68 protein-coding genes, 1 other RNA gene and 4 pseudogenes (2 of these 73 running past the window's edge) are annotated in these 55,764 nt (G+C 39.1%); 50 read left to right on the top strand and 23 right to left on the bottom strand.

Translation table 11 applies throughout. From position 1 onward, the window contains the following. The 10 genes and pseudogenes from MKP09_RS01940 to MKP09_RS01885 form a co-directional block, all read left to right on the top strand. A protein-coding gene (locus tag MKP09_RS01940) for an ATP-dependent helicase (RefSeq protein WP_240829084.1) crosses the window boundary here: on the top strand, window positions 1–1,037 show its 3' portion. Its footprint begins 214 nt before the window's first position; only the last 1,037 of its 1,251 coding nucleotides appear in the window; its start codon lies beyond the left edge, outside the window; its stop codon occupies window positions 1,035–1,037. Continuing rightward, window positions 1,015–1,218: a hypothetical protein gene (locus MKP09_RS01935; protein WP_240826186.1), complete on the top strand. Its 204-nt coding sequence runs from the start codon at window positions 1,015–1,017 to the stop codon at window positions 1,216–1,218. The genes MKP09_RS01940 and MKP09_RS01935 overlap by 23 nt, the downstream gene beginning before the upstream one ends. 496 nt (window positions 1,219–1,714) lie before the next feature. Further along, window positions 1,715–2,841: pseudogene (locus MKP09_RS27775) on the top strand (chloride channel protein). A gap of 214 nt (window positions 2,842–3,055) precedes the next feature. After that, a complete protein-coding gene (gene tsaE / locus MKP09_RS01920; RefSeq protein ID WP_240826184.1) occupies window positions 3,056–3,487 on the top strand; it encodes a tRNA (adenosine(37)-N6)-threonylcarbamoyltransferase complex ATPase subunit type 1 TsaE in 432 nt (143 codons plus the stop codon). Window positions 3,488–3,677: 190 nt separating this feature from the next. Next, window positions 3,678–4,894: pseudogene (locus MKP09_RS01915) on the top strand (alanine dehydrogenase). A gap of 178 nt (window positions 4,895–5,072) precedes the next feature. After that, window positions 5,073–5,870, top strand: coding sequence for a hypothetical protein (locus MKP09_RS01905; RefSeq protein WP_240826181.1), 798 nt, complete (start codon window positions 5,073–5,075; stop codon window positions 5,868–5,870). A gap of 331 nt (window positions 5,871–6,201) precedes the next feature. Continuing rightward, window positions 6,202–7,221 (top strand): hypothetical protein, encoded by a 1,020-nt coding sequence (locus MKP09_RS01900; protein WP_240826180.1) that lies wholly within the window; start codon window positions 6,202–6,204, stop codon window positions 7,219–7,221. Window positions 7,222–7,345: 124 nt separating this feature from the next. Then, on the top strand, window positions 7,346–8,083 hold the full coding sequence (locus MKP09_RS01895) for a helix-turn-helix transcriptional regulator (protein WP_240826179.1): 738 nt from the start codon (window positions 7,346–7,348) through the stop codon (window positions 8,081–8,083). Between the two features lie 72 nt (window positions 8,084–8,155). Beyond that, entirely contained in the window at window positions 8,156–8,689 is a 534-nt protein-coding gene (locus tag MKP09_RS01890) for a dihydrofolate reductase family protein (protein WP_240826178.1), read from the top strand. A gap of 163 nt (window positions 8,690–8,852) precedes the next feature. Then, window positions 8,853–9,215, top strand: coding sequence for a DUF4180 domain-containing protein (locus MKP09_RS01885; RefSeq protein WP_240826177.1), 363 nt, complete (start codon window positions 8,853–8,855; stop codon window positions 9,213–9,215). 169 nt (window positions 9,216–9,384) lie between these two features. Here MKP09_RS01885 and MKP09_RS01880 read toward each other — a convergent pair whose 3' ends face one another. Then, the gene (locus MKP09_RS01880; RefSeq protein WP_240826176.1) at window positions 9,385–10,164 is read right to left on the bottom strand and encodes a phytanoyl-CoA dioxygenase family protein; all 780 of its coding nucleotides are present in this window, start codon (window positions 10,162–10,164) and stop codon (window positions 9,385–9,387) included. Between the two features lie 304 nt (window positions 10,165–10,468). On the opposite strand from MKP09_RS01880, the gene MKP09_RS01875 reads away from it, so the two are divergent. From MKP09_RS01875 to MKP09_RS01850, 5 genes and pseudogenes are all read left to right on the top strand, one after another. After that, a complete protein-coding gene (locus MKP09_RS01875; RefSeq protein WP_240826175.1) occupies window positions 10,469–10,927 on the top strand; it encodes a GNAT family N-acetyltransferase in 459 nt (152 codons plus the stop codon). Window positions 10,928–11,121: 194 nt separating this feature from the next. Then, on the top strand, window positions 11,122–11,826 hold the full coding sequence (locus tag MKP09_RS01870) for an excinuclease ABC subunit UvrA (RefSeq protein ID WP_240826174.1): 705 nt from the start codon (window positions 11,122–11,124) through the stop codon (window positions 11,824–11,826). Window positions 11,827–11,915: 89 nt separating this feature from the next. Next, complete coding sequence (locus MKP09_RS01865) at window positions 11,916–12,974, top strand: excinuclease ABC subunit UvrA (RefSeq protein WP_240826173.1); 1,059 nt, start codon at window positions 11,916–11,918, stop codon at window positions 12,972–12,974. A gap of 70 nt (window positions 12,975–13,044) precedes the next feature. Further along, window positions 13,045–13,371: pseudogene (locus tag MKP09_RS01855) on the top strand (excinuclease ABC subunit UvrA); the annotation flags it as partial. A 51-nt stretch (window positions 13,372–13,422) separates the two neighbouring features. Beyond that, window positions 13,423–13,962 carry a dihydrofolate reductase family protein gene (locus MKP09_RS01850; RefSeq protein WP_240826171.1) on the top strand — a complete coding sequence of 180 codons (540 nt, stop codon included), beginning with the start codon at window positions 13,423–13,425 and terminating at the stop codon, window positions 13,960–13,962. Window positions 13,963–14,034: 72 nt separating this feature from the next. Here the strand turns inward: MKP09_RS01850 and MKP09_RS01845 are convergent, their stop codons facing one another. Together MKP09_RS01845 and gltX are read right to left on the bottom strand one after the other, a co-directional pair. After that, window positions 14,035–14,310 (bottom strand): hypothetical protein, encoded by a 276-nt coding sequence (locus tag MKP09_RS01845; RefSeq protein ID WP_240829075.1) that lies wholly within the window; start codon window positions 14,308–14,310, stop codon window positions 14,035–14,037. Further along, window positions 14,262–15,566, bottom strand: a complete 1,305-nt coding sequence (gene gltX, locus MKP09_RS01840) for a glutamate--tRNA ligase (RefSeq protein WP_240826170.1) — start codon at window positions 15,564–15,566, stop codon at window positions 14,262–14,264. Before gltX ends, MKP09_RS01845 begins: the two co-directional genes overlap by 49 nt. A 183-nt stretch (window positions 15,567–15,749) precedes the next feature. On the opposite strand from gltX, the gene MKP09_RS25195 reads away from it, so the two are divergent. Both MKP09_RS25195 and MKP09_RS01835 read left to right on the top strand, forming a co-directional pair. Continuing rightward, window positions 15,750–16,127, top strand: a complete 378-nt coding sequence (locus MKP09_RS25195) for an aminotransferase class V-fold PLP-dependent enzyme (RefSeq protein ID WP_262915070.1) — start codon at window positions 15,750–15,752, stop codon at window positions 16,125–16,127. Between the two features lie 70 nt (window positions 16,128–16,197). Beyond that, window positions 16,198–16,914 carry a cysteine desulfurase family protein gene (locus tag MKP09_RS01835; RefSeq protein WP_262915069.1) on the top strand — a complete coding sequence of 239 codons (717 nt, stop codon included), beginning with the start codon at window positions 16,198–16,200 and terminating at the stop codon, window positions 16,912–16,914. Window positions 16,915–16,942: 28 nt separating this feature from the next. Here the strand turns inward: MKP09_RS01835 and MKP09_RS01830 are convergent, their stop codons facing one another. Beyond that, window positions 16,943–17,371: a DUF7151 family protein gene (locus MKP09_RS01830; RefSeq protein WP_240826169.1), complete on the bottom strand. Its 429-nt coding sequence runs from the start codon at window positions 17,369–17,371 to the stop codon at window positions 16,943–16,945. A gap of 101 nt (window positions 17,372–17,472) precedes the next feature. Then, complete coding sequence (locus MKP09_RS01825; protein ID WP_240826168.1) at window positions 17,473–17,970, bottom strand: DUF7151 family protein; 498 nt, start codon at window positions 17,968–17,970, stop codon at window positions 17,473–17,475. A gap of 224 nt (window positions 17,971–18,194) precedes the next feature. Here MKP09_RS01825 and MKP09_RS01820 point away from each other — a divergent pair, with 224 nt between their 5' ends. The 4 genes from MKP09_RS01820 to trmD all read left to right on the top strand — a co-directional run bounded on the left by MKP09_RS01820 (window position 18,195) and on the right by trmD (window position 21,029). Further along, window positions 18,195–19,583 carry a dipeptidase gene (locus MKP09_RS01820; RefSeq protein ID WP_240826167.1) on the top strand — a complete coding sequence of 463 codons (1,389 nt, stop codon included), beginning with the start codon at window positions 18,195–18,197 and terminating at the stop codon, window positions 19,581–19,583. Between the two features lie 61 nt (window positions 19,584–19,644). Then, window positions 19,645–20,034: an RNA-binding S4 domain-containing protein gene (locus tag MKP09_RS01815; RefSeq protein ID WP_240826166.1), complete on the top strand. Its 390-nt coding sequence runs from the start codon at window positions 19,645–19,647 to the stop codon at window positions 20,032–20,034. A 16-nt stretch (window positions 20,035–20,050) separates the two neighbouring features. Next, on the top strand, window positions 20,051–20,242 hold the full coding sequence (locus MKP09_RS01810) for a hypothetical protein (protein WP_240826165.1): 192 nt from the start codon (window positions 20,051–20,053) through the stop codon (window positions 20,240–20,242). Between the two features lie 178 nt (window positions 20,243–20,420). Then, a complete protein-coding gene (gene trmD / locus MKP09_RS01805) occupies window positions 20,421–21,029 on the top strand; it encodes a tRNA (guanosine(37)-N1)-methyltransferase TrmD (protein ID WP_240826164.1) in 609 nt (202 codons plus the stop codon). A 351-nt stretch (window positions 21,030–21,380) separates the two neighbouring features. Here trmD and MKP09_RS01800 read toward each other — a convergent pair whose 3' ends face one another. Together MKP09_RS01800 and fumC are read right to left on the bottom strand one after the other, a co-directional pair. Then, window positions 21,381–21,758: a GxxExxY protein gene (locus tag MKP09_RS01800; RefSeq protein ID WP_240826163.1), complete on the bottom strand. Its 378-nt coding sequence runs from the start codon at window positions 21,756–21,758 to the stop codon at window positions 21,381–21,383. Between the two features lie 150 nt (window positions 21,759–21,908). Beyond that, on the bottom strand, window positions 21,909–23,306 hold the full coding sequence (gene fumC / locus MKP09_RS01795) for a class II fumarate hydratase (RefSeq protein ID WP_240826162.1): 1,398 nt from the start codon (window positions 23,304–23,306) through the stop codon (window positions 21,909–21,911). Between the two features lie 371 nt (window positions 23,307–23,677). On the opposite strand from fumC, the gene MKP09_RS01790 reads away from it, so the two are divergent. The 3 genes from MKP09_RS01790 (at window position 23,678) to MKP09_RS01780 (ending at window position 26,354) form a co-directional block, all read left to right on the top strand. After that, window positions 23,678–24,070, top strand: a complete 393-nt coding sequence (locus tag MKP09_RS01790) for a C40 family peptidase (protein ID WP_240826161.1) — start codon at window positions 23,678–23,680, stop codon at window positions 24,068–24,070. Between the two features lie 137 nt (window positions 24,071–24,207). Beyond that, window positions 24,208–24,636 carry a cation transporter gene (locus MKP09_RS01785; RefSeq protein WP_240826160.1) on the top strand — a complete coding sequence of 143 codons (429 nt, stop codon included), beginning with the start codon at window positions 24,208–24,210 and terminating at the stop codon, window positions 24,634–24,636. Continuing rightward, window positions 24,594–26,354 carry a heavy metal translocating P-type ATPase gene (locus MKP09_RS01780; RefSeq protein WP_240826159.1) on the top strand — a complete coding sequence of 587 codons (1,761 nt, stop codon included), beginning with the start codon at window positions 24,594–24,596 and terminating at the stop codon, window positions 26,352–26,354. Before MKP09_RS01785 ends, MKP09_RS01780 begins: the two co-directional genes overlap by 43 nt. 246 nt (window positions 26,355–26,600) lie before the next feature. Here the strand turns inward: MKP09_RS01780 and MKP09_RS01775 are convergent, their stop codons facing one another. From MKP09_RS01775 to treF, 8 genes are all read right to left on the bottom strand, one after another. Further along, window positions 26,601–26,975, bottom strand: a complete 375-nt coding sequence (locus tag MKP09_RS01775) for a hypothetical protein (protein ID WP_240826158.1) — start codon at window positions 26,973–26,975, stop codon at window positions 26,601–26,603. Between the two features lie 23 nt (window positions 26,976–26,998). Beyond that, a complete protein-coding gene (locus MKP09_RS01770) occupies window positions 26,999–27,619 on the bottom strand; it encodes an MFS transporter (protein ID WP_240826157.1) in 621 nt (206 codons plus the stop codon). Window positions 27,620–27,654: 35 nt separating this feature from the next. Then, a complete protein-coding gene (locus MKP09_RS01765) occupies window positions 27,655–27,837 on the bottom strand; it encodes a hypothetical protein (RefSeq protein ID WP_240826156.1) in 183 nt (60 codons plus the stop codon). 63 nt (window positions 27,838–27,900) lie between these two features. After that, window positions 27,901–29,481, bottom strand: a complete 1,581-nt coding sequence (locus tag MKP09_RS01760) for a RagB/SusD family nutrient uptake outer membrane protein (protein WP_240826155.1) — start codon at window positions 29,479–29,481, stop codon at window positions 27,901–27,903. Window positions 29,482–29,521: 40 nt separating this feature from the next. Beyond that, window positions 29,522–31,990 (bottom strand): SusC/RagA family TonB-linked outer membrane protein, encoded by a 2,469-nt coding sequence (locus tag MKP09_RS01755; protein WP_240829071.1) that lies wholly within the window; start codon window positions 31,988–31,990, stop codon window positions 29,522–29,524. Window positions 31,991–31,997: 7 nt separating this feature from the next. Further along, window positions 31,998–32,327, bottom strand: a complete 330-nt coding sequence (locus MKP09_RS01750) for a carboxypeptidase-like regulatory domain-containing protein (RefSeq protein WP_240826154.1) — start codon at window positions 32,325–32,327, stop codon at window positions 31,998–32,000. After that, complete coding sequence (locus tag MKP09_RS01745; RefSeq protein WP_240826153.1) at window positions 32,297–32,551, bottom strand: hypothetical protein; 255 nt, start codon at window positions 32,549–32,551, stop codon at window positions 32,297–32,299. Before MKP09_RS01745 ends, MKP09_RS01750 begins: the two co-directional genes overlap by 31 nt. A gap of 97 nt (window positions 32,552–32,648) precedes the next feature. Then, entirely contained in the window at window positions 32,649–34,139 is a 1,491-nt protein-coding gene (gene treF, locus MKP09_RS01740; RefSeq protein ID WP_240826152.1) for an alpha,alpha-trehalase TreF, read from the bottom strand. A 248-nt stretch (window positions 34,140–34,387) separates the two neighbouring features. Between treF and MKP09_RS01735 the strand changes: the two genes are divergently transcribed. The 13 genes and pseudogenes from MKP09_RS01735 (at window position 34,388) to mnhG (ending at window position 43,107) form a co-directional block, all read left to right on the top strand. Next, the gene (locus MKP09_RS01735; protein WP_240826151.1) at window positions 34,388–34,786 is read left to right on the top strand and encodes a cupin domain-containing protein; all 399 of its coding nucleotides are present in this window, start codon (window positions 34,388–34,390) and stop codon (window positions 34,784–34,786) included. A 2-nt stretch (window positions 34,787–34,788) separates the two neighbouring features. Next, on the top strand, window positions 34,789–34,947 hold the full coding sequence (locus tag MKP09_RS01730) for a hypothetical protein (RefSeq protein ID WP_240826150.1): 159 nt from the start codon (window positions 34,789–34,791) through the stop codon (window positions 34,945–34,947). A 55-nt stretch (window positions 34,948–35,002) separates the two neighbouring features. Next, window positions 35,003–35,245, top strand: a complete 243-nt coding sequence (locus tag MKP09_RS27770; protein WP_394801022.1) for a helix-turn-helix transcriptional regulator — start codon at window positions 35,003–35,005, stop codon at window positions 35,243–35,245. A gap of 83 nt (window positions 35,246–35,328) precedes the next feature. After that, window positions 35,329–37,248 (top strand): RecQ family ATP-dependent DNA helicase, encoded by a 1,920-nt coding sequence (locus tag MKP09_RS01725; protein WP_240826149.1) that lies wholly within the window; start codon window positions 35,329–35,331, stop codon window positions 37,246–37,248. A 298-nt stretch (window positions 37,249–37,546) separates the two neighbouring features. Next, window positions 37,547–38,529 (top strand): annotated as a pseudogene (locus MKP09_RS27765) (proton-conducting transporter transmembrane domain-containing protein); the annotation flags it as partial. A gap of 90 nt (window positions 38,530–38,619) precedes the next feature. Beyond that, window positions 38,620–39,429 (top strand): hydrogenase subunit MbhD domain-containing protein, encoded by an 810-nt coding sequence (locus tag MKP09_RS27760; protein ID WP_394801021.1) that lies wholly within the window; start codon window positions 38,620–38,622, stop codon window positions 39,427–39,429. A gap of 8 nt (window positions 39,430–39,437) precedes the next feature. After that, entirely contained in the window at window positions 39,438–39,659 is a 222-nt protein-coding gene (mbhE, locus tag MKP09_RS01710) for a hydrogen gas-evolving membrane-bound hydrogenase subunit E (RefSeq protein WP_240826147.1), read from the top strand. Window position 39,660: 1 nt separating this feature from the next. Next, the gene (locus MKP09_RS01705) at window positions 39,661–40,074 is read left to right on the top strand and encodes a Na+/H+ antiporter subunit B (protein WP_240826146.1); all 414 of its coding nucleotides are present in this window, start codon (window positions 39,661–39,663) and stop codon (window positions 40,072–40,074) included. Beyond that, complete coding sequence (locus MKP09_RS01700) at window positions 40,074–40,430, top strand: Na+/H+ antiporter subunit C (RefSeq protein WP_240826145.1); 357 nt, start codon at window positions 40,074–40,076, stop codon at window positions 40,428–40,430. Before MKP09_RS01705 ends, MKP09_RS01700 begins: the two co-directional genes overlap by 1 nt. Next, on the top strand, window positions 40,427–41,929 hold the full coding sequence (locus tag MKP09_RS01695) for a proton-conducting transporter transmembrane domain-containing protein (protein ID WP_240826144.1): 1,503 nt from the start codon (window positions 40,427–40,429) through the stop codon (window positions 41,927–41,929). The genes MKP09_RS01700 and MKP09_RS01695 overlap by 4 nt, the downstream gene beginning before the upstream one ends. Before the next feature lie 11 nt (window positions 41,930–41,940). After that, window positions 41,941–42,417: a Na+/H+ antiporter subunit E gene (locus MKP09_RS01690; RefSeq protein WP_240826143.1), complete on the top strand. Its 477-nt coding sequence runs from the start codon at window positions 41,941–41,943 to the stop codon at window positions 42,415–42,417. Next, window positions 42,414–42,686: a monovalent cation/H+ antiporter complex subunit F gene (locus MKP09_RS01685; protein ID WP_240826142.1), complete on the top strand. Its 273-nt coding sequence runs from the start codon at window positions 42,414–42,416 to the stop codon at window positions 42,684–42,686. The genes MKP09_RS01690 and MKP09_RS01685 overlap by 4 nt, the downstream gene beginning before the upstream one ends. Then, entirely contained in the window at window positions 42,679–43,107 is a 429-nt protein-coding gene (gene mnhG, locus MKP09_RS01680; RefSeq protein WP_240826141.1) for a monovalent cation/H(+) antiporter subunit G, read from the top strand. The genes MKP09_RS01685 and mnhG overlap by 8 nt, the downstream gene beginning before the upstream one ends. 1 nt (window position 43,108) lies before the next feature. Here mnhG and MKP09_RS01675 read toward each other — a convergent pair whose 3' ends face one another. The 8 genes from MKP09_RS01675 to MKP09_RS01640 all read right to left on the bottom strand — a co-directional run bounded on the left by MKP09_RS01675 (window position 43,109) and on the right by MKP09_RS01640 (window position 46,847). Continuing rightward, window positions 43,109–43,534, bottom strand: coding sequence for an SAM-dependent methyltransferase (locus MKP09_RS01675; RefSeq protein WP_240826140.1), 426 nt, complete (start codon window positions 43,532–43,534; stop codon window positions 43,109–43,111). A 6-nt stretch (window positions 43,535–43,540) separates the two neighbouring features. Next, a complete protein-coding gene (locus tag MKP09_RS01670; RefSeq protein WP_240826139.1) occupies window positions 43,541–43,990 on the bottom strand; it encodes an SRPBCC domain-containing protein in 450 nt (149 codons plus the stop codon). Window positions 43,991–44,000: 10 nt separating this feature from the next. Beyond that, the gene (locus tag MKP09_RS01665; protein WP_240826138.1) at window positions 44,001–44,783 is read right to left on the bottom strand and encodes an alpha/beta fold hydrolase; all 783 of its coding nucleotides are present in this window, start codon (window positions 44,781–44,783) and stop codon (window positions 44,001–44,003) included. A gap of 8 nt (window positions 44,784–44,791) precedes the next feature. Then, window positions 44,792–45,352 (bottom strand): dihydrofolate reductase family protein, encoded by a 561-nt coding sequence (locus MKP09_RS01660; protein WP_240826137.1) that lies wholly within the window; start codon window positions 45,350–45,352, stop codon window positions 44,792–44,794. Beyond that, complete coding sequence (locus tag MKP09_RS01655; protein ID WP_240826136.1) at window positions 45,349–45,765, bottom strand: SRPBCC domain-containing protein; 417 nt, start codon at window positions 45,763–45,765, stop codon at window positions 45,349–45,351. Before MKP09_RS01655 ends, MKP09_RS01660 begins: the two co-directional genes overlap by 4 nt. 6 nt (window positions 45,766–45,771) lie before the next feature. After that, window positions 45,772–46,161 carry a VOC family protein gene (locus tag MKP09_RS01650; protein WP_240826135.1) on the bottom strand — a complete coding sequence of 130 codons (390 nt, stop codon included), beginning with the start codon at window positions 46,159–46,161 and terminating at the stop codon, window positions 45,772–45,774. Window positions 46,162–46,257: 96 nt separating this feature from the next. After that, window positions 46,258–46,425 (bottom strand): cyclic nucleotide-binding domain-containing protein, encoded by a 168-nt coding sequence (locus tag MKP09_RS01645; protein ID WP_240826134.1) that lies wholly within the window; start codon window positions 46,423–46,425, stop codon window positions 46,258–46,260. A 17-nt stretch (window positions 46,426–46,442) separates the two neighbouring features. Further along, complete coding sequence (locus tag MKP09_RS01640) at window positions 46,443–46,847, bottom strand: Crp/Fnr family transcriptional regulator (protein ID WP_240826133.1); 405 nt, start codon at window positions 46,845–46,847, stop codon at window positions 46,443–46,445. A 319-nt stretch (window positions 46,848–47,166) separates the two neighbouring features. Here MKP09_RS01640 and MKP09_RS01635 point away from each other — a divergent pair, with 319 nt between their 5' ends. The 13 genes from MKP09_RS01635 to MKP09_RS01585 all read left to right on the top strand — a co-directional run. Further along, a complete protein-coding gene (locus MKP09_RS01635) occupies window positions 47,167–47,880 on the top strand; it encodes a Fic family protein (RefSeq protein ID WP_240826132.1) in 714 nt (237 codons plus the stop codon). Between the two features lie 407 nt (window positions 47,881–48,287). Beyond that, the gene (gene ispG / locus MKP09_RS01630) at window positions 48,288–49,274 is read left to right on the top strand and encodes a (E)-4-hydroxy-3-methylbut-2-enyl-diphosphate synthase (protein WP_240826131.1); all 987 of its coding nucleotides are present in this window, start codon (window positions 48,288–48,290) and stop codon (window positions 49,272–49,274) included. Continuing rightward, entirely contained in the window at window positions 49,190–49,543 is a 354-nt protein-coding gene (locus tag MKP09_RS01625; protein WP_240829466.1) for a hypothetical protein, read from the top strand. Before ispG ends, MKP09_RS01625 begins: the two co-directional genes overlap by 85 nt. Window positions 49,544–49,705: 162 nt before the next feature. Further along, window positions 49,706–49,975, top strand: a complete 270-nt coding sequence (locus MKP09_RS01620) for a hypothetical protein (RefSeq protein WP_240826130.1) — start codon at window positions 49,706–49,708, stop codon at window positions 49,973–49,975. Next, on the top strand, window positions 49,887–50,237 hold the full coding sequence (locus MKP09_RS27755; protein ID WP_394800997.1) for a flavodoxin-dependent (E)-4-hydroxy-3-methylbut-2-enyl-diphosphate synthase: 351 nt from the start codon (window positions 49,887–49,889) through the stop codon (window positions 50,235–50,237). The genes MKP09_RS01620 and MKP09_RS27755 overlap by 89 nt, the downstream gene beginning before the upstream one ends. Beyond that, complete coding sequence (locus MKP09_RS01615; protein ID WP_240826129.1) at window positions 50,165–50,320, top strand: hypothetical protein; 156 nt, start codon at window positions 50,165–50,167, stop codon at window positions 50,318–50,320. Before MKP09_RS27755 ends, MKP09_RS01615 begins: the two co-directional genes overlap by 73 nt. Before the next feature lie 466 nt (window positions 50,321–50,786). Then, entirely contained in the window at window positions 50,787–51,407 is a 621-nt protein-coding gene (locus MKP09_RS01610; RefSeq protein ID WP_240826128.1) for a class I SAM-dependent methyltransferase, read from the top strand. A gap of 255 nt (window positions 51,408–51,662) precedes the next feature. After that, entirely contained in the window at window positions 51,663–53,282 is a 1,620-nt protein-coding gene (gene nadB, locus MKP09_RS01605) for an L-aspartate oxidase (protein ID WP_240826127.1), read from the top strand. A gap of 96 nt (window positions 53,283–53,378) precedes the next feature. Next, window positions 53,379–53,834 (top strand): lysophospholipid acyltransferase family protein, encoded by a 456-nt coding sequence (locus MKP09_RS25180; RefSeq protein WP_262915068.1) that lies wholly within the window; start codon window positions 53,379–53,381, stop codon window positions 53,832–53,834. Between the two features lie 38 nt (window positions 53,835–53,872). Then, window positions 53,873–54,256 (top strand): lysophospholipid acyltransferase family protein, encoded by a 384-nt coding sequence (locus MKP09_RS25175; protein ID WP_262915067.1) that lies wholly within the window; start codon window positions 53,873–53,875, stop codon window positions 54,254–54,256. An 18-nt stretch (window positions 54,257–54,274) separates the two neighbouring features. Next, window positions 54,275–54,374: signal recognition particle sRNA small type (ffs, locus tag MKP09_RS01595), an RNA gene on the top strand. A 164-nt stretch (window positions 54,375–54,538) separates the two neighbouring features. Beyond that, window positions 54,539–55,192, top strand: a complete 654-nt coding sequence (gene fsa / locus MKP09_RS01590) for a fructose-6-phosphate aldolase (protein ID WP_240826126.1) — start codon at window positions 54,539–54,541, stop codon at window positions 55,190–55,192. Between the two features lie 101 nt (window positions 55,193–55,293). Then, window positions 55,294–55,764: the start of an ABC transporter permease gene (locus tag MKP09_RS01585; RefSeq protein WP_240826125.1), read on the top strand. 516 nt of this gene lie beyond the right edge of the window; the window shows 471 of its 987 coding nt (coding positions 1–471); the start codon lies at window positions 55,294–55,296; the stop codon falls past the right edge of the window.

Raw genomic sequence — 55,764 nt, 5'->3', positions numbered from 1 at the left:
CTTTTGAAGAATCTCTCAGGCGCAGGGAGATTGCATACACTATTTATGGCGGCATCAGTTTCTACCAACGTAAGGAAATTAAAGACCTGGTAGCTTATCTGCGTATCATCATCAATACAAGAGATGAGGAAGCGCTGAAAAGGATTATCAATTATCCGGGTCGCGGCATTGGTAAAACAACAATAGATAAGATCATCCTGTTGGCCAATACCCATGACAAAACCATGTGGGAAATATTGGTTGAAGCCAATCAACACGGTTTTCGTGCTGGAACACTTGAAGCGATCAACCAGTTTGTTACGATGATCAAAAGCTTTTCGAGCATGCTGGAAAAACACAATGCTTACGAAGTAGCTTTTCATGTAGGCAAACAAACCAATCTGGTAAAAGAATTATTTAACGATAAAAGTACCGAAGGGTTACAGAAATTTGAAAACATCCAGGAGTTATTAAACTCCATTAAAGAATGGGTTGAAAGCCCGGATAACGAAGAAGGCGAAGTAGTAGATAAAACCCTGGGCGCTTACCTGCAACAAATCACCTTGCTTACCGATGCTGATGATAAAGATCCGCATGCTGATACAGTAAAACTCATGACCATACATGCCGCCAAAGGCTTGGAATTTCAATGCGTATTTGCAGCCGGGCTAGAGGAAATGCTATTCCCAAACGCCATGAGCATTAACACACGTGAAGAATTGGAAGAAGAACGCCGCTTGTTTTATGTAGTGGTTACCCGCGCGAAAAAGAAACTTTGGATCACTTATGCCAACACACGCTATAAATTTGGACAGTTGGTGCAAAACGAACCCAGTCGATTTATTGAAGAATTGCCGGAAGAATTTCTTGACAGAAGTTATGCAGGCGGTGGCACTAAAATGTCGGGCAGCTTTGGATTTGGCGGCAGCGCCTTTGACAGGATGAATGGCGGCTGGAGCAACAGTAAAAAAACAGCAGCCGATGCCGAAAAAGATACGGCCCGCCACCTGAGAAAAAACAACTACTCCCGCCTATTTGCCTCCGAAAGCAGAAAATAAAGTAGCCGAACATACGCCAACAGAAGGCTTTACTCCAAGTGATGTAAAAGAACTTGCTGTGGGTAATAAAGTAGAACATCAAAAATTTGGTTTTGGCGAGATCGTTAAAATGGAAGGTGCCAGTCATAACCCGATGGCAGTGATAAAGTTTGACGCTAACGGCGAAAAAAGATATTGCTGAATTATGCAAAATTGAGGATTGTGGAATAAGCTATTTGATGACACGAATACACGAATATTAGTTTTGATATATACTACTCAAGGCATAAAAAGTGTATTTGAAACTCTCGGGTCTAACTCCCTCTCCACTTGGAGAGGGGCTGGGGGTGAGGTTTGGCGAAGATGCGTAACTCACTAATTTATCCCTTGCGAAGTACAGCGTGTATTATCTATTCGTGCATTCGTGGCCAAAATTTCATGCATTCGTTTAAGCTTTGTTGTCCTCATTTAAACCATTAATTTCACATTTCTTACCTTCGCAGCTCTTAAACAGAGCATGTTTTCATGCTCCGAACCTCAAAAGTGATCAAGTGGAAAGGAAAAGAATCATCACCCATAACTATTTTAAATTAGTACTTATATCTGTTTTAATTAGTGTAATAAGCTGTTTGTTAGCATTTTCATTAAAACATCTTACCGAATTTTTTGAGCATAAAATATTCACAGCGGCCGGAAGTATGAATAAGGCCATATTCATTTTGCTGCCCACTATTGGCATCACTTCTATTTACTTTCTTCGTAAATACATTTTCCAAAACAGGAAGAATAAAGGGATTACCGAAATTTACAAAACCCTTGATCAACGCAAGGAACACCTTCCGTTTTTCAAAATACCTTCCCATTATTTAAATGGTTTTCTTACCGTTATTTTCGGCGGCTCAACAGGTGTGGAAGTATCTACCGTTGTGGCCACAGCTACGGTAGGTAACATGGGCTACAAAAGAGAGTTCTCCGCAAAAATGTACAAACGGGAACTGGTTTGTGCTGGTGTTACCGCAGGTGTAGCCGTTCTTTTTGCCAGTCCTTTGGCCGGTTGGCTTTTTGCAATGGAAGTAATTGCAAGAAAAATTGATAAATCATTAATCATCAGTTGTACCGCTTCTGCTATAATTGCTGCAGCCTTTGTTTTCTTCTTCGATAGTACGCCACTACTACATTTTAGAATTGGCGAATGGCATTTAATTGCCATACCTTTTTTATTTTACTAGGTTTACTTAGCGGCACGCTTTCTATGTACTTCACCATTTTAGTAACACGCATGAAAAGCCTGTTTGCCAAAATCCAAAATAACTTTTTACGTGTAAATCTTGGAGCGCTTGTTGTTGGTACGATGATCTTATTTTTCCCGGCATTGTATGGTGATAGTTATCACGGCCTGCACGAAACCTTGGAAACAGTAACCAGCAAAGAAAGCATCTCATTGATGGTGCTTGCTGCATTAATTATATTAAAGCCTTTAGCCGCTTCGCTTACACTTGGCGCGGGTGGCGATGGCGGAGTGTTTGCGCCGAGCATTGTTGCCGGGGCTTTTCTCGGTTTATTATTTGCCTTGTTTTGCAACAGTTATTTAGGTACCGAATTAATACCATTAAACTTCGCGCTGGTCGGTGCCGCCGCCACTTTATCATCAGCAATATTTGCGCCTTTTACCGCGTTAATATTGGTTTGTAACCTGGTACCAAACGGATACGATCTGTTCATCCCCATCCTGATCGGCTGCTTTACATCCAAATTGTTCTCCCAAAAAGTCCTTCCTTACAATGCTTACACTTACGATTTTTATAAATTATCAAAAGCAGGTTAAGAATTTTTTGGGTCAGCAATAAACAGATGGCATCGGTATTGTGTCACTCCCTTTTTTGTGGTGCATTGCTCGTCCTACATAAACGATGATATTAAAGACTTCCGAGGTTTTGAAAACCTCGGAAGTCTTAGATGAAACATCCGGTCTGACCAGCAAAATGATTTTCCTCTTATTTTTTAGCAAAAACAAAGATATTTGCAGCTATTTTGAAAGTATGCATGCTACAAAAAAATATGCCCTGAATGATATTAAACGAGCCGCCGAATGGTTACTGGAGCAGATAAACGACCACAAAGTGATTGCGCTTCATGGAAATATGGGCGCCGGTAAAACCACTTTAGTAAGCGCTGTTTGCAGATTGCTGAAGGTAACTGATGCCGTTAGCAGTCCTACCTTTTCGATCATTAATGAATATAACTATGATGATAATGGTGCGGATGGCAGCGTATATCATATCGATCTGTACCGGTTGAAGGATGAGGAAGAAGCAATAAGAGCGGGTGTTGAAGATTGCCTGTATAGCGGCGGTTATTGCTTTGTGGAATGGCCCGAGCGAGCCGACGGCCTATTACCACCAAAGACACTTCATGTGCACATACGCCTGGAAGATGATACACATCGAAGCCTTGAAATAGCAAAGAATTAGCTAAATTTGAAAATCGGACGATAGTCTATCGCCATTGGCTACAGATTATTGTCTCACGGGTGATGATTCATGTACTGCTGTACAAGAGTGCGACGCAAGATCGATGATAGCAGTACTGTCGATGACACAATAAAAGATATTTTTTAGTCGTATTAAATATTATAAACCAAGATAGTTTAGTCCACTCTGTATGAGCAAGAAGCAGCCTGTAATTAGTACATCGTTCAGCTACGAAACGCTGGAAGAAACCCTGGATATAAAAGTGAAGGGCGAAGGCATGATGATCGGGATACCGAAAGAAATTGCCTTTCAGGAAAATCGCGTTGCACTAACGCCAGATGCCGTGAGTGTGTTAGTAAACAACGGTCATAGCGTAATGCTGGAGCATAATGCCGGCGATGCCTCGCATTTTAGAGATAAGGATTATAGCGATGCGGGCGCTAAAATTGTGTACAGTCGCAAAGAGGTTTTTAAAGCGCCGATTATGGTAAAGAGCGCTCCTGTTATTGAAGAAGACCTGCCGCTGCTGCAGATGAACCAGGCCATTATTTCACCGCTACATTTATCGGTGTTAAGATCGGAAGTGTTGGGTACAATGATGAAGAAAAAGATCACAGCGCTTTCTTTTGAGAACCTTAAAGACGACAGCAACTCCTACCCCATCGTTCGCAGCATGAGTGAGATTGCAGGAAGCGCGGTAATGCTGATAGCAGCACAATACCTGGGCTCGGCTAATCATGGTAAGGGCGTGTTGCTGGGTGGTATTTCGGGTATTGCACCTACCAAAGTTATTATTATTGGCGCTGGCATTGTGGGCGAATATGCGGCGCGTGCAGCGCTGGCGCTGGGCGCATCTGTAAAAGTGTTTGATAATAATGTAAGCCGTTTGAAACGCCTGCAAAATACAATAGGACAACGATTGTGGACCTCGGTAATTGAACCCAAACTATTAGCCAAGCAACTGCGCACCTGCGAAGTGGCGGTCGGCGCACTGGCCAACCAAAACGGGCGTACACCTATGGTGGCCACCAAGAAATGGTAAGCGGTATGAGGCCAGGATCGGTAATTATTGATGCCAGCATTGACCGTGGCGGCTGCTTTGAAACCTCGGAAGTAACTTCGCACGAATCGCCGATATTCATAAAATACGGCGTGATACATTATTGTGTACCTAATATTCCATCAGGTTTTGCGCGCACCGCTTCACAGGCAATCAGTAATGTGCTGATGCCTTTGCTGATTGACGCCGGCGACGAAGGCGGGCTTGAAGATCTTGCCTGGCACCGCATTCATTTACGCAACGGCATTTACCTGTTTAAAGGCCACCTGACTAACTTTTACCTGAGCCAGCGTTTTGACTTAAAATACACCGATCTGAATTTACTGATTGCGAGCCAGAGGTGGTAGTTGTGAGTTTCGCATTTTGGATATTTAGCATATACGCATTTTGTATTTTTTAGGGCTTAATGCAAAATTATCTAGTTGATTAATAGCCAGTTATATTGTTTTTCAAAAAAGAACATTTCGTATATTTTTCGTTAGCAGCCAAATTAAGAACCCTAATACCAAAAACTACTCAAGACAAATGAACAATAAATCGATAATACGACTCAGCAATATAATCGGAATAATTTCAATAATACTTTTGGTTTATTGGGTTTTTGTTTTCGTTTCCATTACTGTTTTTGGTCTGAAAGTATTTAGAGAAAACCTAACCGAAACATTTTACTTAAGTGTTGTTGGAATCTTGGCATTAATGTTTGGTTCATTAATCATTAATGTAATGTTCAATCTGACAAGAATTGCAGAAAAGCATAATCAGGATGAACTGAATGAATCAAAACGGACAACTAAAAAATTAGGGATTATTTTCGGATTGAGCTTTCCAATAGTTTTTGCACTTTTATTTGGTGGCGACTATTTAACTTCTAAAAAGAAAGAAAGTATGCTAATTGCTTCTGCTAAATCAATTGTTGAAAACAATGAAGATAAATCAAACAAACTACTCAACTATTCATTTAATGAAAATTGGATTGCTGAGACGGACGATATTCTTGACCTATATTCAAAGACAGACAAACACTTTCCATATGTTTCTGTAATTGTTGCTGACAGCATTGATAAATCAAAAGTAATTTTAGGTTTCAGAGATTATTATGGAAAAGTAAATGACACAATTCAACCAATCAAAAAGGACTTCATTCAAGAGACAACAAAAGAAGAACGAGATTACTTAGACAATGTTTTTTATAAAAATCTTGACAAAGTGAGATTTAGTGCGAGTGACGGAAAATATGAACTTTTCTACCCCTACATAAAAAACGGGAAGAAAATTGTTCTGTATTTTTCAGACTATCAACGATATGGGAAAATTGGTAGTTGACAAACACTGTAATACGGCTGCTAACATGGTTGGCTGTTGCGCAACTGGGAAGCAAAAAAGGAAGATGAATAAAAACAGGATTATAACGCTTCAGAGTTGAATAAATGAATTTTATTTTATTTTTAAACCCAAATATTTAATTGAAAAGGCGTTTGTTTTGACATATTCATTCTGGGTTAAGTTGTGCAACAAGCACATGGTATTTGCAATAAGGCGGCTGACGAACAAGTGCTCAACTTCGGAACTTCTATTTAACTTTGGTACAAAACTCAACGGAAGAACATAGATTTCCGCCTCATCGCAAATACCTGTTCGTTAGCCACAATTTAAAATGAAAGCTCTCACATATTTCAACACTCTGACAAAACTTCCTAATTGGAACCCCAATAGTCACGTTCATATTAGACAAAAACTTGGCTTTGCTTACGAAGACACAGAACATTACATTCACTTGTATGGTTGGGACGGTGGCTTCAAAGGAATTTCGATAGGGTTGACAGTAGTTGAAGCCAAGAACAATGATAGAACAACAGGAAAATCACTTGAGGATTGGGTAATTGAGAATTTTGGAGCCACAAATATTACAAATTCCACAATAGAAATTGGGCATTCTGTAAAAGGCATTTGGAGACCTGGTCTTTACTATAATTCAGATGTAATTCAAGCAATTGGTACAACAGAGCACGAACGGTATTTATCTGAACAAGGAATAAGAGTTCTTATACAAAAATTAGATGAAATTTTTTTATTTGTTGAGCCAAATAATATAACCAAAGAGACATATAGCCATAAAATAAGAGAGCTACTTATACTGTCTTGCACAGAAGTTGAAAATTTTTGGAATTACTACCTGAAACTATGCGGAGTGCCTGAACGGAGAAATGGCTATTCTACTAACGATTATGTTCGACTTAAAGAAAAATTGTACTTAAGTGATTTTGAATTCAGTCTTATCTCTTGTCCTGACTTAGGCGTAATACGTCCTTTTGAAAACTGGGACAGCTCAAGTCCGACCCAATCTCTCTTTTGGTATAATTCGTACAATAAAACTAAACACGATAGAACAGCGAATTTTAATCAGGCAACCTTGTGGAATTCAATAAATGCCGTTGTCGCTTGTCTAATTTTACATTGCGTAAAGTTCGGACCCTACACTATGTTTGAAAGTGACAACCATTTTTCATCTGTTATTAAACAACTGTTTTCAGGTAAGCTTTACACAGATTGTAAAGAAAGCTTTTATATACCAAAAATAGAATTGACACCAGGTTCAAGAACAGATATGTTCGTTTTTGACCCAAGAGAAAATGGATTAACAAAAGACTACATTATTAACGAATTGACAATATAAACTGTGGCTAACAAGGTATTGCCAAAAGCGGGGCGAAAGTGAAAAACTCAACGGGCAGGAATTCTATCATCGCCAATACGGAGGACGTTGGTGATCATTGTAACGAACGACATCTCAGAAACCAATGAACTACAAAAAAATTAAACCTTACAAAGAATTAGAGCCCTATATTCATTTTTATTGGGAACTGATAGGAAATGAAGTTGAAAGACAATGGGAACGTGTTTTTCCAGATGGCTGTGCTGGTGTAGTAATTAATTTAGGAGACACTTGCTTGACCGACAACGGATCGGCTATAATGGAATTTGGGAAAACTTACATAGTTGGCGCAATGACTTCATTTAAAGACAGCTTTATTGATACCCATACGCATTTAATAGGTGCGTGCCTGAAACCTGCAACTTTTGCAAATTTTTATAGCTATACGTCACAAAATGTGTTGATTAACGACACCGTTGAATTTGAAAAATCCAATTCATTTAATGTCGATAAAACATTTGTCAATCCATTCAATTATTTTGACCATTACTTTTCAGAAAGAATAAAAAGTAAAATCAATCCGTTACAATCAGTTATCAACGACATACACTCAACAAACGGACAAATCAGCATTTCCGATCTAGCAAAACGAAATTTTATTACGGTAAGACAATTAGAGCGAAATTTTAAAAAGCTCATTGGCTTATCCCCAAAAGAATATTTAAACATTATTCGTTTTCAGAATGCTTTGAGTTTAATCAAACAATCAAATCAAAACCGTAGCTTATTAGATATTGCATTTGAGTGTGGCTATTACGATCATTCACATCTTAGCAATGAAATCAAGCAAAAGACAGGGCTTCCACCATCACTACTTTTTTAATTTGTCGCATTTTTACAAAGTACGAATGGTTGCCGAAAAGTAATTTTGTGGAAACATTAAAATTTAAAACAGATGCGAAAAATGTCACTTTTCATTGCAACAAGTTTGGACGGTTACATTGCAAAACCAAATGACGACCTTAGTTTCTTAAAACTCGTTGAAAAGGAAGGCGAAGACTATGGTTATACAAAATTTACAAACACAATTGACTCTGTAATTATTGGCAGAAGAACCTATGACTATGTACTTAAAGAAATCGGACCATCTCACTACGACAACGGACAACGGGATGTTTATGTCATAACAAGAACTGAAAGGCCTCAAGTCGGTAGAACAATCTTCTATACAGGAAACATAACCGAGTTAGTGAAACGACTAAAGTCTGAAAAAGGAAAAAATATTTATTGTGACGGTGGTGCAGAAGTAATAAATGAACTATTGAAACACGATTTAATAGACGAGCTTATAATTTCGGTTATCCCTGTTTTATTAGGTAATGGAACAAGACTTTTTAAAGACGGAAGGCCGGAACAAGTACTTGAACTTATCCAAGTCAAAACATTTGATACGGGATTGACACAACTGCATTACAAGCGGAAAAAATAAACAACAAACCGCTAACATCGGTGCTTGTTACATAACTGAACGGAAGTTTCATTGAACTTTAATAATAAAACCGGGTTTTGCGCTTCGATTATCTGCCACATCACCAAGCTGAAAAACATTAACGGTCATTGTAACGACTGTGCTAAAATAAAGAACAGACAAAATGAAAATTGAAACCCATAGTATAAACTACATAAAAATAGCCGAAATTATCACGGATAAAATAATTTTAAGAACTATCGAAGACGGGTTAGATTTATTGGGGAATCTATATTATCAAGGATTTAATGAAATCATTATACACGAAAAGAACATCACTCCAGACTTTTTTGATTTAAAAACCAAAATCGCTGGAGATATACTTCAAAAATTTGCACAATATCAGATGCCGTTGATAATTGTTGGAGATTTTTCTAAATTTAAAAGCAAGAGCTTAAATGACTTTATTTATGAAAGTAATAAGGGCAGACAAATCAACTTTGTAGCCTCTCAATCGGAAGCAATAAAAGTATTGTCAGATAAATGAACACAGGTTGGAATTTTGAAATTGCAAGAGAAGGTCCAGCACAATCAAAGGCGAATGATGGCGAGTTAAAACAGTTGATTGGATAGAAGCCCAAAAATGTGAAATCTTTGCTTCACACAAAAAAGAGGCTGCTCAATGAACAACCTCTTTCTTAAAACAAAAGTTTAATTTATCCCAACGCTGATCGAATCGCTTGTTCAATTGGCGTGAGCTTATTATTAATCCCATTAATTGTTAATTCATTCTTCAATAACAAAGGTGGCTGGGCCATAAACTTGGGTGTACTTCCTGTATGTGCCTGTGCGGCATGCACCAGAAAGGGATGACATAAATACACAGTACCGGCTTTGCCGGTTGCAAATGCTTCTTCACGATCTGGAAGATCATTTGCCCTTGCTGCAAGCTCCATAAATGAAAGCCCGGAACTACCTTCCTTGCTTAATATCCTGGCGATATCTGTGTGCGATTTTTTGTAAATAATTGTTGGAGCATCATTGTCACTTACATCCGAATACAGAACCAACATCAACAAAGCCCTGCCTTTAGACCGTACATTAACACGCCATTCAAAATAGTTGCCTGGGTCTTCGCCCGGAAAACCAGCATCCACATGTTTACCGGTGTCGTTCGGCAATTTATCTGAAGGAAACCTGACAGGAAAAGCGCCTACGCTTTGGCAAGGCAACCACTTATCAGCGCCGACCAATTGATCGAATGCAGTATGCAACCGAGGCGTATTTATAGAATCTAAAAATGCCTTTTCTGAGTACATCCCTAAGCGAACAACCGGTTCAGTCCAGCTTTCGGGATCATAGCGGTCAAACGGAATATCCTTCCATAACCTGCTCACAACTTCATTTGCTGTTTGTGTAGTAAATGCATTATCAATACTAACAAACCCTTCTGTAATAAAATGCTCTACCTGTGTTTTACTTAAAATATCTGACATAACGTTAAATATTAAACCGCAGTGCAGTAGCTATTGCACTGTGAATGATACATAAAATAATATTGTGTAATAGTAATTGGCACCGTAATAAATAGGTGCATTGCTTTAGAAAGCGGGAAGGATATTATAACATCACTGTCATTCTCATAACAGCAAATTTAAACCTTCTCTGCCAAAAGAAAAACTAAAACTGTGTAACGATTGATTGACATCAATGTCAAACAGCGGTGGCGTATTCATCTTTTGTATTAAATTCGGTAACGTGTTTTTATTAGATTTTTAAAGTAGGAATTAAATATTCAACATGAATAGAACAGAAATCAATATAATAATAGGTCTTAAAGATCTGGAAGAATTAATTTCAGTTTTTGCAATTGTTTTTGACATGCCTGGTTTTATCAGTCCATCGAAAATGCATTTACAAAAATTGCTAGGCAGCGATACCTTTTTTGCAATAGTAGCAAAGCGTGAAGATAAAATTATCGGCGGCTTAACGGTTTATACTCTTGATCAATATTATTTGGAAAAACCACTGGCTTATATTTACGATCTGGCTGTATTAACGAAATACCAGCGTCAAGGAATAGGTAAAGCACTTATTACTTTCACCAATGAATACTGCAAGGAAAAAGGATATGCAGAAGTTTTTGTGCAGGCAGATAAGGCTGATGATTATGCTATAGAATTTTACCGCTCAACACAACCCTCGGCTGAAGAATCAGTAGTGCATTTTGCATACAATCTTGATAAGAAAAAAATTTGATCGCTCTTATATAAAGATGCGGCAATGCTTATCTAAGTCACCTCTTTTTGAATACACTTGCTGGTTTTAAGATTCCGGCACAGACTTAGCTGTTTCATTCCTGTTTTTAATTAATAAATTTCCCGATCTCATACAGCCCATGTTCCTGTATACTGTAAAAAAAATAATGGCAGGTAATGCTCTAAAATCTGAATATGAAAGCGATAAAAATAACAGGCGCCCGGCAAAATAATCTTAAAAACATATCCCTGGAAATTCCTAAAAACAACATTACTGTTTTTACCGGTGTTTCCGGTTCCGGAAAATCGTCCCTGGTTTTTGAAACAATTGGCGCCGAAGCGCAACGTCAGATAAACGAAACGCAAAACAGTTTTGTTAGAAATCGTCTTATGCACTTGGGAGTTGCCGATGTCGACAAAATTGAACACCTCAATGTTCCGGTTATCATCAATCAAAAAAGACTTGGCGGCAATGTGCGGTCTACGGTAGGTACCGCTACAGATGTATATGCATCGCTGCGCCTGTTATTCTCGCGCATGGGAGCGCCTTTCGTAGGTTATTCCAATGTATTTTCTTTTAATAATCCGCAGGGCATGTGCCCCAACTGCGAAGGTTTGGGTTATGTACAAAAAATAAATGTGGATGCACTGATCAATAAAGAAAAGTCTTTAAACGAAGGGGCCATACGGTTTCCAACTTTTCAACCCGGCGGCTGGCGTTGGACACGCTATGTTTATTCAGGCTATTTCGACAACGATAAAAAATTAAAGAACTACACAAAGCAGGAATGGGAGCTGCTCTTATATTCGGAAGAACATAAACCCAAACACACTGGAAGAGAATGGGGAAAAACAGTTAAGTATGAAGGTGTCATCCCCGGATCGAAAAAGGATTTTTAAAGAAGGAATCAAAAGAAAGTAACACACATAAAGAATCGAGGAAAAAAGTTGTTGTCAGCGTAACCTGTCCAATATGCAATGGAAAAAGGTTGAATGAGAAAATTCTTTCCTGCAAAATTAAAAACAAAAATATCGCCGACTGTTCTGCATTACCTATTGATGAATTACTTGCTTTTATACAATCCTTATCTTCAAAATCACTGGAGACAATCCTTCAAGAGTTAATAAAAAAATTAACCAATATTGTCAACATCGGGCTTCAATACCTAACGCTAGATCGAACTACAAACACACTTTCTGGCGGCGAATCGCAACGTATCAAGATGGTACGCCATCTCGGCAACAGCCTTGAAGATCTTTTATACATTTTTGATGAACCCAGCATTGGCCTGCATCCCAAAGACCTGGACAATATTTCTCATATCATCAGGCAAATCAAGGGTAAAGGAAATACTGTACTGATTGTAGAGCATGACCCGGACCTGATCAAACTAGCCGATCATATTGTTGACATGGGTCCTTTATCGGGAGTTAACGGTGGTGAAATTATTTACGAAGGATCCTTTGCCGGTTTAAAAAAATCTGATAGCAAAACAGGTAATTACTTTTCAGGAAAGAGATCATACAATCGTCAGCCTCGCAACAGAGAGACATTTATCACCATCAAAAATGCAACCATTTTCAACTTAAAAAATATAACGGTAGGCATCCCAAAACAAAACCTGACAGTAGTTACCGGTGTTGCCGGTTCAGGAAAAAGTACGCTAATCACTAAAGTACTTCCAGCACAATTTCCCGAAGTGAACCTTATAGATCAGTCGGCGATTGCAGGCAGTGCACGCGCCAACCTGCTTACTTACTTTTCAATTTCAGATACCATAAGGCGGCTCTTTGCACATGCAAATAATGTAAGTGATAAATTTTTTAGTCGTAATAGTGAAGGCGCTTGCCCCAATTGCAAAGGACTGGGAATTGATAAGATTGATCTTGCCTTTATGGAAGATGTGGAAGAACCCTGTGAAGTATGCAACGGAAGCGGGTTTGATCCCAATGTATTAAAATATCGCTACAAGAGAAAAAACATTGCCGAAGTGATGCGGCTAACCGTAGAAGAAGCACAATCTTTTTTGAAGAACAAGAATTTGTAAAGCAACTTCAGCTGCTTACTGACCTGGGCCTTGGCTATTTAACACTTGACAACGGCTTAACAGTTTTTCAGGCGGCGAAAGACAACGACTGAAGCTAGCGAAGGAATTGAAAAAGGAAAACCATATTTTAGTGCTCGACGAACCAAGCACTGGCTTGCACCCATCTGATACGGAAAGACTAATGAAAATACTTAACAGGCTTGTTGACAAAGGCAATACATTAATTGTGATAGAACACAACCTTGACATCATATCGCAAGCCGACTGGATTATCGATATTGGCCCTGGAGCAGGGAAATATGGAGGCACATTAATATTTGAAGGTACTGTTACAGAACTGCTGCAAAACACGTCTTCTGTAACAGGTGAATATTTAAAGAAACATCTTACTAAATGATCGCCGTATTTTATTTTGAAAAGAAAACAATACACATTACAAAAAGTAAAAATGAAAAAAATTATTCTAGACCTCGCTACAACACTTGATGGATTTATAGAAGGACCAAACGGAGAAATTGACTGGTGTATTATGGATGACGATATGGACTTTGAAGGTTTTCTTTCGGGCATTGATACGATTTTTTACGGCAGCGTAAGCTATGATATGTGGGGAAATTTTCAACCGGAAGCAGATGCGGCAATGGGAGAAAAATCTTTCTGGTCAGCTATCCATTCCAAAAAGAAATATGTTTTCTCCAGTAAAACTAAGCAGGATAATAACGCTACATATATCGATTCGGGCATTGCAGAAAAAGTGAATGAGATCAGGCAGCAACCCGGCAAAGACATCTGGCTCTATGGTGGTGCAAGATTGATCAAAACATTTATAGATCTTGATCTGATAGATGTGTACAGAATTTCTGTTCACCCAACGGCATTAGGCGCTGGCAAACCGTTGTTTGAAAACCTGAAAGAAAGGATCAATTTTAAGTTGTCGAAGGTTAACCCTTTCAAGTCCGGTGTCGTGCAGATAATCTATGAAAAGTAATTTATAAAAAAGCCCGGACAACGCCTTGTTTGTCCAGGCTTTCCCAATCGCTACTCGCTTCTTTCCTACTCCCTACGAGTTAAGCAATCCCACAGTATGCTGAATCCGTTTGATCGTTTCTTCTTTACCAATGATCTGTGCAATATCAAAAACGCCCGGGCCAAATTTCCCTCCCACTAACATGATCCGAAGCGGCAGCATTACTTCTCCTGGTTTTAGCTGATTAGCGGCGGCTATTTCTTTAAAATTATTTTCCAGATCCTGCGCTTCCCAAAGGGTTGACAATTGATAGTTGCGAATCAGCTCCTGGAAGAACATGGCTTTAGCATCATTCCATTTCGGCTGAATAGCAGATAAATCAATGCTTTCAGGCGTTTTGAAAAAATATATCCGGCCTGCTCATAAAAATCAGTCAATAGTGTGCAACGATCTTTTACTAAATCAATTACTTTGTTAAGCAACTCGTCATCTGCCACTTCGATGCCTTTGCTTTTTAGCACTTCTTTTACCAACAATTGTAACCTGTCAACTGTCAACTTCTTTATCCATTCGTGGTTAAACCACTTAGCCTTTTCATAATCAAATTTAGCGCCCGCACTATGTATGCGATCCATCGAGAATTTCTCAATCATCTCATCCAGTGAAAAAATTTCCTGCTCCGTGCCATCGTTCCAACCAAGCACAGCGAGCAAATTCATGAATGCTTCAGGCAGAAAACCCATCTCCTTAAACCCTTCCGTAAGATCGCCGGTTTTAGGATCAGTCCAGTTCATTGCAAATACCGGGAATCCGTATGTAGCGCCATCACGTTTACTAAGCTTTCCGCTGGGACCCAGTATCAACGGGAAGTGCGCCCATTGCGGCATCTTATCTTCACCAAACAAATACTTCCAAAGCAGCACATGCACCGGCGCACTTGGCAACCATTCTTCACCCCGAAAAGCATGAGAAATTTCCATCAAATGATCGTCAACAACTACCGCCAGATGATAAGTAGGCATACCGTCAGCTTTAAGCAATACCTTATCATCAACCAGCGATGTATTAAAGCTCACTTCGCCGCGAATCATATCGTTAAAACTCACCGTTTCCTCATCCGGCATTTTGATGCGCACCACATAAGGCGTGTCACTATGCATCAGCTCATGCACTGTATCGCCATCAAGCGTAAGCGAATTGCGCATTTGCATTCTAACTTTGTTATCATATTGTGGAGCCGGATTTTCATCCGTTCTATATTGCTGGCGCATTTGTTCCAACTCCCCGGGCGTATCAAAAGCATAATACGCATGGCCTTCAGCAACCAATTGCTCCGCATAGTTTTTATACAATTCTTTGCGCTCACTTTGTCGGTAGGGTCCAAAATCACCTCCATGTTGCACGCTTTCATCAGGCTCTAATCCCGCCCATTTCAAACAATCAAAAATATATTCCTCTGCTCCGGGTACAAACCTTGTCTGATCCGTATCCTCTATCCTTAAAATAAAATCTCCGCCATGTTTTTTAGCAAACAAATAATTATATAACACGGTTCTCACACCGCCCAAATGCAACCCTCCTGTAGGAGAAGGCGCAAAACGTACTCTTACTTTCTTATCGCTCATGGCGCAAATGTACATTGGTATCGCCACGAATGCACGAATAGAGACCAAATTTATTGTCCAGGCAGATGAATATTACTCATCGGTATTGCCACGCTCGCTTGTACAGCAGAACATATATCATCCCACATAAACGCTACAAACCTGAAACTTGCAACCTTTCAACTTATCAGTTAACTTTATCGCATGGCTTCAAACTCTCCAATTTTCATGGACTATAGCGCCACCACGCCATGCGACGAGCGGGTAGTAAACGAAATGCTACCTTATTTTACAAGATACTTTGGTAATACGGCAAGTCGTACACACAGTTTCGGCTGGCAGGCTGAAGCAGCAGTAGAACAGGCCCGTGAGCGTGTCGCCAAGCTTATCAATGCACAACCCCGCGAGATCATTTTTACTTCGGGAGCAACCGAAGCCTGTAACCTGGCGTTGCGTGGCGTTTTTGAAATGTATGCTATAAAAGGCAATCATATTATCACAGTAAAAACCGAACACAAAGCCGTTTTAGACACTTGCAAAGCATTAGAAAAAAAGGAGCTTCGGTTAGTTATTTGGATGTAAACAAAGACGGACTTATAAATATTGAATCTCTTAAAAAGAAATAACACCTTCAACGGTTTTGGTATCGGTAATGTTTGCCAATAACGAAACAGGCGTTGTTCAGCCTATTAAAGAAATAGGAACGATTTGTAAGGAACATAAAGTGCTATTTTTTTGCGATGCTACGCAGGCCGTTGGTAAAATACCGGCTGATGTAAATGAATTACAAATCGATTTACTTGCTTTCAGTTCACACAAAATATACGGGCCAAAAGGTGTTGGCGCGTTGTATATCAGAAGCCGAAACCCACGCGTAAAAATAACGCCTCAAATTACAGGCGGCGGTCACGAACAAAATATACGAAGCGGTACGCTCAACGTTCCGGGAATTGTTGGGCTAGGCAAAGCCTGTGAATTATGTATAACTGAAATGCCTGAAGAACAAAAAAAGTTACAGCATTTAAGAGATGCGTTAAAAGATGCATTACTGCAAATACCTGATACTTTTTTAAACGGCCATCCGCAATTTCGGTTACCGCATGTATTAAATATTTCGTTTGCACAACTGAACAGCAGCCTGCTATTATCGGCGCTAAATAAAACAATTGCTTTATCATCCGGTTCTGCTTGTACCAGCGGAAGCCTAGATCCATCTTATGTTTTGGCAGCGATGGGTATAGATGAAGCGCTTTCCAGATCAGCCTTACGCTTTAGTATAGGCAGGTTTACCACTGAAAATGAGATTGATCTCGTTATCAAAGAAGTTGCAGAAAAAGTCAGCGATCTTAGAAGCCAGATTTTAATATAACAGTCCAGTGGGTTTATTATGTTCAAAATTAGTCAACCACCAAAAGACCCACTGTTACATTTACAAATCCGTCGCAAAAAGTATTTACAGCACATCTGTTTTCTAAAAGAATAGTTGTTGCATTTTGCAATGTAGCTGTAAGACCGGTATTATTACTTAAAGCGATTGTTTTTTGTAGATTCAAACTTTTACTAATGGTGCCTCTATAAACACCTAGGCCCGTTCTCGTCCATGTAATAGTAACATCCAGATTGTTTATTATAGGAATGCCAATTGGAGCGGCAGTGCCCGCCTGGCTCACCACTGATGCATATACACGGTTCGCATTACACATATATGTTGTAGTCGTAATCTCATTATTATCTAAAATAGAATTTCTATTTAAATCCATCCCATAATTGATACGGTTGCCACCGCCTGCGCAGTTAGCTCCAATAGGTTCAACCGCAACGCTCACCAGGCTATTATAGCCATTCGAACCGGAACCGCCTGCAGCATTACAGATATACTTCGAACTTTGAATTTCATTATTATCTAAAATATTATTCCCATTGTTGTCTAACCCACTATTGATTTTATGCCCCCTGAAGCGCAGTTCGCTCCCGCTGGTTCAGCAACCACTGAAATCAGCGATACTTTTCCCTCATCACCATTGCATATAAATTTTGTGCTTTGCACCTCAGTAGTTTCTAAAACATTATTCCCATTGGCATCCAAACCAGACATTACTTTATAGCCACCTTTTGAACAATTGGTTCCAGCATTTTCTGTAACAAAAGATATCAGCGAATTTTTCCCGTTGGAGCCATTTCCGCCGCCACCATTACACAGGTATTTAGTATTTTGAATCTCACTTGCATCAAGTGTTCCATTGCCATTCTGGTCAATTCCTGTTAACACCTTATAACCTCCGGCAGAGCAATTAGTTCCTGCAGGTTCATTTACAAAATCGATCAGGCTTATTTTCCCATCGGCACCATCAGTCCCGTCACCGGATTTTGAACAGCCAAAAAGAACAACACTTAATAGAATAAGAGAAATAGAGCAGCTTTGCATACTTATTTGGTTTAGGTATAAGAAAGTTAGTTTAGGTCGCGAAATTAAGTAAACAGATTAAGAATAAAACAGGTAGCCCGTTAAGTTTAAAATATGTTTTATAATTATACAATATTTTGATTTTGATCATGATGCACAGCATATCTGGGCAGTATTATCCATCCATCATAGGGATACATTATCGAAATCTGCTACCTTCGTAACACACAATAAATATTATTTATATGAGCCAGGTTTGGAAAGAATATCAGGAAAAAAATAAAGAGCGCTTTTTAAATGAGATGATGGATTTGCTGCGCATACCATCGGTTAGTGCTAAAAGCGAACATAAAGGCGATATGATAAAATGCGCGGAAGCAGTAAAGGCCTCTTTACTCGCCAGCGGATGTGATAAAGCAGAAGTAATGGAGACGGGCGGACACCCTGTTGTGTATGCTGAAAAGATAATAGATCCTGCAAAGCCAACTGTTCTTGTTTATGGCCATTATGATGTACAACCGGCTGAGCCTTTGGAACTTTGGCATACACCTCCTTTTGAACCTACCATAAAAGATGAAAAGGTATTTGCACGCGGAAGTGCTGATGATAAAGGCCAATTTTATATGCACGTAAAAGCGTTGGAAACAATGGTACAAACCAATACCATGTCAACCAATATCAAGTTCATTATTGAAGGAGAAGAAGAAGTAGGCTCGCCTAATTTGGGCAAATTTGTTGCGGCTAATAAAGAGTTATTAAAAGCAGATGTGATACTGATCAGCGATAGTTCTTTGTTAAGCATGGAAAATCCTTCGTTAGATACCGGCGTTCGCGGTTTAAGTTATATTGAAGTGGAAGTTACCGCATCAGCGCGTGACTTGCATAGCGGCACTTATGGCGGCGCAGTTGCAAATCCAATTGTTGTATTATCTAAAATGATTGCCAGTTGTCACGATGAAAACAATCATATTACTATTCCAGGATTTTATGATGATGTGCAAACATTTTCAGACGACGAAAGGGCATTGATCAATAAAGCACCATTTGATGAAACAGGTTACAAAGATGAAATTGGTATCAAAGAACTTTGGGGAGAAAAAGGTTACAGCACTTACGAGCGAACCGGCATCAGGCCAACGTTAGAGCTGAACGGAATTTGGGGCGGTTACACAGGCGAAGGTGCAAAAACAGTATTACCGGCAAAAGCAACAGCGAAAATTTCTGCGAGATTAGTTCCCAATCAAACAAGTGAAAAAATAACTGAACTGCTGTTAAATCATTTTAAAAAAATAGCTCCGTCCGGCGTTACTATAAATGCTTTTGAACATCATGGAGGCGAGCCTTACGGAACGCCTATTGACAGTAAAGGATACCAGGCAGCCAGTAAAGCTCTGGAAACTACTTTTGGCAAAACTCCTATTCCGGTAAAAGGTGGAGGCAGCATTCCGATCTGCCATACATTGGAAAGTGAATTGGGTACCAAAATTATCTTTATGGGATTTGGCCTAGATAATGATGGGTTACACAGCCCCAATGAAAAGTATAATATTGAGAACTATTATAAAGGGATAGAAACCATCCTTATTTCCATAAGTTTTTTGCAGAGTAGCGCGATGCCACGAATACGCGAATAATGGAGTTGAACAAAATTCATTCGAGTATTCGTGGCTAACTAAAAAAATTGCAATATTTGCTATGATGGAAAAAGAAAAACTTCGTCTTGACAAATACTTATGGTCGATTCGCTTGTTTAAAACACGACGATTGGCAACTGATGCTTGTAACGACAACCGTGTGAAGTATCAGGAAGAAAGCGCCAAGCCCGGCAAAAATGTGCACCTGGGAGATATTTACGACATAAGAGCCGAAGGAAGAAAATGGGTTATAAAAGTTACCGGCTTGCTACACACCCGCGTTAAGTATGAAGAAGCCATAAAATATTATGTTGATCTTACGCCGCCTGAAGAATTAGAAAAAACTAAAATACAGGCACCTTCATTTTACAGCGGCAAGCGTCTCAGTAAAATTGGCCGACCGACCAAAAAAGAACGCCGGAACCTGGATGATTTTATGGATGGCGAATAAACCGTAATTTTGAAATATGAAAATTTTGTTAGAAATACCAGACGATAAAGCACCAGCATTAATGGCAGTGCTGAGTGATATTTCTTACGTAAAAACTTCTGTTCTTCCCAAAAAGAAAACCGTTTATCTTTTATCTATTTACGATAAACCGGAAACTCAAAACCTTAGTGCCAAACAAATAAACGATTTGCTGCAACTGCTGTCATAATTCGTACATCGTAATTTAATGTCGTTAACTTAAACCGTCATCTCGTCCGCAGAGAGATATCCTTATTTCATAAAAGATGCTAACTATAGGAGATGCCTCCTTACGTCGGCATGACGCCCCGTTAAGTTAATGACATTGCATCGCAAATCGTACATTTTTACACCGTACATTTGCCATCATGCACATCGATATACTTACCGTAGTTCCCGAATTATTAACCAGCCCTTTCGAACATAGCATCATGAAACGTGCGCAGGACAAAGGATTACTGACCGTTCAGGTGCATCATTTGCGCAAATGGGCGGTGAATGAGTACGGACAAGTTGACGATTACCAATATGGCGGCGGTGCCGGAATGGTAATGATGTGCGAACCGCTCGCCAACGCTATTGAAGAACTTTCAAAAGAAAAGAATTACGATGAAATTATTTATCTCACGCCTGATGGTGAAAGGCTTAACCAACAAATTGCCAATACCCTTTCTTTAAAAGGAAACCTGTTAATGATCTGTGGTCATTATAAAGGTATTGATGAACGCATTCGCCAACAATATATAACCAAAGAAATTTCCATAGGCGACTATGTATTGAGCGGTGGAGAATTGGCTGCTGCAGTTTTGGTTGATGCTATTGGGCGCTTATTGCCTGGCGTTTTGAATGATGAAACCTCCGCTTTAACGGATTCCTTTCAGGATAATTTATTAGCGCCGCCTGTTTATACACGGCCTGTAGATTTTCGTGGCAATAAAGTACCCGACGTACTCATGAGTGGCAATCATAAAAAATAGAAGACTGGCGTTATGAACAATCGATACAACGCACTAAAGAAAGAAGGCCTGATTTGCTGGAATGATTTTTTGCCACGAATGCACGAATAAAAACCAATTTATTCGTAGCAAACTTCTTCATCTTCTGTACAACAAACAAAAGAACACCGACTGGGTTAGCTGAATTAATATTTATCCAACGAAGATTCATTCTTATACCAATTGCGCATTTGTTATAGACCAATCTCATTGGCCTAAACAACTGTAGTATCAGCATTATACGATGAATATTTGGTCTAAAATAAAAATCAATATCATATTATTTGTGCATTCGTGGCAAACCTCTCTTAAAAAATTTTCGGGCTTACTGTGTCATAATACAACACGTTTGCTTTTCAATCGAAGCTCTCCGAAATTAACAAGTAGCGCCAATTGATTATTTGAAACTTTAAGATAATTGAGACATTGAGCCGTGTGTTCATTGGCAAGTTGTGAACAACATTTTACTTCAAGTATAATTTTATCAAACACAATAAAGTCTGCATAAAATTTGTGGGGCAAAACAATCTCTTTGTAGCGAACTATATACTCTCTTTCCCTTTCGAAAGGGATAAGCCGCTTAGTAAATTCATATACTAAAGCATCTTTATATACTATTTCTGAAAAGCCGATTCCCAAATTATTGTGAACTTCCATGCAAGCACCAATAATTTCAAAGCTCTCTTCTTTAAATAGTACAGAATCAGTCATAGATTATTTGATGTAAGTAATTTAGCCACGAATTCACGAATAAGAATTAATCCTTTGCAGCATGCACTCTTTTCTTAAATCGATTATTCGTGAATTCGTGGCATAAATCTTTGCCTTAAACCAATCAATTCGTGCATTCGTGGCATAAAATTATATTTTCCCAACCATCTTAGCCGGAATCACCCACTCGTCAAATTCTTTCTCAGTAAGATATCCCAGTTTCACGGCCATTGCTTTCAACGTTGTGCCTTCTTTGTGCGCTTTCTGTGCTATTTCTGCCGCTTTGTAATAACCGATTTTTGTATTCAACGCCGTTACCAGCATCAGCGAATTATCAACATGCTTTTTAATATTACTTTCAATAGGAGCCAGTCCCACAGCGCATTTATCGTTAAAAGAAACACAGCCATCACCAATCAGGCGCGCGCTATGCAGAAAATTATAAATCATTACGGGTTTAAACACATTCAGTTCAAAATGCCCATTAGCACCGCCCACACTTATCGCCACATCATTACCCATTACTTGCGCCGCAATCATTGTTAGTGCTTCGCATTGCGTTGGATTCACTTTTCCCGGCATTATAGACGAACCCGGCTCATTATCCGGAATAAATAATTCACCTATTCCGCTGCGCGGCCCGCTCGAAAGCATACGAATATCATTGGCGATTTTCATCAAACTAACCGCCACGGTTTTCAATGCACCGTGCGCTTCTACAATGGCATCGTGCGCTGCCAATGCTTCAAACTTATTTTCTGCTGTTTTAAAAGGCAGTTTGGTAAGACGCGCAATTTCGGCTGCCACATTCTTATCATATCCATCGGGCGTGTTAATCCCAGTACCAACAGCCGTTCCGCCCAAAGCCAGCTCGCTCAAATGGGGTAATGTGTTTTTAATCGCTTTCAATCCATGATCCAGTTGTGATACATATCCGCTCAACTCCTGCCCCAATGTAAGCGGCGTGGCATCCATAAAGTGCGTACGTCCTATTTTCACCACTTTCATGTACTGCTTGCTTTTCTTCTTCAACGTATCGCGCAGTTTTTCAATGCCCGGAATCGTTACTTCCACTAATATTTTATAAGCCGCAATATGCATCGCCGTTGGAAAAGTATCGTTGCTGCTCTGGCTTTTATTCACATCATCGTTTGGATGTAAAAATTTTTCCTTGTCTGTCAACTTTCCGCCATTCAATACATGTCCGCGATACGCCACTACTTCATTCACGTTCATGTTGCTTTGCGTGCCGCTTCCCGTTTGCCACACCACCAATGGAAATTCATTATCCAATTTACCATCCAATATTTCATCACAAACTTTGCCAATCAACACACTTTTATTTTTGGCCAGCACTTTCGCTTTTTGATTCGTAATTGCCGCCGCTTTTTTCAGGTAAGCAAACGCCCGAATAATTTCTTTTGGCATTCTATTAATATCCTGCGCTATCTTAAAATTTTCAATCGAGCGCTGCGTTTGCGCACCATAAAAAGCATTGGCAGGTACGTTCACCTCGCCCATCGTGTCCTTTTCAATTCTGTATTCCATAATCGTTGTAAAATTTATTTGAGATGCTAACAAAGGTATTGTTTAGACCAATTCGCAGTAAAATATTTTTGTAGTCGACAGTAAACACATGGCATCTTTGTTGCGTCGCACATTTCAATTGTAGAATATATGGCATCCTATATATGCGCGTTTATCAGTAAATTCACATACTCTTTACCGTGAAATATTTCATCATTATATTATTGGTGCTCGCTGGCATTTCTTACTATGCTTGTTTCATAATTGGTGAAAGGAAATCTGATGCAACTGTCGCTGCGACAGATTCAGTCTTCGTCGACACATTGCCGCAAACCAGGGATTCACTTCAAAAAACAAAAAAAGATCTAGCTGCCTGGAACAAAAAAATCCCTTTGAATACAATTGTAGATTTTGCAGAAACATTACAAGGCATTCCTTATTTATATGCTTCCAGCGATCCTTCAAAAGGCTTCGATTGCTCCGGCTTTATTACATATGTCTTCAACCATTTTGGATTGGATGTTCCGCGATCTTCAGTGGAGTTCACCAACAAAGGCATTACAGTTCCTAAAGAAAAAGCAAAACGCGGCGACCTTATTTTATTTACCGGAACAGATTCAACTTCAACAATAGTGGGCCACATGGGCATCATTACTTCTAATACTGACAGTTTGCGATTTATACACTCAAGTTCAGGAAAAGCCAATGGCGTAACCATTACATCGCTGAATGAATACTATCTTTCAAGATTTGTAAAAGTAATTTCTGTAGAGACGGGGCTGTAGCGAGATTGAGCTTTAACCTTTCGCAACGCTATTGCAATAAAAGAATTGGTTTCTGCAACCATGTTTTAATAATACCTCCGGCTGAATCAACCATTCCTTCAACCTTGCTATAACTTTGCACGTTATAATAGTGAGTTATGGATACAAAAGAAAAAATAAACTGGAAAGTGAAAGGCATGGATTGCGCCACCTGTGCGCTTACCATTAATAAATATTTGACTAAAGAAGGCGGCAAAGACATTCGGGTCAACTTTGCTACAGGCGATGTGAGTTTTGAAAATAACGCCAACGCATCTATTGATAAAATTTCAAAAGGGCTTGCCGATCTGGGTTATACCGTGGTTGATGAACATCAATCAAGTCACGCGCACACCAACGAACAGGGAAAGGTAAAAGGCGCATTTATTAAAAACAATGCACAACGTTTTTGGTTCTGCCTTCCTTTTACATTAATACTTATGTTACACATGATACCCGCTATGCATCATAGTTGGATCATGCAACCTTACATACAGTTGGCATTATGCCTTCCAGTTTATATTGTGGGCATGTCTTTTTTGGTATAAGCGCCTGGAAAAGCATTCGCAATGGAATGCCGAATATGAATGTATTGATCGCCATTGGCGCAACTGCTGCATTTGTATATAGTTTGTATGGCATGTTAACCGGACAAAGCGAATACATATTTTTTGAAACTGCCGCAACTGTAATTACGTTGGTTTTCTTGGGAAATTTTATTGAAGAAAAAGCTGTTGATGCTACACAGGCACAATTAAAAAAACTGGCGCAAACGCAGGTGGTAATGGCCAACATGATTGCTTATGATAATGAACATAATGAAAATGTTTTTCCCGTTGAAAGCAGTGCATTACAAACTGGAGATTTAATTCTAATCAAAAGTGGCGAACAGGTTCCTACAGATTGTAAAATATTATGGGGCGATGTAAGCGTGAACGAAGCGGTTATTACCGGCGAAAGTGTTCCGGTAAACAAACAGGCTAAAGATAAATTGATTGGCGGCAGCATTGTTACAGACGGCACCGTTAAAGCACAGGTAACGGCGGTGGGTAAAGATACTGTGCTTTCGGGGATTATAAATATGGTGCAGGAAGCGCAAGGCGAAAAACCGCCGGTACAACAAATGGCTGATAAAATCAGTGCCATTTTTATTCCTATTGTATTGGGTATTGCTGCGCTTACGTTAATTATAAATTGGATTGTTTTAGACGATTTTACATCATCATTAATGCGCGCCATTGCGGTGTTGGTAATTGCCTGCCCCTGTGCAATGGGGTTGGCAACACCTGCTGCTATTGCCGTGGGTTTGGGGCGTGGCGCACGTAATGGCATCTTATTTAGAAACGCCACCAGCCTCGAAAATTTTAAAGATATTAAACAGATTGTTTTTGATAAAACGGGAACATTGACTACCGGGAATTTTTCAATTACAGATTACACCGTTTTAGATAATGGGATTGATGACACTACATTTAAATTGCTGGTGTATTCGTTGGAAAAATATTCCAATCACCCTATTGCCAAAGTATTTGCGAAAGAGTGGAAAGCCAAAGGAGATATTCGCTGGCAAAAGATTGAAGAAATCAAAGGCGAAGGCATGCGTGCTTTAGATAAAAGTGGCAATGAATATCGTGCAGGTTCTTATAAAATAGCGGATCATTTAACCAAAGATGACACACATAATATTTACATTGTTGAAAACAATAAGTTGATTGGCGTTATTGATGTTACTGATGAATTGAGACCGGAAGCAAAACAGGTGGTTAATTATTTTCATAGCAAAAACATTAAAACCGTTTTACTAAGCGGTGATAAAAAAGCTAAAGCAGATTTAATTGGAAAAACATTAGGTATTGATGAAGTGATTGCCGAAAAAACTCCGGAAGAAAAACTAAAAATTATTGCAGCAAAAAATGCACAAACACAAACAGCGATGGTGGGTGATGGTATCAATGATGCACCAGCATTGGCTAAAGCAACCATTGGTATTAGCATGAGCGATGCTTCGCAAATAGCGATGCAAACTGCGCAGGTTGTATTAATGAATCACGGATTGAAAAAACTGCCAACTGCTTTGGGCTTAGGCAAACACACTTATAAAACGATTAAAGAGAATTTGTTTTGGGCATTCTCTTATAATATCATTGCCATTCCTGTTGCTGCTTTAGGCTTTTTAACGCCATCTTTTGGAGCGTTGATTATGGCTTTCAGCGATGTGGTGCTGGCGGTAAATAGCAGCAGGTTGCTGGTGAAGAAAGTGGAGTGATAGAGGAGAAGATGACAGATGATAGTTGACTGGTTGAAAAATAGCAAGTAGTGAGTAGGCGAGCTTCATTGAGGATTGATTGTTGAATAGTGATTATTCAAATTTTCAATCTTATTAATACATTAATTCTATAAATCATAGTTCAGACAATTGGCGAAGAATATATAGGATGCCATATATTCTACAGTTGAAATGTGCGACGCAACGAAGATGCCACATATTCACTGATGATTCAAAAAGTATAATTCACGAAAACCCGGCGGCAGCGCGCTTCTTCGTCATCTTCTGAATAATCAATACAGAAATGATCAATAACAAAATGGGAATGATTAAAAAATAAAACGCATTAACACCACCAATACTGCCAAACAGCGTTCCTACAATTCTTGAGCCCAGTGTTCCGCCTAATGCAGAAAAAATAATAATGAGCCCTGACATCGGTGCATGAAGATTTTTAGGCAGATGGCTTAATACGGTGGAGTTGAGTAATGGATAAATTGGCGCAATAAATAACCCGATTAAAGGCAACATAAAACCAAGCATGGGCACTTCGGAAAAAGCGTTAAACTTTTCTAGTGTATTTGACGCTTCAAGCTTTGGAAGTACCGCGAGTAATAGCAAAATGGCTAAAACGGCGCAAACAATTACAATAATAGCCCATGATATTTTTTGGATAACCAACCTGCTATAAATCTGCCTACAGCTAATGATATTGCAAGTAGCGAAGCCATTTGTACGCTTAATGTTTCTGAAAATAAAAAAACTTTTTCGTTAAAGCGTGGCAGCCATGTCATAATACCTTGTTCGATCATTACAAAGAAAAAAGCAGAGCCGATGAATACCAGGACTAAAGGAATAACTAAAAGGCTAAGTGAATTCTTTATGTCGTCTTTCCAATCAGCCCCTGCCGTTTGCACCGGTATTTGAACATTAGAAAAAATGAGAAACAAAAAAGACAACGCTATAAGGCCGCACAATACTAAATAAACCTCAAGCCATGCGTTCACATCAGTTTCTGAATAAAATGCAGGAAATAAAAAATAAGCAGTTGCGATGCCAACCATAAAAACTCCTTCGATAGAACTCATTAAAGACGAGTGCTGGCGCGGCGTATCAGTAACAACTCCTACAAGACTGTAAACAGACAATTTTATTAATGCAAAACTGACACCTACCGACAAGAACATCATTTTTGCCGCCCAAAAACTATTGGCAAAGTGCATACCCAAACAACCTACAAATACGATTACGAGCGCGATGAGCATGCCATTTTTATAACCCAACCTGGGTAAAAAAGATGCTATAAAAAAGATACAATTGCAATAGGCAAATCTTTAAAAGCCTCTAAAGCGGACGCGGCTTTTTCATTCACGCCATACACATTAATAGACTTTGCTATTACAATGCCTACGCTATTCAGCAATATGGCAAATACAAAATAATTGATGTAAAGAAAGAATTTTATTTTCCAGTTATGTAGCATATTACAAAAATGCAAAAAAGGCCACTTAGTTAATGGCCTTCTTTAAGCTATGATTAAGAAATCTTATTTAGTATATCCAGGGTTTTGTGTAAGGTTAGGATTTACTGCAATTTGCTGACTTGGTATTGGATAAACCAATGTTTTAGGATCAGGATCAGCGGCTTTCTCCTGCCATGCTTCCAAGAACTTACCAAACCGGATCAGATCCTGCCTTCTCCAACCTTCCCAATACAATTCACGCGCACGTTCATCTAACAGATTATCAAGTGTAAGCGACCCAAATGCAGCTACCCCACGCTTAGTTCTAATGCTATTTACAAAACCTAAAGCTTCGGCAGCAGTACCACCTGTTCCACCACGCAAAATTGCTTCTGCCTGCATCAGTAAAACATCAGAATAACGATACACCACCCAATCATTATTTCTTTGACCGGTTACTGAATAGTCGAACGCATATTTCATAGGCCGTATACCTGCCGTTTCAAGCGTTGCCCCTGATGTACGTATGGTTACTTCTCTTGTAAATACCAAAGGTGCATTAGCAGGGTTTCTTGCATTTAACGGCTGATTGGTAGACCAGTTGTATTGTTGGCCGGCGAAGAAACCTACATTCTGCCTATCATAGTCTTTACTTCTGTTTGACGTTGTATCAGCTGGATAATCATAATATATTCCCCTTCTTTCATCTATTGCCTGAAATTTATCATAGTAATCAGACAAGGTGCACCAGCCGTTCCACCCACCTGGATTTAAATTATAGTGAGCGATGGTATTCCAAGTTCTATCTACATTACCTCCTCTTTCACCATTTTTATTAAACAGTGTATAAATGTTTTCTGTAGACTTCACATCATTGTCGGGTGCAAAATTATCGAAGTACTTGCCGGCTGCGGATACTGTATAAAAGCCTGATCCAGTAATTTCTTTTGCCAGCGTAATTACCTGGTTCATATCAGCGACGTCAAATGTTGGAGCCTGTCTGTTTAGAAACACGCCTTTGTTTAAATATATCTTCATCAATAAAACCTTTGCAGCATTTTTGTTAGCTACATAAGCCGATTTAGTATTGCTGTTGGGAAGCGCACCTATGATTTCATTCAATTCTTTAATCATATAATCCATAGCAGCTTGTGGCTGCAATACTTCGGGAGGAATTCTAAAATCCTCTAAGGACTCGCCTTCTCTTATTGGTACTACACCATACAAATCAAGCATATCAAACATAGCTATGGCACGGATAAATCTCGCTTCAGCTGCCTGCTGTGCACTTGGATTAAAACGTAATACGTTAGTTGCATTATAGATTGCCGTACCCAGACTTACGAAGGTATTATTCATGTAACCGTTATCTGGATTCCAGGTATGTAAATGTATAGCACGGTGCATACCGTTATCATCCCAGTCGCCGCCACGGGTAGGAGCCATTGCTGCATCTGTTGAGATCTCCTGCAGTACCCATCTTTGTTCCTGTTGATAAGGCGTGTTTAAAGATGTGTATGCAGTTACCAGCAAACCGGTTGCCTCAACATTCGATCCTTCTTCTAATTCACTTCTAAATTCTTCATTAAGCTTGGTACAGGATGGCAATATTGTAACGAATGCCCCCAATATTAAAGGTATATATAGTATATTTTTTGATTTCATCTGTTTGTGTTTTAATTATTATTAATAGCCAGATGGTTGTTTACAGCGAAAAATTAACTCCAAGTAAAACCGTTCTCGCAGGCGGATAAGGAAGGTATTCAATACCCAAAGAAGGTATGCCGTTTGTCGCTCCATCTGTATTAACTTCCGGATCGAACCCTGTGTACTTCGTAATAATAAATAAATTTTGTCCCGTAAGCGATACATTGAAGTTTTTCAATGTCTTTCCAATATCACCTACATTATAACTCAATGTAAGATTGGCCATTTTCAGGTAATTACCTTTTTCCAAATACCGTGTAGAAGGTGATGCAGAATTTGATGTAGATTCTTTAACACGAGTATCAAAAAAAGCGGAGCCAATATTTCTTAAAGGAAGGTTGCTTATTCCCAAGCTAGTGGCTGCTGTATTATTGAACAGGTAATGGCCCATCGCTCCATTCATGTTAGCTCCTAAAGTGATTTTTTTATAGCGTACATTAGTTGAAACTCCGAGTAGCGTAGTTGGATTAGGGCTGCCTGAATATACTTTGTTAATGGCTGGATCATTAGTATTAGCGTCAGCAATGCTACCGTCCAAGCCTCGATACAAACTGAGTCCTGATTGAGGATCAATGCCTTCGTATTGGGCAAGATACCAAACATTCAGCGGCTGGCCGTTCACCATTCTTTGTCCTAATACACCGGAAAAGCCTTGTCCACGTAAGGCTCCCGTTTCATAATAACCAATCAGCCCACTTACACTATTTTTAAGAAACGTGGCATTACCTGTGAGATCCCAATTCCATTCTTCACCTCTAATAATATTGCCAGTTAGCGAAATTTCAACTCCTTTATTAACTATTTCCCCATCCAGGTTTACCCATATGCGCCCTGCTGGTGCAGGCTGTGCAAGGGTTTGCTCAAACAAAGCATCGGTTGTAGTTTTATTAAAATAATCTATCGAACCATAAATTCTATTCTTCAAGATCGCAAAATCAATCCCTGCATTAAATGTGGTAGAAGTTTCCCATTTCAAATCAGGGTTACCATAGTTTGCCTGACTGATACTTTGTGTACCAAAAACCAGCCTGTCCAAAGAAGCTCCGGAAGGAAATTCCTGGTTACCTGTTCTACCCCAACCAACTCTTACTTTTAATTGATCAATGTTTGTGTTACCTTTTAAGAAATTCTCCTCGGCCACATTCCATGCAACAGCTAATGATGGGAAAATAGCATACTTGTTATTTACACCAAATTTAGTAGAGCCATCCCTTCTTACGGTAGCAGTAAGTAAATAACGATCCAGATAATTGAAACCACCACGCAGAAACAGCGACTGTAATTGATTTGTAGGACTTCTGTATGAAGCGATTTCACGGGTAGACACAGGTGAATACTGCAGATAATCAAAGTAATCCAGACCTAAGTATTGAAACCCACCAGCAAAGGCGATGTTGTTGTTGAAACTATAATCTAAATATTCATAACCCGCAACAGCATTGATGCTCCAATCTTCAGACACATCTTTATTATACGAAAGTGTATGCGTCATTTGCTGATTCGTTTCGCCGGTATTTGAAATAAACGCCTGCTCATTGCTTACAGCTGAGGGGTCAATGATACCAGCTCTGTACATTCCCTCCCTGTTGCCGGTTTGCCGCATTACACTGTATGTAAAACGATATTCCAGATCGTCTGTAAATTTGTAGTATGGAGATAGATTTGCTACTAGTGTGTTAGTTACAGCTCTATCTTTAAAAGCTTCAGCACTCGCCAAAGGATTACGGGTATTCGTATTAATAAAAGTCAACTCACCGTTTTCATCTCTAAGCGGACGGGTAGGATTCCATTGCAAAGCCTGAGAAATAATATTTCCCTGAGCGCCTACACCTACGTTGATTGGAGCATATTGGTTGTTCAACTGTGTAAAGAACAAAGAGAAATCAAGTCCAAGTCTTTTATTTTCGAGGAACTTATAATTACCCGTAAAGTTCGTGGTGTATTTTTTTAACTGAGAGCCGATAATAATTCCCTGCTGATTCAGATAACCACCTGAAAGACGATACTTTCCATTAGCACTTCCGCCTGATACATCGGCATAATAGTTTTGCGTTACCGCGCTCCTCGTAATTTCCTTAAATGCATCCACGTTACTTCCGAAGTCCGCATTAGCGGCTTCTTCTGGCGTGTAATAAGCTAATGCCTCGCGAAAGCCTGCCGCATCTAATACCTTGGGTTTCTCCCGCATGTTTGATATACCTGAAGAAGCACCTACCGAAAGTACAGGATCACCAATTTTTCCTTTTTTCGTTGTAATAATAACCACACCATTAGCACCTCTTGATCCGTAAATAGCAGTAGCGGATGCATCTTTAAGGATATCCATGCTGGCTATATCGCTCGGATTTAAATAGCTTAACGGATTACCCCGGTCGGAGGAAAAATCGCCGCGGCCCTCCGGTAATGGAGAGTTTCCTGCCATAGGCACACCATCTAATACAAAGAGTGGGTTATTGCTGGCGCGAATAGAAGAGTTACCGCGTATGCGTACGGTTGTTGCCCCGCCTTGGTTGCCCGGTGTTGTTGATGATCATGATACCCGGCGTTTTACCTTGTATCAATTGATCGGGGTTAGTAACAATACCTTTATTAAAGTTTTTTTCGTTTATAGTTACCACCGCTCCGGTCACATCTTTCCTTTTTGCAGTACCGTAACCAATTACTACTACCTCTTCAATATTTTGTATTTCCGGCGTTAGTTGAATATCAACCGTTGTTACATTGCCTGAAGTAACGGTTGCGGATTTTGTAGCAGTTGCGTAACCAACAAAAGTCACTGACAGATTATAATCTCCACTTTCCACGTTAGTAAAAGTAAACTGCCCGTCGGCACCTGTTGAGGATTGTACATTTTTTCAAGCAGTGTAATGGTAGCTCCCGGAAGTGCTTCGCCTTTGTCGTTGGTAATTTTACCATTTATACCTCCGGCTTGCCCATAACTGTAATCAAAAGCAAAAAGGAACTGCAAAAGCAACATAGCTCCCGCCAGTTTTGTTCCCCGCTTCATGAAGAAAGAGCGTCTTTCCATAATCGTTGAGTTTAAGGTTTTAAGAAAAAAAGATTCATTCGCAAACATTTATAATTAATAAAAATTTCAGTTTTATTTATGATAAAGCAAAATCGGATTATAAGGAATGCTTCATCTTTAAATACACACCATTAGTCCAACCAAACCCGTCCTGATTGGGATACTCGCCACCCGTATCATTATCGCTAGCTGTCATTACAACCGGATACTTCTCCATTAAATGTCCGGTCAACCTATATTTATGCTCGATATTTTGCATCCAACTTTTTCTGATATTTTCAGACAACTCATTATTTCCATAGTTCAACGCAGCCGCGTAACCAATCCATTGTAAAGGAGCCCAGCCTTTAACTGCATCCCATTGCTGTTTCGTTTTTACGTTAGTTGTAAGCAGCCCACCTTCCTTCAACATATTTTTCTTAACAAAAGAAAGAACCGCGGCAGCTCTTTCATTTGAACTAATACCTATATATAAAGGAAAAAGCATGGCAAGAGTAAAAGAACTGGTTGCATGCTTATTTTTGAAATCATAATCCTTGTAAACGTGGCTATCCTCGTCCCACAAATAGTTTTCAATAGCGGCAGTACGTTGAGCAACGAGTTGCTCATACTTTTTCTGCATAGAAATATTACCAGAAAGTGAGAAGGCGGCAAGTATTGTTTTCTCCATATGTAAAAGCATGCAGTTCAAATCTACCGGAACAATCTCAGTTGTACAAATACTATGCAAATTTTTTCCATCGCTAAGCCATCGGCTCGAAAAATCCCAACCCGATTCACAAGCTGCTCTAATATTTCTATACAACTCTTTATTATCTGGTGCCTGCATTTTAACAGCAACATCCAACGCATAACCTTCAGGCCTCGGCGTATTTTCAGTATCCCAATAGCGATTTAATAGTGACCCGTTTTCCATCCTCACTACCCGAAGGCAACAATTATTCTCTTCATCTAATGTTTCACTTCCTTTCATCCAGAACTCATGCTCCTTTTGTAAAGTGGGCAAATATTTTATCAGAATTTCAGGCCCTTTAATTTCTTCCAGAAGCCTTACCATTGCTGAGTAAAACGGAATTTGAGAACGTGTAAGATAATAAGTTCGGTTAGCGTTAGGAATAAACCCAATAGTATTGATCAGGTAAGTAAAATTGTCGATCATTCCTTCTACCAAATCCACTCTGTCACTTTCAACAAGTCCCAGCATTGTAAAATAACTATCCCAATAATATTGTTCTTCAAACCTTCCTCCAGGTGTTACATAAGAATGGGGCAATCCTATCAATGATCCATTATCTTTCGTATTGGTTCTGGTAAGTTTATCCCAAAGACCGAAAATATGATCGTCAATTGATTTTTTCGGCTTCTGGTTATGCTCAGTAAGTTGGCCTGGTAACATAAAATTGTTGCGAACGAATTGCAGCAGGCTGAAACCTTCCTGCTCTTTTTGGTGTGCATATTTTGCGGCGATATAGGGCAACGAGTATAAGGGAACCGCATCTGCAAATGTTTTTTGATCATCAAAAACATGTTGCGCCTGTACATCGGCAAACAGGGTTCCAGCATTAGAAGATGTATCTATAGCAATCATATCGTTTTCGTTAACCGGCAATCATTAAATCGAATATTTATTGTGTTGACACCCAACTACAAAAACTCTTCAAAAGCGACCGTTTTATCTTATTTCAAAGATCAACAACTCGCAAACGAGTAAATACAACGCTATACATTTTTTATTGAACTATATTAACCTTTTTTTATTTAATTTTAATACAGCTACAAATCGCGCGTGAGGATTTTTAAAAACTCCCCGACTATTTAAAATATTGAAAATATCTGATGAAAATAGAGTATGAAATTGTACGATCAGACCCCGGTAGCTCGTTTCGGCTACTCCATCACAAAATGGTGAAGAGTTCTGATTTTATCTGGCAATATCATTATCATCCGGAATTTGAACTTGTATATGTTCCCAGAGGAAGCGGCACACGCCATGTTGGTAATCATTTGAGCACCTATCATCAAGGAGATCTGGTACTTATAGGAAGCAACCTGCCTCATTCAGGATTTGGCCTCAACTCAACCGATCTCCATGAGGAAGTAGTGCTGCAAATAACTCCTGAAGTTTTTTCATTTGATTTTCCTGAAATGACCGCTATTGAACCTTTGCTTGAGCTTTCTAAATACGGCCTTGCATTTTCTCCCAGAATACAGGATCAGGTAGGAAAAAAATGTTGAAAATGATAGAACAATCCCCTTTCAAAAGATTGTTAACCTTGTTTGATATATTTGAAATGCTCGCTCAAACAAAAGATTACAATATTCTTAATAATGGCATTGTTCCATCTGCACTTTTATCAAAATACAAAACCAGGCTTCAAAAATATTTACTTATGTAGGTAATGAATATCAAAATGAAATTCATATCCAGAATGCAGCAACACTCGTTGGCTTATCTGTACCGTCTTTCTGCAATTTTTTAAAAAAGCAACCAACATTACTTTTTCGGAGTTTGTAAACAGGTACCGTATTCACAAGGCAGCTGCCCTGTTACATCAGGACAAAAGTATTTCAGAAGTATGTTTTGAATGTGGCTTTAATAATGTAACGTATTTCAACAAGATCTTTAAACAAGTGATGCATGAAACACCTTCGAAGCTGAAGAGAAATTTACTTGTAGGTTCTCATCTTGTATAAAAGCTTTTTGTTTTGACCATCTTGATCAGTTCGCTAGATTAAATGCAATTAATGTATTTTAGGGTCGGCATAATATGCCTTTTATGAGTACAATTGCGCAGCAAACCCTTAAGGAGTATTTTGGTTTTGACAACTTCCGGCCAACGCAACAGGAAATTGTTGAAGCAGCACTGCAGGGAAATGACGTGCTGGCACTAATGCCTACAGGTGGTGGAAAGTCGCTCTGCTACCAGGTTCCGGCACTAATAAAGGATGGATTATGCCTTGTTATTTCCCCGCTTATTGCATTAATGAACGATCAGGTTCAGAATCTTCGCCGAAAAAATATCACGGCATTCAGTATACATACCGGCATGCAACGCCGTGATGTAATAAGCATTTTAGAAACAGCAGCGCATAGCAACTGTAAATTTTTATACGTATCGCCAGAACGCCTGGAAACGGCCTTGTTCAAAGAATATCTTCCTGGTTTGGGTGTAAACTTAATCGCGGTTGATGAGGCGCATTGTATATCGCAATGGGGTTACGATTTCAGGCCACCTTATCTACGCATTGCTAAATTACGCGAAGAACTACCCGGCGTGCCAGTTATTGCATTAACTGCTTCGGCAACACCATTAGTACAACAAGATATCTGCGAAAAATTATCTGCCGAAGGCGAAAACAAATTCAGAATATTCCGGCAGTCTTTCGAAAGGCCTAATCTTTCGTACAGTGTTTTTAAAGTAGAATCGCGCATCAACAAAATTATTTCGGTACTCAAAAGTGTACAGGGCTCAGCTATTGTTTATTGCAAAACAAGAAAGCGCTCGAAGGAAATAAGCGAACTCTTAAATGCGAAGAACATCATTGCTGATTTTTACAATGCCGGGCTGTCAATAGAAGAGAGATCGAAGAAGCAGGAACGTTGGATTCAAAACCAAACCAGGGTAATGGTTTGCACAAATGCTTTTGGAATGGGCATCGACAAACCTGATGTTCGCATAGTTATTCATGCAGATGTTCCGGATTGTTTGGAAAATTATTACCAGGAAGCTGGCCGCGCGGGGCGCGATAATAAAAATGCTTATGCCGTTCTTTTGTATAACGATGCAGAACTTGATGATTTAAAAACTTTGCCTGATGTTCGCTATCCAGACATCACTACTATTAGAAACGTTTATCGTAATGTGGTACATTATCTTCAGCTACCGGAAGGCGAGTCGCCAGGTGATAGTTATGATTTTAACCTGAAAGATTTTATAAAGAAATTTGGCCAGAATGTGCAAACTACGATCTACGGTTTAAAGGCATTGGAACAAGATGGCTGGCTAAGTTTTAATGAACAGGTATTTAGCCCGGCAACAGTTCGTTTCACTATATATAAAGAAGATCTGTACGAGTATGAAAAGAACTTTGCAGATTATGAGCCGCTGATCAAAACTTTATTAAGAACTTATGAAGGCATATATGATTATCCCGTATATATTTCGGAAGCGTTTTTAGCACATCTTTTAAAATATGATATTGCGGTAGTAAAAGAACAGCTTAGAAAACTGCATGTTGACAGGGTTGTTGTATATGAACCACAGAAGGATGAACCCCAGGTAATGCTGACCAGAACCCGTATTAAAACTGCCTTGCTGCAAATAGACAACGAGCAACATAACAAACGAAAATTAAATTTTTCGGAAAGGATCGATAAAATAGTTGAATACATAAAGGAGCAAATAACTTGTAGAAGTAAGTTGATCGGAAATTATTTTGGAGATTCAAAAATGACCGATTGCGGTATTTGTGATAATTGTTTGCGTAAAAGAAAGGCATCTCTTTCTCAGCAAAGTTTTGATTTGATAAGCAATCTTTTAAAAGAACATCTTCAAACACCGATGACAACAGAAGCTATTTTTTCAGTTTTGAAAGGGCATCATAAAGATTATATTTTAACTGTAATCAATTATTGGATAGATGAGAACGCTATAGTGATTGAAAGAGACGGAACACTTGTGTACAAAACAAAATAAGCCTGCCCATATTTTATAAATCAACATTTTTATTCTTCAATTTTTTAGTAAAAACGCCCTGTTTTCCTTATATTTAACGAAATCGGAAAACAAACCTGTTATACATGCTTTTAACGGTCCTCGCTGGTTTCATTGTTGCTATTTTATTAATTCCCTTTGGGAAAATAATGAAATCAAATTGGAGCATTTTACTAATGCTGCTACCACTCAGTATATTTATTTATTACCTTACGCTACTGCCAAATATATCACTGGGGCAGGAGTTTTTTCAGTCCACATCCTGGTACCTTCTTTAGGCGTGAATCTTGATTTCAGGCTGGACGGATTGTCCCTGTTATTTGCCCTGCTTATAACAGGTATCGGTGTAGCTGTTTATTTTTATGCACGAACCTATTTGAAAGGCCATCTTTATTTTGATCGGTTCTTCGCCTATCTAAGTTTATTCATGTCTGCCATGCTTGGCATGGTGCTCGCAGATAATATATTATTACTTTTTATCTTCTGGGAGCTCACAAGCATCAGTTCATTTTTCCTAATAGGATTCAATAATACAAATCCAGAATCGCGGAAAAGCGCACTCACGGCACTTTCTGTAACTGGCCTGGGCGGATTTTTTTACTTGCAGGTTTAATATTATTAGGAAATATAGCCGGGACTTATAGCATTTCAGCGTTGATCCATTCGAGGGATATTATTATCGATCATGCTCAATACCCGCTGATACTTGCATTATTGTTTATGGGCGCTTTTACCAAATCCGCTCAATTCCCTTTTCATTTTTGGTTGCCGGGCGCTATGAAAGCGCCAACTCCTGTGTCTGCGTATTTGCATTCTGCAACGATGGTGAAGGCAGGTATATATCTGCTTGCACGGTTCGATCCAATATTGGGCAATACCGCGGCATGGAGTTATCCGCTTATGATAGTTGGCGGTTTCACGATGTTATACGCCGCTTATCATTCGTTGTTGCGAGTCGATTTAAAAAGCATCCTCGCTTATTCTACAATTTCAGCACTGGGCATACTTACATTTTTAATTGGGCTTGGCACAAGAGATGCAGTGATTGCAGCCAGCGTGTTTATTTTAGTGCATGCGCTGTATAAAGCTTCGCTATTTCTTATTACAGGCATCATTGAGCATCAAACACACACACGCGACATCACGAAATTGTCTGGTCTTCGAAAAGTATTATTACCGGTGGCTATTGCCGGATTTTTAGCTGCGCTTTCCAGCGCCGGTGTTCCTCTTTCATTTGGATTTATAGGTAAAGACCTGATATATGAGGCCACCTTGCATGCAAAGTCTTCATGGGTCTTTGCATTAACTTCGTTAGCAGTGCTTACTAATATCGGCCTGGTGGCTGCAGGTTTTATGGCGGGCGTCAAACCCTTTACCGGAGCACTTCCTCAGTCTCACCAAAAAACACATCTTCCATACATTTCCATGTGGCTTCCTCCGTTAATACTTTCCGTGTTGGGTGTTTTGTTCGGCCTTATGCCCAATTTAATTGGCGAGCTTTTTTCAAGACAGGCGGCGAATGCTATATTTGGAACAGATACAAAACTTAATTTAAAAATATGGCACGGCCTTAATACGGTGCTTCTATTAAGCCTTGCCACTTTGGCGGCCGGAACTGTTTTATACCTGTTTAATAAACCTTCGAAAGAAAAAGCAACTATTATATCAAGATTTAAATGGATTTCTCCAGAGTTTATATTTGAAAGGATTGCAAGCGCATTATTTATATTTTCTGAATGGTACACCGGAAAATTTCATAACGGATATTTACGCTCCTATCATTTACAGATCATTTTATTTGCAGAAGCTTTGTTAGCTTACAAACTTTGGCTAAGCGGACCGGTAGATATTAATTTTTATGGCTTAGCCATGCTTAGTGTTTATGAGGTTGCGATTGTGGCAATACTTATCGGCGCGCTTATTATTATGCTTACTACTCGCACAAGACTTACTGCAGTAGTTTCGATGAGTGTAATTGGTTATTGCATTTGTTTAATGTTTGTTTTTTATAGCGCGCCAGACCTTGCGATGACACAGTTTACAATAGACACACTTACAACGGTATTGTTTGTACTGGTATTATATAAACTTCCTCCTTTTTTAAATCTTGGTACAAAAAGAGAGCGTTACCGCGACATGGCTGTAGCCTTGGTTTCGGCTTAATACTTTGTATGGTTGCGCTTCAGGTGCACCACGAACCTATTGTAACTGCAACCAGCGATTTTTATGGGGACAATGCCTATAAAATGGCCAAAGGTAAAAATGTGGTAAACGTTATACTTGTTGACTTTAGAGGCATTGATACACTTTTTGAAACCGTGGTATTAAGTATTGCGGCTATTGGAGTTTATAATTTATTAAGGTTAAGATTAAAACCAACGGAAAAAGAATAAAATGAGAAGTAGTATTTTACAAACAGCAACAAGATACCTGCTCCCAATACTGTTGTTGTTTTCAATTTTTCTTTTATTGCGCGGACATTATTATCCCGGAGGTGGCTTTGTAGGCGGACTTGTGGCCTCAATAGCATTTGTGCTGCACAGCTTTGCAAATGGTACAGATGCTACTATGAAGTTGCTAAGAAAAAAGCCTTTGTCTCTAATACCAGTTGGGCTGGGTGTTGCAACGCTAAGTGTGTTAGTCCCCGTTCTAGTTGGCTTACCACCTATGACAGGACTTTGGCTCGAGGGCGACTTTCCCATTGTAGGCTCAATAGGTACTGCATTGTTTTTTGATCTGGGCGTATATCTTGTTGTAATAGGTGTTGTTCTAACCATATTGTTCACTATTTCTTTAACAGACGATTAATGGAATTATTACTCATATTGGTAATAGGCTTGCTTTATACAGGTGGTGTATATTTTATACTTCGAAGAAGTATGGTAAAGCTTTTACTAGGAATTATGTTGCTGGGCAGTGCCACTAATATATTGATTTTTGTGCTTGGTGCTATCGTAAAAGCCAAACCGCCAATAATAGGTTCGGCACAGGAAGTTCTGAATAAAACCTACGCAGATCCTGTTCCACAGGCATTGATCCTTACTGCCATTGTAATAAGCTTTGCACTTACTGCATTTGCCATTGTGTTATTGAAGCGCGTCTATGCACTATTAGAAACAGATGATTTGGATAACTTAAATACACCCGAGGAAGAAGATATATGAGTGACAATCTTATTTTAGCTCCGGTTTTTATTCATCTGTTCATCGCCATTTTTCAACTTATAGCTTGGAGAAAAACGGTCACTCAAAGAATTTTATCTGTAGGCGGCGCTTTAGTAGCCCTTATTTCAGCCGCCATGTTATTTACTCATGTTTATGTACATGGCACTATTACGTTAAATGCATCCAATTGGAAAGCACCTTTTAGTATTGTTTTTGTAGCAGATCTTTTAGGCGCCACCATGGTAGTGCTTACATCCATTGCAGGTTTTGCAGTGTCCATCTTTTCGGCAACCGGACTCAGCCGGCAACGAATGCTGTATGGCTATTTTCCTATATTTCATTTCCTGCTTATGGGATTAAATGGCGCTTTTTTAACCGGCGATATTTTCAATCTGTATGTTTGGTTTGAAGTAATTATTATAGCATCGTTTGTATTAATGACACTTGGCGGCAGAAGAAATCAATTGGAAGGTGCATTAAAATACATGTCGATGAACATACTTGCATCGATGTTCTTTCTAACAGGAATTGGTATTTTATACGGTATGACCGGGTCGTTAAATATGGCAGACCTGTCTATTAAAATGCATGATGTTCAAAACAGGTCATTGGTGGGTATTACATCCGTATTTTTTATACTTGGTTTTGGCATCAAATCAGCTGTATTCCCTTTGTACTTCTGGCTTCCGTCCTCTTACCATACACCGCCATCAGCAGTTGCCGCAACCTTTGGCGGGCTGTTGACCAAAGTGGGGATATATGCTATACTTCGGGTTAACAGCCTGATATTTATTCCAGATGATTTCACCAAAAAACTATTAATGGTAATGGCCGTACTTACCATTTTAACCGGCGCTTTTGGTTCGCTCAATAAAATGAATATTCGTCGGCTGTTCTCTTACCTTATTGTCTGCCATATCGGGTTTATGGTAGGAGGCATCGCCATATTCACGAAACTGGCATTAATGGGTACAGTATTTTATCTGATACATGACATAATGGTAAAAACAAACATGTTTTTAATTTCTGGGGTTATAATGCAATTACGAGGTGTTATTACTATGGAAAAGCTTGGAGGTTTGTATAAAGAATATCCGAAAATATCACTTTTGATAGCAATCGTTTTACTTTCGCTGGTAGGAATTCCGCCACTATCGGGCTTTTGGCCTAAAGTATATTTATTCCGAGAGGCATTTACGGGACAGCATTACTTTTTTGTAGCGGCTTTAATATTAGGTAGCCTTGTAACCTTGTATGTAATTGCAAAAATGTGGGCAGAAGTTTTTTGGAAAGATATACCAGCCGATGTTACTGTGGACAACAAATTTGAGCCCCTACCGTTTCTTAGAAAATTGCTATTATTAATACCCATTGGGATTTTAGCAATTGCTTCAGTTTATATTGGATTAAATGCAGAAGCAATTGTTCAGATTGTTGACCGAATTGCAGAGGAGCTGATAGATACCAGTTCCTATATAAACGCAGTATTTAAAAAGTAAAAACGCAGCGTATGATTAAGAATTTTTTAATGAACCTGCTGCTATCTTTTTTATGGGTAGCGCTAACCGGATCACTATCATACACAGGTTTTGCCTTTGGCTTTATACTGGGTTTTTTTGTTTTATGGATTATGAACAGAAACGAACAGGAACGCAGGTATTTTTTCCGGCTACCGAAAGTGTTTAGTTTTGCCTTTTATTTTTTGTATCAGATGCTGAAAGCCAATGTACAAGTAGCTTATGACGTAATTACTCCTAAATATTTTTTCAGGCCGGGTGTTGTTCGTTATCCTTTAAGTGCACAATCTGATTTTGAAATAAATGTGTTATCCACGCTCATTTCGCTTACACCGGGAACACTCATACTTGATGTTAGTGAAGATAAAAAAGCACTTTTTATACACGCGATGTACCTAAAAACTCCCGAGGCTTTTATTCATCAATTAAAAGAAGGCATGGAACGCCGCTTATTAGAAATATTAAGATGACATTATCAACTTATTTTGATTTTATAATTTTGCCGATTCTGACACTTTCTGTGGTGCTGGTATTTATTCGTTTATTTAAAGGCCCGTCGATAGTAGATCGAGTAATAGCGCTCGATCTTATCATCACTATTGGTATTGGAATTATTACTGTTTACAGTATCAGGCAAAACCAAAAAATACTTTTGGATGTTGCGATTATACTAGCACTGATCGCATTTCTCGGTACTATCGCATTTTCTTATTACATAGAAAAACAAAAAGATGATTGATATAATTTTAGCTATACTAAGCACGCTCGGAGCGCTTTCTATTTTATTTGCATCCATCGGTATCCTAAGAATGCCCGATTTTTACCTGCGTCTTTCGGTAACAGTAAAAGCGTCTAGTCTTGGCGTAGGCCTTTTATTAATCTGCGCCGCTATTATGTTTCCCGATGATGCCTCGGTAACAACAAAAGCTATCGCCATTGTTTTCTTTCTGATACTAACAGCGCCCATCGCTGCGCACATGATTGGCAGAGCTGCTTATTTTATTGGAACACCCTTATGGAAAGGCACTGTAGTTGATGAATTGGATGGCATGTATAATAAAGAAACACACGAGTTACAAAGTGACCCTGATAAAGCCATCGATAAATCGACTTCAACATTTAATGACCAGATAGCAGACAATGATAAAGAAACACGCTGATCTATTTAAGCTGCAATTGTCTTAATGGTTTTCCACCATCAATAAACAACCTTCCATCCTTTTTCAGGCATTCCCGAATGCGAGCGATGCTTTTCATTTCCAAATCGGGGTGCCGTCCATCAAGCGCTCCTACACGAATGGCAAATGCGATGTCGAACAAAACGGTTCCGTCCATCTGAAAATTTTCAATTGCGCACTTTTGAAACTCCAGGTTCCCGGTAGCCATTTCATTCTTTGATTGCCGCTTAGCTTTTTCAATTGCCTTTTCTGACCGGTCAATAGCCAGCACAAAAACATTTTTATATCTGTTAACAATCTCGCGCGCGGCAACTCCGGGGCCACAGCCGATCTCCAATACCCGCATTCCATCAACTAAAGAAAGGGCATCAACCACCTCTTTTAATCTTGAAGATATTTTTTGGCCCATGGAATATCAAGCCCCTTTCTTCATAAAATCAAAAGCGCCTTTGCGAAGATGAATCCCATGCTCAAGCCATGCTTTCATACATGCAAGAAAATTAGACCATCCCTCTGTTTGACCGATCGCCCATTTTACTCCTTTCTCGTTCAACTCATGCCCTTCTTCAAAAACTTTTATAACGGTATCGTTATCTGCTCTTTCTTCAAGTTCAATTGTTACAATTGATTGCGGATCCCACACAAATACGATTTTTTCATTCTCCCTCACCTCCGATACTGTAAGCGGATAAGAACCATCATACTCCGGAAAAGACCAGTTAAGCGATGCGCCTTGCTCCATTTTTCCTGAACCTTTGGAAATAAAATAATGCTTCATTATTTCCGGATCAACAATAGCCTCGAATATTTCCGATACTGGCTTTTGAATACCAATGCTTGCTTTTGCAATAACTTTTTGTTCCATTTTTTATAATTTACTTTTTTAAAAAATTTCTGATTTGTGCAGCGGTAAAATCAATGAGTTGTTTGTCAACAACCCGGTTCTCATCCGCCATCATAAATGATCCATGCCCGGCTGGAAGTATCATTAATCTTGAGTTGTGTATTAATTTATTCATTTCTGCTAAATGCATCGCTTTAACCACATCCTGGTCGCCACTTATTAAAAAGACTGGCGCTTTAATTGATTTTAACACCTCTTCATTCCAATCTTCAAAATGAATCATTCGCTGACTGTCCTTTTCAAACATGTTTTGCAATTTTTTATCCCCTTCATCAGGATTTAATTGCAAAAAATTTTCTTTTAAATAAGCCGGCATATGATCAATCGTTATGTGATTCATTCCTTCAAAAAAACCATCGATCATGCCGCTACGTTTTACAACGCCAGAAGCAGCAATAACTTTCTCTACTTTTTCAGGAAATAAATGGGCAATTTGTAGAACCGTGCTTGCACCATTACTAAATCCTAAAAATGATGACCTTTCTACGCTAATTGCATCCAACAAGCCAACAACATCTTTTGCATCTTGTTCAAAAGTTTCAGGAACCTGCCTATGCTGTGACTTTCCATGGTTTTGAAGATCAATTCCTATAAGTTTATACTCATTTGATAATCGCTCAACAATTTCCGAAAAATCCAACCGTATAGAAGAACCGCCGCCATGAATCAACGTCAATGGCTCGCCTGACCCGTAAACCTCGTAATAGAGTTCTATACCATTTACCTCTTCATAACCACTTTCATTAGGCTTCATTTTTCAATCTATTTTGTTAGATGATACTTCAATCCCATTTCCCCATTGATGAATTTCCTCGTCTCTGTGATCTTCAATTTCTTACTTTCATTAAGCGTTTTAAACCAGGGAATTCCTTTTCCAAAAATCACAGGATTTACAAAGATCCAATACACATCAATAAGATTATGTTCCATTAATTGCCCTGCAACAGAAGGGCTTCCAAATATAACAATAGGCTTACCGGGCTTCGATTTAATCTCCTTCACATTACTGATAAAGTCCTCACTTAAAACCATCTCATTGCTGCCTTTCAAAGTTCGGGAAACGATGATTTTATTTGTGTCATTATACCAATTGGAATAACGAACCTCCGCTTTTGTTGCAGCCGGATTCTTCGCTGCCGTTGGCCAGTACACATTTAACATGTCGTAAGTAACACGGCCTGATAAAATGGTATCAGCTTGCTCGGCAATATCGGTAACAAACGCCAGGTTATCTTCGCCTGGCTGAAAGCCATCCAGGCTTCCGCTTTCGCTGGCAACAAATCCATCCAGGGAAATATGTACGATCAACTGTATTTCTCTCATTTGTTCTCTGTATACTTTTTAAATCTGTGAAGCACTGACAGGCAAAAAGAGGCCTGCATTTCTACTGCCATGTTTTCTTCGGGTTCGAAACTTTCTTTTACAATGGTATTATCATCAATATGCTGAAACTCTATCGTCGACTTACGGCCATCATCAAGTGTATATTCAAGCAGTTCAAAGCGAACCACATTATCGTATTTTCCTTTATGATTGAACCCTTCGCTACCGTCTTTCTTTTCCATTCTGAAATTGAAATCACCGCCAATGGCAACGTTGTTTACAGCTTGTGGACAATGCCAATCATCAAACGGCATATTCCATTCCCTGATGCAAGATGGATCAATCCAGCTATTCCAAACCATTTCGAGTGGTTTCTGAACCAGCTCGCTTACAACTATTCTTTCCTTATCCATCTGTCGCTATTTCATTGAATGCAGGCCAATTGTATTGCCTTCCGTATCCGTAACAATTGAACAAAAGCCATACTCGCCGATCGGCATTTTTGGTTTGCAGATTTTCCCTCCGACAGCTTTTACCCTACTTTCCTCAACTGCGCAATCTTCACAACCAAAGTATATTATAACATCGGTGCCGCCGACTTTGCCACCTTCCATTTTCACCAACGTTCCAGATGTACCATGATTTTTCATGTCTCCGGGAAATGCTTTCATTTGCATGGATTCGTCTGAAGGGTCAGACATTTGCTCCAGCTTAATGTTCAACACAGTTTCATAAAATTTTGTGGCCCTTTCCATATCATCTACATAAATCTCGAACCATACGACAGGATTGAATTTTTGGTTTTCCATAATGACATTTTTATTTAACCAAAAGTAAAAAGACTAAGGCCACAACAACTTGTCATTTGGCAAGAAATAAATGGTATCCTAAATACAGCAATACTATTAAGCGCTTACTCCAGGAGATTTAACAATTTCCTTTCTTATCCTGCTTAAAGAAGTATCTGTAACGCCCAGGTATGAGGCTATTTGTTTAAGAGGAACGTGCTGAATAATTTGAGGCTTTTCATTGATCAGTTTTAAATAGCGGGTGGTTGCGGTTTCTGTGATCATATCAAGTGATCGCTGTTTTACAGAAAAAGTTGTTGCGAAAACCAAAGTCTTCCCCACTCTCTGAAACCAGGGACATTGTGATAAAGCTGCTGAAACGCATCAAAACATATCTTCCATAATGTGCAATCTGTAAGCGCCTGAAGTGTTTCCTGTGATGGAATTCGTTGAAAAAGCGAAGCTGGCGCAATGACCAGTTCTTTATCTGAAAAATATTCAGTAGTTATTTCATCATTATTATAATCGTGTACAAATGCCTTTATCAATCCTTCTTCCAAAATATAATATTCATTAGCTACTTTACCTTCTTTCAAAAGAACATCGCCTTTTGAAATAGTAACGCGCTCATGCGATGCAGCAAGCGTTTCAATGTCTTTGTCAGATAAAAGCGGGTGCTGATAAATGTTTTTGAAAATAGGGTGCATGGTTACGAAAATTTATCTAAAATAACCAAATTCTGTCGATGTTATCCGGCAATCTTAATAGTTATCTTTGTATTTAAGCTCAATTTAAAAATACACACATGAAATCGATTTTAGATGAGATCGACAGCCTGCAACACGAATTAAAGGCTTTTTATCCTTTAGCACAGGATCAACAAAAAAACTGGATGAAAAATTCAGGTTAGAGTTTAATTATAATTCCAATCATATCGAAGGCAATACGCTGACTTATGGAGAAACTAAGCTGCTTTTAATTTTTGATGAGACCAAAGGCAATCACGCATTACGGGAGTACGAAGAAATGAAAGCTCATGATGTTGCTTTTCAAATGGTGAAAGAATTAGCTGTGGATAATGAAAGACCTCTGACAGAACAATTTATTAAACACTTAAATGAAGTATTATTAGTTCGGCCTTTTTGGAAAGAAGCCATTACCAACGATGGTCAATCAACAAGAAGATTAATAAAAACAGGTGATTACAAAGAACACCCGAATTCTGTCAGATTACCCAATGGAGAAATGTTTGAATATGCAAGCCCTTTAGAGACGCCTATTCAAATGAGAGAATTAGTAGAATGGTATGAGAAAGAAAAGGATTCTTTGCATGTTGTAACGCTTGCCGCGATGCTTCATTATAAATTTGTACGGATCCATCCTTTTGATGATGGGAATGGGAGAATTTCCAGATTATTAGTGAATTATGTTTTATTGAAAAATGGTTTTCCTCCTTTGGTAATAAAATCAGAGGATAAAGCAAATTATTTAAGAGCGCTGCATTTAGCAGATGCCGGAGATTATGAAGCTTTTATTTCTTATATAGGTGAACAATTACTTTGGTCGTTACAAATTTCTATCAAAGCAGCCAAAAATGAAAATATTGAAGAAGATGAAGATTGGAAGAAAAGGCTGCATTTATTGAAGACAAAAACGTCTAATATAAAAGATGCTGAAGTGTCGAAAGGCTCAGTAAATTTTGATAAACTTTTTTCTGAAATTATATTTCCTTTTTGTTGAAAGTAAAAGATTCACTTGTTGAGTTTGACGATTTTTTTTTAGAAAAGAAAATTTCCTTTTATGATAAAACGCAGAAAAATTGGGTTACAATTTCTAAACAAGCAAAATTAATTCAACAAGCTATAAACTCATTTCACAATAATAATTTAGCCATCGATTTGGTCTTGTTGGATTTTAAAAAAATCATGAAAAACGCGTCCATGCTTCAGTTGACATATCTATCTCTCTTGAACACTTATCTTATTCAATAAAAATTTCAGACAAAGAAATTCTCAGGAAACTATACCACGAAAATTTTACCGAACAAGATTTAGAAACTGTAAAAAATAAAATATCCACACTCATTGTAACCGCTATTGAAAAAAGCTTGAAACCCCAAAAGATTAGGCAATTATTATCTTTGCAAAATGGAATTATTTGCGGAATCGCTCACTGAATATAAAAGACTGTTAACCAAAGAGGTAAGAATCGGAGATTTATTGCTTGGCAATAACCATCCTATTCGTGTGCAAACGATGACGACTACCGATACAATGGATACAATGGGTACGGTAGAGCAAACCATTCGCTGTATTGAAGCGGGTGCAGAACTAGTGCGCATTACAGCACCTTCGAAAAAAGATGCCGAGAATTTACTAAATATTAAAAACGAGCTTAGAAAAAGAGGTTATACTACACCACTTATTGCCGATATTCATTTTACGCCTAATGCTGCGGAAGTAGCCGCCAGAATCATTGAAAAGGTCCGCGTTAATCCGGGTAATTATGTTGATAAGAAAAAGTTTGAACAGATAGAATACACCGATGCCGAATATGCTGAAGAGATTGATCGCATTCGCGAACGGTTTACGCCGTTGGTAAAAATATGTAAGGAATATGGAACGGCTATGCGTATCGGCACCAATCATGGCAGCCTAAGCGATCGCATTATGAGCCGTTATGGAGACACGCCAATCGGCATGGTAGAAAGCGCAATGGAGTTTTTACGTATCGCCCGCGATGAAAGTTACCACCAGATCATACTGAGTATGAAAGCCAGTAACCCACAGGTGATGGTACAGGCTTACCGTTTATTGATCAAACAAATGAATGATGAGTTTGGAGAGATTTATCCACTACATCTTGGTGTTACAGAAGCAGGTGATGGTGAAGAAGGACGTATTAAATCTGCAGTTGGTATTGGAACGTTGATGGAAGATGGCATTGGCGACACCATTCGGGTATCTCTAACAGAAGATCCTGAATTTGAAATACCAGTATGCAAAGATATTGTGAAGAGGTACAGCCCCTTGCCCCCCAAAGGGGGAATATGCATGGCGACGTTCAATCTTCCGGCCTTCCGGACTTCCGGACGTTCGGACTTTCTTACCAACGCCACCAAACCATTGCAGTAAATAATATCGGCGGTGGACAAGTGCCTGTTGTAATTGCAGACCTTAGTAAAGTTGAAAACATTACACCTCAATCGCTACAGGGAATCGGTTATACATACAACGAAGCTGATGATAAATGGAATATTGCTGATGCTGCAGCTGATTATGTATATATTAATCAACCTGATATTGGATTTGCTTTGCCAGGTACTTTAAAAGTAATTGTTCCTTATGAGCAATGGGCGAAGCAGGTAAACTCCCCCTCCTCCGGAGCGGGCCGGGGAGGCTAAATATTTTCCCATATACAATGCAGAACATTTCGCAGCAATACAAGAACCGGAAAGCGACATCAATTTTGTAATGATCGATTGCCCGCAGGATGAAAAATATTTAGAAGCCTTTTCGTCTAAACCTAATACTGTTCTTTGTTTAAGCAGCACTCAAAAAATGCGATGCAAACAGTAAGAGCTGCATGTGTCAAATTAAAGCAGAAAAATAGCACCAATCCCATTGTTTTCATAACCGACAGTAACTGGAAAACAGCTGATGAGCATTTGATACATTTTGCTACAGAAACAGGCGCTCTTTTTTTAGATGGTTTTGGTGACGGCCTTTGCCTTGGCATGAGCAGCAATGCTTATAACAGTTTCAATGACACAGAACTTAGCGGTCGCCGCTATTCCTCCCCCCCACCGGAGGAGGCCGGGGGAGGCTTTTATTAACAACACCGCTTTTAGTATTCTGCAAGCTACGCGCATGCGCATTTCTAAAACCGAATACATTTCCTGCCCGTCTTGTGGAAGAACTTTGTTCGATTTGCAGGAAACTACTACTAAAATTCGATCAGTAACCAATCATTTAAAAGGCGTAAAAATTGCTATTATGGGCTGCATTGTAAATGGCCCGGGGAAATGGCAGATGCCGACTTTGGTTATGTTGGAAGCGGACCCGGCAAAATCACTTTATATAAAGGAAAAGAAGTAGTAAAAAGAAATGTAAATAGTGATGTAGCTGTAGACGAATTGATCAACTTACTAAAAGATAACGAAGCCTGGATAGAACCGTAAGATTTTTTTATGCATCGGCTGAGGAATGTTACTCATCTTCCTTTCCGCCAGCTGGCGGATCGCTTGTGCTGTTGTGCATAATTCAACCTACATAATCTGCAACAGCATTGTTGGCCAAACCGCGTAACAATTACCCTTCCGTAAAAACTCATTTTAGCACTTTTTTCAAAGAGTAAAAGAGGCCGTTCATTGGCGATAAAGACACATCCATCGAAAAAAGAGCTAGTTCTTTTAATTGCTCATCATTTTTCCAAAAATTTGCATTCATAAATGAACACTACTCCGTGTTTTACATGAGTGACCGTTGCTACCAAGAAATAAACCTTAACCAGGTTATCTTATCCTATCCAAAAGTGGCTATTCGAAAGAGTAGCCTTTTTTGTGACACACTAATATAGCATCATCTCTATCTAAACTTTATAACAAATCCACCCAATCTATTAGCCATTCACCATCTTTGCATGTTATGACATTTCCGCTTATCCTGCAATCCTATTCTATCGATGATGTTGAACAGGAAATATATATACCAGACCAAAGCTATATTCAACAGTTTTATAAGGATAATACAAATGCAGCCTATTGGGCGCGCATTTGGCCTGCCTCAGTAGGTCTTTGTAAGTTTTTAAAACAAAACCTAAAATATATTGCAGGCAAAAAAATATTAGAGCTTGCAGCAGGATTAGGATTACCCGGCATTTATAGCGCGCCATACGCGGAGACTGTAACAATTACAGATAAAGAACCATTGGCAGAAGATATTGTGCGTAAATCGGCAGCATATTTAAAGCTGACGAACGTACAAGCAAAAACTTTAAACTGGAAAGATATTTCGCCGGAGCAACCGCTTGACGTTTTGTTGTTAAGTGATGTAAACTACGAACCTGCCGTGTTTAAAGAATTAGAGGATGTTCTTATTAACTATTTGAAAAATAAGATTACAGTTATCATAAGTACGCCCCAACGTTTAGTAGCAAGGCAATTTATAAACAGCCTGCTTCCCTATTGTATAAAGCAATGGAATTGCAGCATCATACTAGAAAATAGTGAAACAGGAGTGAGCGTATTTGTTTTGCAGAACGGATAAATTTTTATGCCACGAATGCACGAATAAATATTGAGGGTACTCGATATTAAAACATACCAAGAAGGGCAGATGCAAATTGCAATTGCATCATTCGTGGCATTGATTTCATAGTTTATGAGTGCCCTGATTTTATAACAATTTATGGTTGAAAAAATTCATGTAAGTTTGATGCTACTTAATCGGGACGATGAAGAGTGCGACGCAACGAAGATGCCAATTGCACAAAAGCCTGGTTCATAAAATTATACAGATCAAATGCAACAAGTAGACTTTTTAGTGATTGGTACGGGCATTGCCGGACTTACTTATGCCTATAAAATGGCTGAAAAATATCCAGAGAAAAAAGTTTTGGTAATTACCAAGGCCGCGGCTGATGAAACTAACACAAAATACGCACAGGGCGGTGTAGCCGTTGTGAATGACCTGGAAAAAGACAGTTTTGAAAAGCATATTGAAGATACATTGATTGCTGGCGATGGTTTGTGCAATAAAGAAGTTGTAGAGATAGTTGTAAAGGACGGGCCTGCACGTGTGCAGGAATTGATTGACCTGGGCGCGAACTTCGATAAAGAAAAAAGTGGCGAATATAAATTAGGCAAAGAAGGCGGCCACAGTGAGTTTCGGGTTATACATCATAAAGACATTACGGGCTGGGAAATGGAGCGAACACTGCTGGATGCAGTTGCGGGATTGAAGAATATTGAAATTATTAAGCATTGCTTTGTGGTTGACATTATTACTCAGCATCATTTGGGTTATTTGATTACTAAGTCTACACCGGATATTGAATGTTATGGCGTGTATGCATTGAATCTTCATACCAATGAAATTGAAACGATTTTAGCCAAAACAACTTACCTGGCCAGCGGCGGAAACGGACAGGTATATCGTACCACTACCAATCCTGGCATTGCTACCGGAGACGGCGTGGCAATGGTATACCGGGCGAAAGGCCGGATCGAAAACATGGAGTTCATACAGTTTCATCCTACTGCATTGTATGAACCGGGTTTGCGTGGACAGGCATTTTTAATTACCGAAGCGGTGCGTGGTGACGGCGGTATCCTTCGCAATAAAAACGGCGAAGCATTTATGGAACGCTATGATGATCGCAAAGACCTTGCCCCACGCGACATTGTTGCCCGGGCTATTGATAACGAAATGAAGATAACCGGAACCGAGCATGTATGGCTGGATTGCAGGCATTTTGATACAGAAAAATTTGTTGAACATTTTCCTAATATTTATGAAAAATGTAAAAGTGTGGGCGTTGATATTACTAAAGACATGATACCTGTTGCGCCGGCTGCGCATTATAGTTGTGGCGGCATTAAAGTAAATGAATGGGGGTTAACTTCAATTAGAAATCTTTATGCTGTTGGGGAATGCAGCAGCACCGGTTTACATGGAGCCAATCGCTTAGCCAGCAACTCTTTATTAGAAGCTATGGTTTTTGCGCATCGATGTTTTGTGCATGTTTCGGAAAAAGTTGATAACGATGAATTGCCGGAACATCCCACTTTCAAACTGAACATTCCCGAATGGAATGCTTTGGGAACCAGCACACCAAAAGAGCTGATTCTTATTACACAAAGTTTGAAGGAAACACAGCAGGTGATGAGCGATTATGTAGGTATTGTTCGGAATAATATAAGGTTAAAGCGCGCCAGCCGCCGGTTAGATCTACTTTGGGAAGAAACCGAACAACTTTATAAAACCAGTACACTTTCGCCTAATATTCTCGAACTTCGCAACCTGATAACAGTTGGCTATTTAATTGTGAAAGGATCGAGTTTTCGTAAAGAAAGCCGTGGCCTTAATTTTAATACTGATTATCCGAATAAAAGTGAATTATTGCAGAATACTGTGTTGTAAATAGGTTCATGGTTGATAGTTCATCGTTAATAGCAGAAACAAACTACACACTTTGCTTTTCCATGAACCATAAACCATGAACCATGAACTAATCTCATGTACTATATTATCTACGGTTTTTTATACTTATGTTCTCTGCTTCCATTGTGGTTGCTATATCTTATTTCTGACGGATTTTATTTTCTTATTTACTACGTTTTTGGCTATCGGAAGAAAGTGGTATTGGGAAACCTTGCTATTGCTTTTCCCAAAAAAACAGAAAAAGAACGTATCCGCATTGCCAAAAACTTCTATCATAAGTTTATTGACTCTTTAATCGAGACCATTAAACTATTATCAGCCCCTGATTCTTTTTTTGAAAAACGGTTTACCGGCAACTGGCAGGTGGTTAATAAATATTATGATGAAGGCCGCTCGGTACAACTACATTTGGGTCATAATTTTAATTGGGAATGGGGAAATGTTGCAGCCGTTAAACAATTTAGGTATAAATTTTTAGGTGTTTATATGCCGTTGGCTAATAAAACTTTTGATCGTCTTTTTAAAAGATAAGATCCAGAAGTGGTACCGTACTACTAAGTGCTCACAAAATGACCCAGGAATTTTTGCCGCACCGAAATACACAATATTGTTTGGGATTGGTAGCAGATCAAAGTCCGGGCAGGATTGACAAGGCTAAATGGTTTGATTTTTTTGATCGCAAAACAGCCTTTGTAATGGGGCCTGCAAAAAATGCCATTAGCAACAATACGGTTGTAATTTTTGCTTTTATAAGCCGCCCAAAAAGGGGCTATTACCATGTTAGCTTTACCCTTGCTGAAGAATTTCCTAAAGAAAGAAATGAAATAGCACTGACACAGCAATTTGTTGACTATCTCGAAAGCATAATCAAAGCCAATCCCGATATGTGGTTGTGGAGCCACAGAAGATGGAAACATGAATGGAAAGAAGAATACAATACTGTTATTGAATAAAAACCTCTATATTTGCAGTTGCAGGTCTCATACGGCCAGCTCCTGTTGAAACTCCCCAGGGCCGGAAGGCAGCAAGGATAGACGGTTGTAGCGGCGCGATATGAGTAGCCTGCTTTTTTATTTCTTCTCCCGTCTTCTTCATTTAGCTTTTATTATACTACTTTAGCATAACGCTATTGGCATGTTGCCACAAGTACCACAGATGAAGTGCTTGCGACGCAATACCGATGCCACATATTGTATAGCTGGTACAACAATCAAAAACTCGTAAAAAAATAACACATGAAATTTTTTATCGACACCGCAAATCTGGATCAGATCAAAGAAGCCAATGATATGGGTATATTGGATGGAGTTACCACAAATCCATCGCTTATGGCCAAGGAAGGCATTAAAGGCCAAGATGCTATTATGAAACACTATGTAGACATTTGCGAGATTGTAAATGGAGATATTAGTGCAGAAGTAATTAGCACCGACTTTAATGGAATTGTAGAAGAAGGTAAAAAACTGGCGGCACTGCATCCAAATATTGTAGTAAAAGTGCCGATGATCAAAGAGGGTGTAAAAGCTATTAAGTGGTTTACAGACAATGGTATCAAAACCAATTGCACCCTGGTATTTAGTGCCGGCCAGGCGATACTGGCTGCTAAAGCTGGCGCCAAATATGTATCCCCTTTTATCGGCCGCATTGATGATAGCGGTTGGGATGGCGTACAGTTGATCGAACAGATCTCTCATATCTACAATATTCAGGGTTTTAAAACAGAAATTTTAGCAGCGTCAATCCGTAGCGCTAACCATATTATTCGCTGCGCGGAAGCTGGTGCTGATGTTTGCACTTGTCCGCTGGAGCCGATTTTAGGTTTATTAAAACACCCGTTAACAGATATTGGCCTTGCAAAGTTTTTAGAAGATGCTAAGAAAACGCAGTAGACTTAAGAAATAGGGAAAAGCAAGTAGCGAGTAGGAAATCCCTCACTCGCTATTTACTTTTCAACCTTTAACTTATTAATTTTTTCTCAACTTCACACCCATTGCGCATCTCAACATTCATAGCCAACCGGATAGCATTTAATCAGAATCGTTCCTTTTCAAGGTTTATTATCAGGCTTTCTATTGTCGCCACAGTAATTAGCGTGGCCGCAATGATCATTACATTGGCCTTCGCCAATGGCTTTCAGCAAAAGGTAAGCGAAAAAGTATTTAGCTTTTGGGGGCATCTTCGTATTCAGGAAGCACTACCCTATTCTTCTTTGATCACAGAAGAAATACCGATCATTAACAATTCAGAAATTGTAAACGAAATAAAAGCCAGGCCCGAGGTAAAAGCAATTTACCCTTTTGCTACGCGCTATGCCATTTTAAAAACCAAAGACGATTTACAAGGCATTTTAGTAAAAGGATTGGATAAAACTTATGACTCCAATTATTTAAAGGAATTTATAGTGGAGGGAAGTTTTATAGCTTTCAACGACAGCAGTTACAGTCGTGATATTATGATATCT

It is taken from the genome of Paraniabella ginsengisoli (assembly GCF_022513635.1).
Taxonomy (GTDB): domain Bacteria; phylum Bacteroidota; class Bacteroidia; order Chitinophagales; family Chitinophagaceae; genus Niabella; species Niabella ginsengisoli.
Note: the sequence above shows the minus strand (reverse complement) of the source record. Positions and strands in the feature narration are given on the sequence as shown.

Bases quoted from the DNA above. Each gene is read 5' to 3' on its own strand.
- MKP09_RS01825 (WP_240826168.1), bottom strand. From the start codon at position 17,970: ATGCAAAGCTGCTCTATTTCTCTTATTCTATTAAGTGTTGTTCTTTTT.
- MKP09_RS01820 (WP_240826167.1), top strand. From the start codon at position 18,195: ATGAGCCAGGTTTGGAAAGAATATCAGGAAAAAAATAAAGAGCGCTTT.
- MKP09_RS01705 (WP_240826146.1), top strand. From the start codon at position 39,661: ATGAGAAGTAGTATTTTACAAACAGCAACAAGATACCTGCTCCCAATA.
- MKP09_RS01835 (WP_262915069.1), top strand. From the start codon at position 16,198: ATGTTTGCCAATAACGAAACAGGCGTTGTTCAGCCTATTAAAGAAATA.
- MKP09_RS01770 (WP_240826157.1), bottom strand. From the start codon at position 27,619: ATGCTCATCGCGCTCGTAATCGTATTTGTAGGTTGTTTGGGTATGCAC.
- MKP09_RS01885 (WP_240826177.1), top strand. From the start codon at position 8,853: ATGAAAATTGAAACCCATAGTATAAACTACATAAAAATAGCCGAAATT.
- MKP09_RS01815 (WP_240826166.1), top strand. From the start codon at position 19,645: ATGATGGAAAAAGAAAAACTTCGTCTTGACAAATACTTATGGTCGATT.
- MKP09_RS01730 (WP_240826150.1), top strand. From the start codon at position 34,789: ATGATAGAACAATCCCCTTTCAAAAGATTGTTAACCTTGTTTGATATA.
- MKP09_RS01760 (WP_240826155.1), bottom strand. From the start codon at position 29,481: ATGAAATCAAAAAATATACTATATATACCTTTAATATTGGGGGCATTC.
- MKP09_RS01810 (WP_240826165.1), top strand. From the start codon at position 20,051: ATGAAAATTTTGTTAGAAATACCAGACGATAAAGCACCAGCATTAATG.
- MKP09_RS01660 (WP_240826137.1), bottom strand. From the start codon at position 45,352: ATGAGAGAAATACAGTTGATCGTACATATTTCCCTGGATGGATTTGTT.
- MKP09_RS01645 (WP_240826134.1), bottom strand. From the start codon at position 46,425: ATGATCACAGAAACCGCAACCACCCGCTATTTAAAACTGATCAATGAA.
- fumC (WP_240826162.1), bottom strand. From the start codon at position 23,306: ATGGAATACAGAATTGAAAAGGACACGATGGGCGAGGTGAACGTACCT.
- MKP09_RS25175 (WP_262915067.1), top strand. From the start codon at position 53,873: ATGACCCAGGAATTTTTGCCGCACCGAAATACACAATATTGTTTGGGA.
- MKP09_RS01610 (WP_240826128.1), top strand. From the start codon at position 50,787: ATGACATTTCCGCTTATCCTGCAATCCTATTCTATCGATGATGTTGAA.
- MKP09_RS01625 (WP_240829466.1), top strand. From the start codon at position 49,190: ATGCATGGCGACGTTCAATCTTCCGGCCTTCCGGACTTCCGGACGTTC.
- MKP09_RS01870 (WP_240826174.1), top strand. From the start codon at position 11,122: ATGAAAGCGATAAAAATAACAGGCGCCCGGCAAAATAATCTTAAAAAC.
- MKP09_RS01875 (WP_240826175.1), top strand. From the start codon at position 10,469: ATGAATAGAACAGAAATCAATATAATAATAGGTCTTAAAGATCTGGAA.
- mbhE (WP_240826147.1), top strand. From the start codon at position 39,438: ATGGTTGCGCTTCAGGTGCACCACGAACCTATTGTAACTGCAACCAGC.
- tsaE (WP_240826184.1), top strand. From the start codon at position 3,056: ATGCATGCTACAAAAAAATATGCCCTGAATGATATTAAACGAGCCGCC.
- MKP09_RS01800 (WP_240826163.1), bottom strand. From the start codon at position 21,758: ATGACTGATTCTGTACTATTTAAAGAAGAGAGCTTTGAAATTATTGGT.
- MKP09_RS01640 (WP_240826133.1), bottom strand. From the start codon at position 46,847: ATGCACCCTATTTTCAAAAACATTTATCAGCACCCGCTTTTATCTGAC.
- MKP09_RS01690 (WP_240826143.1), top strand. From the start codon at position 41,941: ATGATTAAGAATTTTTTAATGAACCTGCTGCTATCTTTTTTATGGGTA.
- MKP09_RS01615 (WP_240826129.1), top strand. From the start codon at position 50,165: ATGGCAGATGCCGACTTTGGTTATGTTGGAAGCGGACCCGGCAAAATC.
- MKP09_RS01785 (WP_240826160.1), top strand. From the start codon at position 24,208: ATGGATACAAAAGAAAAAATAAACTGGAAAGTGAAAGGCATGGATTGC.
- mnhG (WP_240826141.1), top strand. From the start codon at position 42,679: ATGATTGATATAATTTTAGCTATACTAAGCACGCTCGGAGCGCTTTCT.
- MKP09_RS01675 (WP_240826140.1), bottom strand. From the start codon at position 43,534: ATGGGCCAAAAAATATCTTCAAGATTAAAAGAGGTGGTTGATGCCCTT.
- MKP09_RS01850 (WP_240826171.1), top strand. From the start codon at position 13,423: ATGAAAAAAATTATTCTAGACCTCGCTACAACACTTGATGGATTTATA.
- MKP09_RS01650 (WP_240826135.1), bottom strand. From the start codon at position 46,161: ATGGAAAACCAAAAATTCAATCCTGTCGTATGGTTCGAGATTTATGTA.
- MKP09_RS01725 (WP_240826149.1), top strand. From the start codon at position 35,329: ATGAGTACAATTGCGCAGCAAACCCTTAAGGAGTATTTTGGTTTTGAC.
- treF (WP_240826152.1), bottom strand. From the start codon at position 34,139: ATGATTGCTATAGATACATCTTCTAATGCTGGAACCCTGTTTGCCGAT.
- MKP09_RS01620 (WP_240826130.1), top strand. From the start codon at position 49,706: ATGCAAACAGTAAGAGCTGCATGTGTCAAATTAAAGCAGAAAAATAGC.
- MKP09_RS27755 (WP_394800997.1), top strand. From the start codon at position 49,887: ATGCTTATAACAGTTTCAATGACACAGAACTTAGCGGTCGCCGCTATT.
- trmD (WP_240826164.1), top strand. From the start codon at position 20,421: ATGCACATCGATATACTTACCGTAGTTCCCGAATTATTAACCAGCCCT.
- MKP09_RS01765 (WP_240826156.1), bottom strand. From the start codon at position 27,837: ATGCTACATAACTGGAAAATAAAATTCTTTCTTTACATCAATTATTTT.
- MKP09_RS27760 (WP_394801021.1), top strand. From the start codon at position 38,620: ATGGCGGGCGTCAAACCCTTTACCGGAGCACTTCCTCAGTCTCACCAA.
- MKP09_RS01880 (WP_240826176.1), bottom strand. From the start codon at position 10,164: ATGTCAGATATTTTAAGTAAAACACAGGTAGAGCATTTTATTACAGAA.
- MKP09_RS01735 (WP_240826151.1), top strand. From the start codon at position 34,388: ATGAAAATAGAGTATGAAATTGTACGATCAGACCCCGGTAGCTCGTTT.
- MKP09_RS01635 (WP_240826132.1), top strand. From the start codon at position 47,167: ATGAAAGCTCATGATGTTGCTTTTCAAATGGTGAAAGAATTAGCTGTG.
- MKP09_RS01695 (WP_240826144.1), top strand. From the start codon at position 40,427: ATGAGTGACAATCTTATTTTAGCTCCGGTTTTTATTCATCTGTTCATC.
- gltX (WP_240826170.1), bottom strand. From the start codon at position 15,566: ATGAGCGATAAGAAAGTAAGAGTACGTTTTGCGCCTTCTCCTACAGGA.
- MKP09_RS01670 (WP_240826139.1), bottom strand. From the start codon at position 43,990: ATGGAACAAAAAGTTATTGCAAAAGCAAGCATTGGTATTCAAAAGCCA.
- fsa (WP_240826126.1), top strand. From the start codon at position 54,539: ATGAAATTTTTTATCGACACCGCAAATCTGGATCAGATCAAAGAAGCC.
- MKP09_RS01665 (WP_240826138.1), bottom strand. From the start codon at position 44,783: ATGAAGCCTAATGAAAGTGGTTATGAAGAGGTAAATGGTATAGAACTC.
- MKP09_RS01685 (WP_240826142.1), top strand. From the start codon at position 42,414: ATGACATTATCAACTTATTTTGATTTTATAATTTTGCCGATTCTGACA.
- MKP09_RS01890 (WP_240826178.1), top strand. From the start codon at position 8,156: ATGCGAAAAATGTCACTTTTCATTGCAACAAGTTTGGACGGTTACATT.
- MKP09_RS01700 (WP_240826145.1), top strand. From the start codon at position 40,074: ATGGAATTATTACTCATATTGGTAATAGGCTTGCTTTATACAGGTGGT.
- MKP09_RS25195 (WP_262915070.1), top strand. From the start codon at position 15,750: ATGGCTTCAAACTCTCCAATTTTCATGGACTATAGCGCCACCACGCCA.
- MKP09_RS01905 (WP_240826181.1), top strand. From the start codon at position 5,073: ATGAACAATAAATCGATAATACGACTCAGCAATATAATCGGAATAATT.
- ispG (WP_240826131.1), top strand. From the start codon at position 48,288: ATGGAATTATTTGCGGAATCGCTCACTGAATATAAAAGACTGTTAACC.
- MKP09_RS01655 (WP_240826136.1), bottom strand. From the start codon at position 45,765: ATGGATAAGGAAAGAATAGTTGTAAGCGAGCTGGTTCAGAAACCACTC.
- MKP09_RS25180 (WP_262915068.1), top strand. From the start codon at position 53,379: ATGTACTATATTATCTACGGTTTTTTATACTTATGTTCTCTGCTTCCA.
- nadB (WP_240826127.1), top strand. From the start codon at position 51,663: ATGCAACAAGTAGACTTTTTAGTGATTGGTACGGGCATTGCCGGACTT.
- MKP09_RS01895 (WP_240826179.1), top strand. From the start codon at position 7,346: ATGAACTACAAAAAAATTAAACCTTACAAAGAATTAGAGCCCTATATT.
- MKP09_RS01780 (WP_240826159.1), top strand. From the start codon at position 24,594: ATGCCTTCCAGTTTATATTGTGGGCATGTCTTTTTTGGTATAAGCGCC.
- MKP09_RS01745 (WP_240826153.1), bottom strand. From the start codon at position 32,551: ATGGAAAGACGCTCTTTCTTCATGAAGCGGGGAACAAAACTGGCGGGA.
- MKP09_RS01900 (WP_240826180.1), top strand. From the start codon at position 6,202: ATGAAAGCTCTCACATATTTCAACACTCTGACAAAACTTCCTAATTGG.